The sequence below is a fragment of the Thermococcus celericrescens genome (assembly GCF_001484195.1).
In the GTDB taxonomy this organism is placed as follows: domain Archaea; phylum Methanobacteriota_B; class Thermococci; order Thermococcales; family Thermococcaceae; genus Thermococcus; species Thermococcus celericrescens.
This window is the reverse complement of record NZ_LLYW01000007.1, coordinates 1-44,793: the sequence shown is the minus strand read 5'-3', so window position 1 is coordinate 44,793 and position 44,793 is coordinate 1. Positions and strand designations below refer to the sequence as shown.

The 44,793-nt window shown below is 54.6% G+C and carries 45 protein-coding genes and 2 pseudogenes; 27 read left to right on the top strand and 20 right to left on the bottom strand.

Annotated features, from left to right (window positions below; translation table 11 throughout):
* Positions 1–118 precede the first annotated feature (118 nt).
* From APY94_RS13590 to APY94_RS02480, 6 genes and pseudogenes are all read left to right on the top strand, one after another.
* Positions 119–310, top strand: a complete 192-nt coding sequence (locus APY94_RS13590; protein ID WP_245610389.1) for a biotin/lipoyl-containing protein — start codon at positions 119–121, stop codon at positions 308–310.
* A gap of 172 nt (positions 311–482) precedes the next feature.
* Positions 483–2,242 (top strand): annotated as a pseudogene (locus APY94_RS02500) (carbon starvation CstA family protein).
* A 36-nt stretch (positions 2,243–2,278) separates the two neighbouring features.
* Positions 2,279–2,569, top strand: coding sequence for a hypothetical protein (locus APY94_RS02495; protein WP_058938144.1), 291 nt, complete (start codon positions 2,279–2,281; stop codon positions 2,567–2,569).
* Positions 2,570–2,578: 9 nt separating this feature from the next.
* A complete protein-coding gene (locus APY94_RS02490; RefSeq protein ID WP_058938143.1) occupies positions 2,579–3,571 on the top strand; it encodes an ArsA family ATPase in 993 nt (330 codons plus the stop codon).
* Entirely contained in the window at positions 3,561–3,848 is a 288-nt protein-coding gene (locus APY94_RS02485) for an iron-sulfur cluster assembly protein (RefSeq protein WP_058938142.1), read from the top strand. The genes APY94_RS02490 and APY94_RS02485 overlap by 11 nt, the downstream gene beginning before the upstream one ends.
* 1 nt (position 3,849) lies before the next feature.
* Positions 3,850–4,485: a hypothetical protein gene (locus APY94_RS02480; RefSeq protein ID WP_058938141.1), complete on the top strand. Its 636-nt coding sequence runs from the start codon at positions 3,850–3,852 to the stop codon at positions 4,483–4,485.
* Between the two features lie 16 nt (positions 4,486–4,501).
* Here APY94_RS02480 and APY94_RS02475 read toward each other — a convergent pair whose 3' ends face one another.
* Positions 4,502–5,815, bottom strand: a complete 1,314-nt coding sequence (locus APY94_RS02475; protein ID WP_058938140.1) for an RNA-guided endonuclease InsQ/TnpB family protein — start codon at positions 5,813–5,815, stop codon at positions 4,502–4,504.
* A 216-nt stretch (positions 5,816–6,031) separates the two neighbouring features.
* Here APY94_RS02475 and APY94_RS02470 point away from each other — a divergent pair, with 216 nt between their 5' ends.
* Together APY94_RS02470 and APY94_RS02465 are read left to right on the top strand one after the other, a co-directional pair.
* Positions 6,032–6,808 carry an alpha/beta hydrolase gene (locus APY94_RS02470; RefSeq protein WP_058938139.1) on the top strand — a complete coding sequence of 259 codons (777 nt, stop codon included), beginning with the start codon at positions 6,032–6,034 and terminating at the stop codon, positions 6,806–6,808.
* A 6-nt stretch (positions 6,809–6,814) separates the two neighbouring features.
* Positions 6,815–7,615, top strand: coding sequence for a hypothetical protein (locus APY94_RS02465; RefSeq protein ID WP_058938138.1), 801 nt, complete (start codon positions 6,815–6,817; stop codon positions 7,613–7,615).
* On the opposite strand, the gene APY94_RS02460 is transcribed toward APY94_RS02465, so the two are convergent.
* A complete protein-coding gene (locus tag APY94_RS02460) occupies positions 7,612–8,631 on the bottom strand; it encodes an adenylosuccinate synthetase (protein WP_058938137.1) in 1,020 nt (339 codons plus the stop codon). The two genes, APY94_RS02465 and APY94_RS02460, sit on opposite strands and share 4 nt — an antisense overlap.
* Before the next feature lie 113 nt (positions 8,632–8,744).
* Complete coding sequence (locus tag APY94_RS02455) at positions 8,745–10,595, bottom strand: prolyl oligopeptidase family serine peptidase (RefSeq protein ID WP_058938136.1); 1,851 nt, start codon at positions 10,593–10,595, stop codon at positions 8,745–8,747.
* Between the two features lie 99 nt (positions 10,596–10,694).
* Between APY94_RS02455 and ribD the strand changes: the two genes are divergently transcribed.
* From ribD to ribH, 6 genes are all read left to right on the top strand, one after another.
* Positions 10,695–11,777, top strand: a complete 1,083-nt coding sequence (gene ribD, locus APY94_RS02450) for a bifunctional diaminohydroxyphosphoribosylaminopyrimidine deaminase/5-amino-6-(5-phosphoribosylamino)uracil reductase RibD (RefSeq protein WP_058938135.1) — start codon at positions 10,695–10,697, stop codon at positions 11,775–11,777.
* Positions 11,758–12,321 carry a riboflavin synthase gene (locus APY94_RS02445; protein WP_058938134.1) on the top strand — a complete coding sequence of 188 codons (564 nt, stop codon included), beginning with the start codon at positions 11,758–11,760 and terminating at the stop codon, positions 12,319–12,321. Before ribD ends, APY94_RS02445 begins: the two co-directional genes overlap by 20 nt.
* A 42-nt stretch (positions 12,322–12,363) precedes the next feature.
* Positions 12,364–13,140, top strand: coding sequence for a hypothetical protein (locus tag APY94_RS02440; RefSeq protein ID WP_157065444.1), 777 nt, complete (start codon positions 12,364–12,366; stop codon positions 13,138–13,140).
* Between the two features lie 88 nt (positions 13,141–13,228).
* Entirely contained in the window at positions 13,229–14,260 is a 1,032-nt protein-coding gene (locus tag APY94_RS02435; protein WP_157065443.1) for a hypothetical protein, read from the top strand.
* Between the two features lie 61 nt (positions 14,261–14,321).
* Positions 14,322–15,482 (top strand): bifunctional 3,4-dihydroxy-2-butanone-4-phosphate synthase/GTP cyclohydrolase II, encoded by a 1,161-nt coding sequence (locus APY94_RS02430; RefSeq protein WP_058938131.1) that lies wholly within the window; start codon positions 14,322–14,324, stop codon positions 15,480–15,482.
* Positions 15,483–15,541: 59 nt separating this feature from the next.
* Positions 15,542–16,006, top strand: coding sequence for a 6,7-dimethyl-8-ribityllumazine synthase (ribH, locus tag APY94_RS02425; protein ID WP_058938130.1), 465 nt, complete (start codon positions 15,542–15,544; stop codon positions 16,004–16,006).
* On the opposite strand, the gene APY94_RS02420 is transcribed toward ribH, so the two are convergent.
* From APY94_RS02420 to thiC, 4 genes are read right to left on the bottom strand one after another with little or no spacing between them, the layout of a single operon-like run.
* Positions 15,996–16,586, bottom strand: a complete 591-nt coding sequence (locus tag APY94_RS02420; RefSeq protein ID WP_058938129.1) for an IMP cyclohydrolase — start codon at positions 16,584–16,586, stop codon at positions 15,996–15,998. The two genes, ribH and APY94_RS02420, sit on opposite strands and share 11 nt — an antisense overlap.
* Positions 16,583–17,515 (bottom strand): formate--phosphoribosylaminoimidazolecarboxamide ligase, encoded by a 933-nt coding sequence (locus tag APY94_RS02415; RefSeq protein WP_058938128.1) that lies wholly within the window; start codon positions 17,513–17,515, stop codon positions 16,583–16,585. Before APY94_RS02415 ends, APY94_RS02420 begins: the two co-directional genes overlap by 4 nt.
* The gene (locus APY94_RS02410) at positions 17,512–18,171 is read right to left on the bottom strand and encodes a phosphoribosylaminoimidazolesuccinocarboxamide synthase (protein WP_058938127.1); all 660 of its coding nucleotides are present in this window, start codon (positions 18,169–18,171) and stop codon (positions 17,512–17,514) included. The genes APY94_RS02415 and APY94_RS02410 overlap by 4 nt, the downstream gene beginning before the upstream one ends.
* Positions 18,168–19,457: a phosphomethylpyrimidine synthase ThiC gene (thiC, locus tag APY94_RS02405; RefSeq protein WP_058938126.1), complete on the bottom strand. Its 1,290-nt coding sequence runs from the start codon at positions 19,455–19,457 to the stop codon at positions 18,168–18,170. Before thiC ends, APY94_RS02410 begins: the two co-directional genes overlap by 4 nt.
* Positions 19,458–19,587: 130 nt before the next feature.
* Here thiC and APY94_RS02400 point away from each other — a divergent pair, with 130 nt between their 5' ends.
* From APY94_RS02400 to thiD, 5 genes are all read left to right on the top strand, one after another.
* Complete coding sequence (locus tag APY94_RS02400) at positions 19,588–21,177, top strand: hypothetical protein (protein WP_058938125.1); 1,590 nt, start codon at positions 19,588–19,590, stop codon at positions 21,175–21,177.
* 146 nt (positions 21,178–21,323) lie between these two features.
* Complete coding sequence (locus APY94_RS02395; protein WP_058938124.1) at positions 21,324–22,082, top strand: sulfide-dependent adenosine diphosphate thiazole synthase; 759 nt, start codon at positions 21,324–21,326, stop codon at positions 22,080–22,082.
* A gap of 1 nt (position 22,083) precedes the next feature.
* Positions 22,084–22,875, top strand: a complete 792-nt coding sequence (gene thiM / locus APY94_RS02390) for a hydroxyethylthiazole kinase (protein WP_058938123.1) — start codon at positions 22,084–22,086, stop codon at positions 22,873–22,875.
* Between the two features lies 1 nt (position 22,876).
* The gene (thiE, locus tag APY94_RS02385) at positions 22,877–23,494 is read left to right on the top strand and encodes a thiamine phosphate synthase (RefSeq protein WP_058938122.1); all 618 of its coding nucleotides are present in this window, start codon (positions 22,877–22,879) and stop codon (positions 23,492–23,494) included.
* 1 nt (position 23,495) lies between these two features.
* Positions 23,496–24,791 carry a bifunctional hydroxymethylpyrimidine kinase/phosphomethylpyrimidine kinase gene (gene thiD / locus APY94_RS02380; protein WP_058938121.1) on the top strand — a complete coding sequence of 432 codons (1,296 nt, stop codon included), beginning with the start codon at positions 23,496–23,498 and terminating at the stop codon, positions 24,789–24,791.
* Here thiD and APY94_RS02375 read toward each other — a convergent pair.
* From APY94_RS02375 to APY94_RS02350, 6 genes are read right to left on the bottom strand one after another with little or no spacing between them, the layout of a single operon-like run.
* The gene (locus tag APY94_RS02375; RefSeq protein WP_058938120.1) at positions 24,760–25,896 is read right to left on the bottom strand and encodes a hypothetical protein; all 1,137 of its coding nucleotides are present in this window, start codon (positions 25,894–25,896) and stop codon (positions 24,760–24,762) included. The genes thiD and APY94_RS02375 overlap by 32 nt on opposite strands.
* Positions 25,868–26,494, bottom strand: a complete 627-nt coding sequence (locus APY94_RS02370; RefSeq protein WP_058938119.1) for a hypothetical protein — start codon at positions 26,492–26,494, stop codon at positions 25,868–25,870. The genes APY94_RS02375 and APY94_RS02370 overlap by 29 nt, the downstream gene beginning before the upstream one ends.
* A 38-nt stretch (positions 26,495–26,532) precedes the next feature.
* Positions 26,533–27,285, bottom strand: coding sequence for a heparan-alpha-glucosaminide N-acetyltransferase (locus tag APY94_RS02365; protein ID WP_058938118.1), 753 nt, complete (start codon positions 27,283–27,285; stop codon positions 26,533–26,535).
* A gap of 37 nt (positions 27,286–27,322) precedes the next feature.
* Entirely contained in the window at positions 27,323–27,925 is a 603-nt protein-coding gene (gene mrtA / locus APY94_RS02360; protein ID WP_058938117.1) for a CPBP family archaeomyxosortase MrtA, read from the bottom strand.
* A gap of 8 nt (positions 27,926–27,933) precedes the next feature.
* Positions 27,934–28,842 (bottom strand): hypothetical protein, encoded by a 909-nt coding sequence (locus APY94_RS02355; RefSeq protein WP_058938116.1) that lies wholly within the window; start codon positions 28,840–28,842, stop codon positions 27,934–27,936.
* A gap of 42 nt (positions 28,843–28,884) precedes the next feature.
* Entirely contained in the window at positions 28,885–29,925 is a 1,041-nt protein-coding gene (locus APY94_RS02350; protein ID WP_058938115.1) for an FKBP-type peptidyl-prolyl cis-trans isomerase, read from the bottom strand.
* 182 nt (positions 29,926–30,107) lie between these two features.
* On the opposite strand from APY94_RS02350, the gene cysS reads away from it, so the two are divergent.
* The 3 genes from cysS (at position 30,108) to APY94_RS02335 (ending at position 32,607) form a co-directional block, all read left to right on the top strand.
* On the top strand, positions 30,108–31,538 hold the full coding sequence (cysS, locus tag APY94_RS02345) for a cysteine--tRNA ligase (protein ID WP_058938114.1): 1,431 nt from the start codon (positions 30,108–30,110) through the stop codon (positions 31,536–31,538).
* Positions 31,539–31,626: 88 nt separating this feature from the next.
* Positions 31,627–32,274 carry a phosphoribosyltransferase gene (locus tag APY94_RS02340; protein ID WP_058938113.1) on the top strand — a complete coding sequence of 216 codons (648 nt, stop codon included), beginning with the start codon at positions 31,627–31,629 and terminating at the stop codon, positions 32,272–32,274.
* 12 nt (positions 32,275–32,286) lie between these two features.
* Positions 32,287–32,607, top strand: coding sequence for a hypothetical protein (locus tag APY94_RS02335; RefSeq protein ID WP_058938112.1), 321 nt, complete (start codon positions 32,287–32,289; stop codon positions 32,605–32,607).
* On the opposite strand, the gene APY94_RS02330 is transcribed toward APY94_RS02335, so the two are convergent.
* A complete protein-coding gene (locus APY94_RS02330; RefSeq protein ID WP_058938111.1) occupies positions 32,580–34,376 on the bottom strand; it encodes a DUF4932 domain-containing protein in 1,797 nt (598 codons plus the stop codon). The genes APY94_RS02335 and APY94_RS02330 overlap by 28 nt on opposite strands.
* A 93-nt stretch (positions 34,377–34,469) precedes the next feature.
* On the opposite strand from APY94_RS02330, the gene APY94_RS02325 reads away from it, so the two are divergent.
* Positions 34,470–35,462, top strand: coding sequence for a metal ABC transporter solute-binding protein, Zn/Mn family (locus APY94_RS02325; protein ID WP_058938110.1), 993 nt, complete (start codon positions 34,470–34,472; stop codon positions 35,460–35,462).
* Between the two features lie 73 nt (positions 35,463–35,535).
* Here the strand turns inward: APY94_RS02325 and APY94_RS02320 are convergent, their stop codons facing one another.
* From APY94_RS02320 to APY94_RS13920, 4 genes are read right to left on the bottom strand one after another with little or no spacing between them, the layout of a single operon-like run.
* On the bottom strand, positions 35,536–36,447 hold the full coding sequence (locus APY94_RS02320) for an ABC transporter permease (RefSeq protein ID WP_058938109.1): 912 nt from the start codon (positions 36,445–36,447) through the stop codon (positions 35,536–35,538).
* The gene (locus APY94_RS02315) at positions 36,444–37,490 is read right to left on the bottom strand and encodes an ABC transporter permease (protein ID WP_058938108.1); all 1,047 of its coding nucleotides are present in this window, start codon (positions 37,488–37,490) and stop codon (positions 36,444–36,446) included. Before APY94_RS02315 ends, APY94_RS02320 begins: the two co-directional genes overlap by 4 nt.
* Complete coding sequence (locus APY94_RS02310) at positions 37,487–39,010, bottom strand: ABC transporter ATP-binding protein (protein ID WP_058938107.1); 1,524 nt, start codon at positions 39,008–39,010, stop codon at positions 37,487–37,489. Before APY94_RS02310 ends, APY94_RS02315 begins: the two co-directional genes overlap by 4 nt.
* A gap of 42 nt (positions 39,011–39,052) precedes the next feature.
* The gene (locus APY94_RS13920; RefSeq protein WP_058938106.1) at positions 39,053–40,339 is read right to left on the bottom strand and encodes a BMP family lipoprotein; all 1,287 of its coding nucleotides are present in this window, start codon (positions 40,337–40,339) and stop codon (positions 39,053–39,055) included.
* Between the two features lie 123 nt (positions 40,340–40,462).
* Here APY94_RS13920 and APY94_RS02300 point away from each other — a divergent pair, with 123 nt between their 5' ends.
* Together APY94_RS02300 and ftsY are read left to right on the top strand one after the other, a co-directional pair.
* The gene (locus APY94_RS02300; RefSeq protein ID WP_058938105.1) at positions 40,463–40,912 is read left to right on the top strand and encodes a hypothetical protein; all 450 of its coding nucleotides are present in this window, start codon (positions 40,463–40,465) and stop codon (positions 40,910–40,912) included.
* 152 nt (positions 40,913–41,064) lie between these two features.
* Positions 41,065–41,970: a signal recognition particle-docking protein FtsY gene (gene ftsY / locus APY94_RS02295; RefSeq protein WP_058938104.1), complete on the top strand. Its 906-nt coding sequence runs from the start codon at positions 41,065–41,067 to the stop codon at positions 41,968–41,970.
* Positions 41,971–41,988: 18 nt separating this feature from the next.
* Here the strand turns inward: ftsY and APY94_RS02290 are convergent, their stop codons facing one another.
* Both APY94_RS02290 and APY94_RS02285 read right to left on the bottom strand, forming a co-directional pair.
* Positions 41,989–42,441, bottom strand: a complete 453-nt coding sequence (locus APY94_RS02290; protein ID WP_157065442.1) for a hypothetical protein — start codon at positions 42,439–42,441, stop codon at positions 41,989–41,991.
* Between the two features lie 16 nt (positions 42,442–42,457).
* A complete protein-coding gene (locus APY94_RS02285) occupies positions 42,458–42,925 on the bottom strand; it encodes a hypothetical protein (protein WP_058938102.1) in 468 nt (155 codons plus the stop codon).
* Between the two features lie 1,049 nt (positions 42,926–43,974).
* On the opposite strand from APY94_RS02285, the gene APY94_RS13120 reads away from it, so the two are divergent.
* Together APY94_RS13120 and APY94_RS13580 are read left to right on the top strand one after the other, a co-directional pair.
* The gene (locus APY94_RS13120) at positions 43,975–44,220 is read left to right on the top strand and encodes a hypothetical protein (protein WP_157065441.1); all 246 of its coding nucleotides are present in this window, start codon (positions 43,975–43,977) and stop codon (positions 44,218–44,220) included.
* Positions 44,221–44,523: 303 nt separating this feature from the next.
* Positions 44,524–44,793, top strand: a pseudogene (locus APY94_RS13580) (RNA-guided endonuclease InsQ/TnpB family protein); the annotation flags it as partial.

Genomic DNA, 44,793 nt, shown 5'->3' with positions numbered 1-44,793 from the left:
TCCACCCAGCGCTCCGAAAACAGCACCTGCTCCTGCGCCCGTTGCTGCCCCTGCTCCTGCTCCAGTTGCTCCAGCAGCAACGCCCGCACTAGCCAGTGAGGGTGCCGTAACGGCTCCAATGCCGGGCAAGATTTTGAGAATCCTCGTCAAGGAAGGAGACGAGGTCAAAACCGGGCAGGGGTTAGTCGTTCTGGAAGCAATGAAGATGGAGAACGAGATTCCAGCCTCCAAGGATGGAGTGGTTAAGAAGATCCTCGTCAAGGAAGGCGACACCGTGGACACCGGACAGGCACTAATAGAACTCGAATGAAGAGCTGTCCACTTATTTTTCAGTTCTCCGGTAGATGAACTCCCCGATGTCCGGGCCGAGCGCCGGCTTCCATCCACCAGTCCATAAACGAAATATCTTCAGTTTTTTGCCGAAAAGCATTTATATTTAAAAAGTGTACATCGAAGTGCAGAATATACATGGAGGTGCAACCATGAACTCCGCTGTAATAGTTCTTCTGGCTGGTGTTATATACCTGGCCATGTACTTCAGCTATGGCAAGAGCCTTCAGAGCAAGGTCGTCAAGGCCGACCCCAACAGGCCGACTCCGGCCCACAAGCTCTACGACGGAGTTGACTACGTTCCAGCGCACCCGCTCGTTCTATACGGCCACCACTTTGCATCGATAGCGGGAGCGGGCCCGATCGTTGGTCCCGCCCTGGCAATGGCCTGGGGATGGCTTCCGGGACTCATATGGGTCTGGTTCGGAAACGTCTTCATCGGTGCAGTCCACGACTATCTGGCACTGATGTCATCGGTTCGCTACGATGGCAAGTCCGTCCAGTGGATAGCCGGAAGGCTCATGAGTAGGAAGACAGGCATATCCTTCGAGGTATACATCTGGTTCGCCCTGCTGCTCGTCGTCGCGGCCTTCGTTGCCGTCACCGCCAAGCTGCTCACCGTAACGCCCCAGGCCGCAACCGCGACGCTCCTCTTCCTGCTCGTCGCAGTGATACTGGGATACCTCATGTACAAGGTCAAGATGGAGTTCAAGATGGCAACGATAATCGGCATCATCCTGCTCATCATAGCAGTGTGGGTCGGTCTCAAGTACCCGCTGGTCTTCGTGGACGGCCAGACCGACCCAACCTCGGCCGCCTACACAACCGCCTACCACTACTGGAACATAATCCTCATGGTTTACATCATAATCGCGGCCTCGCTCCCAGTGTGGATACTCCTCCAGCCCAGGGACTACCTCAACGCCTACATTCTGTGGTTCGGCCTGCTCTTCGGCGGCATAGCCCTCATATTCCTGGCCAAGGACTTCGCTGCCCCCGCGTACACCATGTGGAGCGCCAACGTCATCAAGGGGATCACCGCCGACGGCTCTGTCCCGGTGGCATCGCCCTTCTGGCCCACGATACCACTCGTCATAGCATGCGGTTCTCTCAGCGGATTCCACTCGCTCGTGGGTTCTGGAACCACGTCGAAACAGCTCGACAATGAGATCCACGGCCTGATGGTGGGATATGGTGGAATGTTCACCGAGGGATTCCTCTCCACCATCGTCATCACCGCTATAGCCGTCTACGGAGTCCAGCTCACCGGCCTCAGCGGCGATCCCACCGAGTGGGGCCTCAACTACATCAACGTCGGCGGTCTCGGCACCTTCCTCGGAGCTACGCCAAGGCAGTCAGCGAGTTCTACGGCGTCAGCGAGACCTTTGGAAAGACCTTCGCGACCCTCTGGGTCTCCGCCTTCACCCTCACCTCGCTCGACACGGCCACAAGGCTCGGCCGCTTCGCCTGGCAGGAGCTCTTTGGAATGATCTCCGACACCAGCAAGGGTACTATGAAGCTCGTTACCAACAAGTGGGTCGCATCGATAATCATCGCCGGCCTTGGAACGTACCTCGCATGGGGCGCCGGCTACAAGGTCATCTGGCCGGCGTTCAGTGCGATGAACCAGATGCTCGCGAGTATAGCCATGATGACCGCTGCGCTCTGGGTTGCAAAGGTCCAGAGGGCTGGAAACTGGAGCTGGGCGGTTCTAATCCCTGCCCTCTTCCTCTGGATTACAGTGACGGCGGCGATAATCTGGTACCTCATCTACGTGCCGATGGTCGGCCAGTACCTCATAGCCGTCAAGGGTGCGCTCGTAGTCAGCCTGCTCCTCAACCTGCTCCTCGCCTGGGACTTCTGGGTAGCCTGGAAGAAGCCCAGGGAAGAGTACGCCGCGAGCGCGGCCTGACGTCTTTCCTTATTTTTCGATTCTCGGGTGGTGAAAATGAAGGACAAAGAAAAAGACCCGCTAGAGAACGTTAGGGCCTTCTTAAAGGGTTTTTTCGGGGCATTCAAACAGAACTCAACCGAGTACCTCGAATTCGAGCTGAGGGAGCTTGAGAACGTCTTCGCGCTCACGCTCATGGGGGCTTTCGTTGGAATCCCCAGCCCGCCGACGACGCTCGTGATAAGGATACTGCCACACATGACGCGCGAGCTGTACGTAATGCAGCGCAGGGTGGTGGATATGGACGACGTGCTCGGCGAGCTGGCGGGGATGTTTGAAATCACGTGAGGTGGTCCTATGAGGGAGTTCTTCCTGCCCAAAAAGGGCTACCGCGTCGTCTTTTTCATAGGTAAGGGGGGAGTTGGTAAAACGACCAGTTCGGCGGCGGCCGCTGCGGCGCTCGCGGAGAGGGGCTACCGGACGCTGATAGTGTCGCTCGACCCGGCACACAACCTCGGTGACGTGCTGATGGTGGGGCTAAAGGACAAACCGAAGAAGATAGCCGAGAACCTCTACGCGGCGGAGCTTGACATGGAGAAGCTGATAAAGACCTACCTCAAGCACCTGGAGGAGAGCATGAAGCACACGTACCGCTATCTCACGGTCATAAACCTGGAGAAGTACTTCGAGGTTCTGAGCTACTCCCCAGGAATCGAGGAGTACGCCACGCTGGAGGCGGTGAGGGAGATACTCGCAAACGGGGACGACTGGGACGTTATAATCTTCGACACCCCTCCAACTGGGCTGACCCTCCGCGTTCTCGCGCTCCCCAAAATCTCCCTAATCTGGACGGACAAACTCATCGAGATAAGAAAGGCCATCCTCGACAGACGCGCCGCAATAGCCAACATCCACGGGGAGCAGGAGTTCACCGTTGAGGGCGAGAAGATAAAGCTGCCCACGAGGGAGCAGGACGACGCCGTGATGAAGGAGCTGAAGTCCTACCGCGAAGAGGTGGCCTTCGTTGAGGGAGTTATAACCGATCCCGAGAAAACGAGCGTTGTGACCGTTATGAACCCTGAGATGCTCCCGCTCTACGAGACGGAGAGGGCCTACAAAAGCCTGAAGAAGTTCAAAGTTCCCTTCAACATGATCGTCATGAACAAGGTTCTGGAGCTGAGGACGGAGGTTCCGGAGCTGAAGGCCAAGATAAAAGCCCAGGAGCGGGTTCTCGGGGAGGTGGGGAGGAAGTTCAAGGGAATCGAGGTGGTGAAGATACCAATCTTCGCAGAGGAGCCTCGCGGGCTGGAGCGTCTCAGAACCCTCGGGGGAACGATAGTTGGAGAGTGAAGAAATCTACGAGAGGCTTAAAAAGGTGAAGGAACCCATAACCGAGGTGGATATAGTGAGCCTCGGGCTCGTCGAGGCCGTCACCGCCGATGAGGAGGGCGTCAGGGTATACCTTCGCCTCTCCGAGGGCGTGGAGCACCCGTTTCAGAACGCCCTCAGCTGGCCCGTTCGCTGGCGGATCGTGAGGGACGTCGCCGCTGCCCTCGATGATGTCGCTGGTCTTGAGGTACTCGATGCACGAACCCTCGAAAGATACTATCCGCTGGAGGAGGATTGAGATGGACAATCAGGTACTGTTTGCTGCGATATTCCTTATTGCGGGCATCTCCGCCCTTCAGTTCTACAGGGGGCGGAAGCTGAACCTCATGCTGATGGAACACTACATACGGGCCGTCAAAGAGGTAATCAATCCGGAAGATGAGCTTTACACCTGGCTCGGCGGCTACATCGGCTTTCGCGCCGAGTACAAGGTCAACAGGGGCAACATCAGAAAGTTTGAGTACACCCTAACACTCCTCCCGAGGCACAGCCTGCTTTACTTTCCGATAGCACTCATAACAAGCAGACACGACAAGCTCTACGTTGTCGTCCGGCCGTTCTCGGAGATAAAGCGCGAGGCCCACCTGATACAGAAAGGCTACTACAGGATGAGGCCAAGCATAGATGACGAGGAGCTGCTCAAAAAGGAGGTCGTTGAGATAGCCGGGAAGCAGTACGAGGCCCTGTACGAGAAGAAGCGGGACGTGGAAAACCTGAAGGCACTCATCGAGAGCTTCTCAAACCCCCACAACGTCAAGCACGTCTCCCTGACGCCAAAGACCAACGTGTTCTACATCCAGATGAAGCCCGAACCCGAGACCATCGGTTCGGACATCGAGAGGGTAGTGCGCTTCCTGACCTCCTCCCCGCTTTAAGCCGGGTTCCAACGAGTTAACCCCTCACCATTGATGGGGAGGTTTGAGGGGTTCTCATGGGAGAACCCGTTAAAATGGGTTCTTCGAACCCCTCTGGCCGGGCCTTCGGCCAATTACCCCTACCTCCAGCCAAGGCTGGAAGGCTCGGGGTTATGGTTTTTACCGCCTTCTTCAAGATATTAAACGCTCCAACAAGGTCAGCATTCATGACAACGCCCTCTCTGTGGCACTTGAATAAACCCCGAACAAAACGAGCGTTAGCATGGCATTGGCCACAGAGGGGGCAGGTTTGAGAAGTGAAAGCTTCATCAACAACCTTAACTTGAATACCATACTCTTCCGCAACTTCCGTCAAGCGTTTGATAACGTAATTAAACCGCCAGACATGTGAGAGGATAAAATTCTGTTTCCTGCCTTTCTCAGAGTTTCTGGCTATTCCTTTTGGATAGCCGACGACGATTCTGGAAAATCCCAACTCGTAAAGCCTTCTAACCGTCTGTCTCACGGCAGTGTTAATGTAGTGTTTCGCCTGAAGTTTGGCCTTCTCGTGCATTTTCTTGAGCTTCCTACTTGTCTTTGCTCCGGATTTATTGAGTTTTGATTGGTATTCCGCTATTCTCTTCTGCCAGTAGAAGTCAATGCTTTTTAGCGGTCTCCCATTCACGAGGAAGCTTTGGCCGTTCTCCACGTAAACTGCCATTAAATTGTTCACGCCCAAGTCAATGCCTGCTGACAGGCTTCCTTTTGGAGTTCTTGGAACTTCAACCCATTCTCCACCCTGAAGTTTCTTCTCGACGCTTATGCTGACGTGAGCATACCATTTCCGCTTCACGGGGTCGTAAGTTATTTCTAAACGTCCATGTTTTCCCTTCAGGTGAATTCTGCCTTTAAATTGAATTTCCAGCATCCCGTATTTTCCGAGTCTTCGAAGAATTAGTTTATTCCCTTCGATTTTGTGTTGGTCGTTTCTGAGTGGGATTATGAAGAGTTTTCCGCCGTTCTTCTCTCTGATAAACTTTGGTGGTTTTGGCTTGAACCATTCCGGCAGTTCTCCCTTCTTTTTCTTTCTGTTGAGTGTGAAAAAGCTCCGCCAACTTTCGGCGTTCTTTCTGGCTAACTGTTGAACGGTCGAGCCCCCAATCCAGTCTTTGAACTCGTGGTAAGCTTCCTTTTCGGTTGTTGAGAAGTCTATTTTGCCGAATTCTCTGAACTGTTTCAAACGTTGATAATTGAGCTTGTTCCAGATTATTGCTGAAGCGTGAGCTAACTCAAAGAGGATTTTCTCTTGTTCTTTGCTTGGCTGGAGTTTTACTGTCACCGAACGCTTCATTTCAAAATATGGTCATGGTTTTTAGGCTTTAAAAAAGATTGCTTTCCTCGTTAAGGCTAATTTATCACTCACCATACCCCGCCCTAAAGGGCGAGGCTTGAAGAAAAGAAAGTCAACGAGAGGCTAAAGGAGAGTCCCTTCTCCCCGTGAACCTTTCTTTCATCCGGGGAAAACGTTAAATCCTCCGACCACCCATTTTCTAGGGCGGTGGGTGTTATGGATGTCTATAAAGTCAGCTTCGGCGAACCTAGACTTGGATGGGTCGTTCTTGTCCACGGCCTGGGTGAGCACAGCGGGAGATATGGGAGACTAATTGGGGAACTCAACGATGCCGGCTTTGCCGTCTACACCTTCGACTGGCCCGGCCACGGTAAGAGCCCCGGCAAGAGGGGACATACAAGCGTTGAGGAAGCAATGGAGATAATCGACGGCATTATAGATAAAATCGGTGAAAAACCATTCCTCTTCGGCCACAGCCTCGGCGGACTGGCAGTAATCCGCTACGCAGAGATGAGGCCTGAGAAGATACGGGGCGTGGTGGCATCCTCACCGGCACTCGCCAAGAGCCCCGAAACGCCAGATTTCATGGTGGCCCTCGCGAAGTTCCTCGGGAAAATCGCTCCAGGAATCGTTCTTTCCAACGGGCTGAAGCCGGAGCTGCTTTCCAGGAACCCCGAGGTGGTGAAGCGCTACGTCGAAGATCCACTCATCCACGACAGGATTTCCGCAAAGCTCGGAAGGAGCATCTTCGAGAACATGGAGCTGGCCCACAGGGATGCAGGGAGGATAAAGGTTCCCGTGCTGCTAATCATCGGCACCGGGGATGTAATAACACCGCCCAAGGGGTCAAGGAGGCTCCTGGAAGAGCTCACAGTTGAGGACAAGGCAATTAAGGAGTTCGAAGGGGCCTACCACGAGATATTTGAGGACCCTGAATGGGCGGATGAACTCCACCGAACGGTGGTTGAGTGGATGGTGAGGCACACAGGGTGAATTCTCATGATCTTCGACACCTTCCAGGATTTTATGGAACGCTGGGACGGGAGCCCGGAGGGTTGGATCGCATACATCAGCAACTATCCGGAACTCTTCGAAAAAATTAAGGAGGACTATGCGAGATACGGGGCAAGCTGGAGGGATTATCTGAGGCTGCTGGACAAGAGGAAGCCCGAGGAGTTCCCTAAAGCATATGAGCGCCTCAGGGGAACACTGCCAAAAATTGCCGCCGATGTTGAGAGGCTGTTCGGGATTACCCAAAATGATTACAACATCGTCATATACGTCGGCCTTGAAAACGGGGCCGGGTGGGTGACGGAATTCAAAGGAAAGCCCTCAATTCTTTTCGGCCTGGAAGCCGTAGCCGAGCTTGGATGGTACGATGGAATCGGGGGACTGATTGCGCATGAATTTGGACACCTTGTGCACTGGCTCATGAGGAACGAGAACCTGGAAAAGCTCGAAGAGGAGGCCCTTATGGGGCTGTATACGGAGGGATTCGCCCAGAGGGTGGAGGACATCCTAACGGGGAGACCATGGCACCTCGAATATGATGGATGGTTCGAATGGTGTGCGAGAAACGAGCGGTGCCTCAAGGAGGAGTTCGCAAGGAGGGTCCGGAAAAACGAACCGCTGAACCCGTTCTTTGGCTCGTGGTACGAGCTCTTTGGAATGAAGTTTACTGGCTACTACCTCGGCTACAGGTTCATCAGGTGGCTTGAAGAGACGCTCTCCTTTGAAGAAATAGCAAAACTGGAGAAAGAAAGAGTCAGGGGCATGATTCTAGAGTTCCTCGAGGGCTAGATGCTTTCCCTTCTGTCTATTATGTGTTCCAGCTCAGGCCCCGTCTTGATGAGTCCAACGGGAACACCGACGCGCTCCTCGATTTCCTCAACGAACTCCCTGGCCCTCCTGGGAAGCTTGTCGTAGTCTGTGACGCCGAAGGCATCCTTGTCGTACTTGTCCAGCATCGTCAGGGCGAGCATCGTCGCGCCGTTGAGCTTCGCGGAGTAGCGGGCGAACTCGAAGTCAAACCAGCCGACCCTCCTCCGCCTCCCTGTGACGGTCCCGTACTCAACGAGACCCAGCTTCTCCGCCTCCTCCTGGCTCATCTCGGTCGGGAACGGCCCCTCCCCAACCCTCGTCGGGAAGCTCTTGAAGACGACTATGACGTCGTCAACCCTCGTCGGGCCTATTCCCACGTCGCTCGCTATGGCCGAAGCGGTCGTGTCCTTCGAGGTCACGTAGGGGTAGGTTCCGTAGTAGAGGCTCAGCCCAAAGCCCTGTGTCCCCTCGACGAGTACGAGCTTCCCTTCGTCCAGGGCGTCGTTCACTTCCGCGGCGACATCCGTCAGGTATGGCTCAAGCTCTGAGACTTCCTTTGCAAGCCTCGCCCGCCTCATGACCCTGTCGGCGTTTGCCGGCCCGCAGCCGCTTCCGGTGGTTCCTATCGTGTCGTGAAGGTGGCTGTTGCTCCTGTCGAGCTTCTTGTGCTCGTCCTCGATTATGGAACAGCGGTAGTCGATGCCAACCCTCTCGGCAACGTTGAAGTCCTTGAGGTGCTCAAGCTCGTGGAAGAACACCCCGGGATCAACTAGAACACCCGCACCCACGAGAAGCCTGGCCTTCGTCTGGATGAACGCCGTTGGAAGCTGCCTGACCGCGTACTTCTTACCGTTGATAAAAACACTGTGGCCCGCGTTCGTCCCAACGCCGCCGCGCGCTATGACCTCAGGCTCGTCATTTAGGGCAAGGTAAGCTATAACAGAGCCCTTGCCCTCGTCTCCCCATTGACCGCCAACAACGATGTAGCTCGGCATGGCTCCTTACCCAGGTTTAAGTCAATAGGGGGCTTATAACGGTTTCGGATTTAACAAAAAAATGTCTAAAAATAATCGCCATCCTGAAAACGTTGAACTGAAAAATGGAGAAGTTAAGAAAGGGTTTTCACCACGAACGCGAGCAAATCCGTCAGCTCCCTCGCCCTCGTTTCGGGTGAAGCACCCATGTGGCCGCTCTTGGTCTCCACGCGGAGGTAAACGGGCGCGTCCATTTCCTTCAGCTTCATGAAGAACTTGAGGGCGTGTGCGGGATGAACGCGGTCGTCGTGGAGCCCCGTGTAGAGGAGCGTCGGAGGATAGCTCTTTTCAGGGTCAACGTTGTGGTAAGGGCTGTACTTCAGCAGAAACTCCCTGTCCTTCGGGTCGTCGGGGTTGCCGTACTCGGGAACCCACACGCTGCCAATGTAGAGCTTGTGGAAGCGCATCATGTCTATGACAGGATAGCCTATCAGCGCCGCGTCCATGACGTCCGGCCGCTGGGTGAGTGTGGCAGAAACCAAAAGTCCACCGTTGCTCCTGCCCCAGGCGGCGACCTTGTAGCCCTCGGCCTTGAGCTTACCGAGAACGGCTATGAAGTCGTCGAAGACGTTCTGTTTGTTTTCTCTCATTCCTGCCCTGTGCCACTCCTCGCCGTACTCGGAACCGCCGCGGAGGTTGGCCATCACGAAGGTTCCGCCGCGGTTTATGAACGGAATCGCCTGCGGGAAGAAGTGGGGCGTCAGTGAAATGTTGAAGCCGCCGTAGCCGAAGACCCAAGCCTTCTTCTCGTCCCCCTTGCCCTTCACGAGGAAGTAGTGTATCCTCGTGCCATCATTTGAGGTGGCGAAGTCTTCACTTACGGTGAACTCACCCCCAACTTCCTTTCCATCGAGGAGGCTAAGCCCACCGTCGAACTCGTAGAGCCTGTACGGAACGGTGAAGCTCTCATACCTTATGAGTGCTTTCTTTCCATCGGTGTCCATCGGGTAGGCGCTTCCCAGGAGGTCAAAGGCTATCTCCTCAAGCTTTTCACCGTCCAGAGAATAGACCTCCAGCCTGTGGCTCGCGTGGACGAGCCTGCCGGCGAGGATTTTGCCGTCAACGACAATCGCCCATTCAAGGGGGAACTCATCCTCTGGAATAACTTCAGTGACGCTCTCGCCCTCTACCGCGACCACCTTTCCACGGCCAGTTCCTTCCCTAGTGAGAACATAGAGCCTGCCGTTGATGACGTCTATAGGCTCGGCAGGCACTTCGGCAGAGTAGACTTTCTGCCATTTTCTTGGTTCTTCAACGGGACCGATGTAGATATCCGCCTTGTTCCAGCCAAATGTCACCGTCACCATCGCCCACTTTCCGTCGGTGCTTTTCCTCAGCCGGACGAAGTATCCGGAGCCGAGGCCCTTTCCGAAGACCATCTTCTCTCCGCTCCCATCCTTCCAGAAAAGCCTCACCGCGGGCGCTTTAACACCGTCGGGTGTCTCGTCGTGGCGGTAGAACCTACCGAAGTAGTAGCCGTTTTCCAGGAAGGTAACGTTCCAGACCGAGGGCTTTATCTCGTCGATGAGCTCTCCAGTTTCAAGGTCTATGATTCGTGTTATTCCTTCGTCAGCGCCGCCGATGGAGAAACTGTAGGCGAGCCTCTTCCCGGCATTGTCTGCTGTGAATCCCTGGAGAAGAACCTCATCGCTGAGTTCTTCTTCGAGGGCCTTAGAATCAAGGATAATCTTCCCATCCAGCCATCGGATAACTTGTCTGTCTTTCTCCTTGAACATCGCAATGATGCCTTTTTCGGTTAGCTTCGCCCCGTAGAGGGTCGGCATCGAGTAGTACTCCCAGACCTCCGAGAAGAGCTCGTCGCTGAGTCCGCCGATGAGCTCCCTAAAGCGCTTGTTTTCTTCTTCAACTAGTCCCAGAACACGCTCGTCCTGCAGGTTCTCCATCCAGATGTACGGGTCATCCATGAAGACCACCGTCTAAACGTTGAGGTTGAAAGGATAAAAAGGTTGTGCTGTCTCAATTATGGAACAAAATCTTAAAAAGATTAGAACAAAATTTCGGACATGATGGAGGAAGATGTACGCTTTATGAGGATCGCCCTTGGGCTGGCGAGGCGCGGCGAGGGTTTGGTGAATCCCAACCCGATGGTCGGGGCGGTTGTAGTCAAGGACGACAGGATAATAGGCACCGGCTGGCACGAGCGCTTTGGGGGAAAGCACGCGGAGGTAAACGCTATCGAGGACGCCAAGAGAAAGGGACACGACGTTAAGGGTGCGACCATGTACGTGACGCTGGAGCCCTGCTCCCACTGGGGCAAACAGCCACCCTGCGCGGACAGGATCATCAAGGAGGGCATTTCGAGGGTTGTCATAGCCGTGGAGGATCCGAACCCCCTCGTTTCAGGGAGGGGGATTAAGAAGCTTAGGGCGGCAGGAATCGAGGTGGAAGTCGGTCTTCTTGGGGAGGAGGCAAGGAAGCTGAACGAGGTTTTCATTAAATACATAACTACCAGAATTCCCTTCGTCTCTATAAAGCTGGCTCTGACGCTGGACGGTTTTATAGCAACGGAGAGCTTTTCGTCCCAGTGGATAACAGGCGAAGCGGCGAGGGCAAGGGTTCAGGAGCTTAGAAAGAAGCACATGGCGATTATGGTTGGCTCTGGAACCGTTCTCAGGGACAATCCAAGGCTCAATTGCCGGCTCGATAACTGCCCCGAGAAGGTTAAGGTCGTCCTCGACCGCTCAGGCAGGGTGGCGGAGGAAGTGCGGAGGGGAAGGAGGTTCAACCTATTCGAGGATGGGAGGGCCATCTTCTTCACTGAAAAACCTGAGAAGTTCGAAGGAATAGCTGAGGCATATCCGATAACCGAACCTGAGGAGATCCTGAAGAAGCTCGGCGAACTCGGGATAGACAGCGTCCTGATAGAGGGCGGCAGAGCAGCCTGTGGGTTCCTGCCTCTAGCGGATAAGTTTTACCTCTTCTACGGGCCAAAGCTCTTCGGGAGGGGGATAAATCCCTTCGAATGCCTCAAGGTGGAGACGGCAGAGCGGGCGTTTCCTCTTAGAATTGACTCGGTTGAGATGCTCGGCGATAGCGTTCTTGTAACAGCTTACCCCGGTGGTAGAGATGTTCAGTGGAATCGTTGAGGGAACTGGGAGGGCCCGCTACTCCACTGGAAGGCTGTACGTTGAGGTTCCTTTCAAGGTCAGACCCGGAGACAGCGTGGCGGTAAACGGTGCCTGCTTAACCGTGGTCTCCTTCGACGAAGGGATTGCCGTTTTTGACGTCGGCGAGGAGACGCTGAGGAGAACCAACCTGAGGAAAGCGAGAGTCGTCAACCTCGAGAGGGCCTTGAAGCTCGGCGATAGAATGGACGGACACATAGTCACAGGCCACGTTGACGGGACGGTTCGCTTTATAGCCTCGCGGAGGAGCGGGAACACGACGTGGATGGCTTTCGAGATGCCGGCCGAGAGGTGGGGCGTTGCCGAGAAGGGCTCCATAGCCCTAAACGGAGTTTCCCTCACCGTTGCGAGGGTAGAAGCCAACCGCTTTTGGGTTCAGGTAATTCCGTACACCCTCAAAAACACCAACCTCAGTCTCCTGAGGCCTGGTGAGGGGGTGAACTACGAGATTGACATCATAGCGAGGTACATAAAAGAGATAATAACAAATAGTAAGTGGATATAATATCCGAAAAGGTTTTATACTACTTTTCTAAATTGTCTCATGGTGTCAACCATGAAGAGAGTGAAATATCTATTGTTTGGCCTGTTTGTGTTTTTAATTTTCGGTGGCCAACTCTCTGCAGCTGCTTCAGAAAAACCAGCAGTGGATACTGCACTGCCTTCGTGGATGGCCCCCAACAATGTCTTGAATCTTGACTGGGTAGTAACGCCAGCGGCGGTATGGCCTGGATACGGCGGTGGTTCTGATGTTGCAGTGATACACTATGTTAAGGATGATGATGAGAACTACTACCACACCAGTACCGTAAGGGATATCCTAATCAGGCACGGATACTCTGTGTATCACTGGGACGCCTATTACCATGGCTCACGGGGTGATTCCATATGGAATTACTACAATATGTTCAATGGAAGAGCAGTTAATATCTTTTACTACTACGGCCACACTGCCAAAATCACTCCCTCTACTGAGGTGAACGGTTTCATAATACTCCAGAATCCCAACTATGGAGACACAGCCCGGGTCTTCTGGGACAGGATAACCCAGAGGGCAGAGTTCCACAATGCACTTATATTTGTTCTCGGATGTGACTCATTTAAGCTCAAAAGTGGTGCAGTTTACAGAACCTATATCGGAACGGACAGATCTATCGGTGTTGAGCTAATAAAGAGCAAGGGGACAACTTTCTGGAAAAAACTCGACGAGGGAAAAACAGCATATCAGGCAATGGAGAGCATCCAGCCCAACTTTTGGGAAAGACTGACCCACAGATACTGGGCCAGGTTCAAGATTGACGGAGATAAAGACTGGAGGCTATAGTATGCCACAGAACATTAGGAGGTCCCTTCTCGCTCTCTTCTTATTTCTGGTTCTGGGAACAGCCATCATGTTTGGTGCTTTTTACATTATGGGAATACATGAAACACCTCCCAACTATGCGCGTTCTGCAACGTTCAACGGCTACCTCTACGTGCGTTCTGTGGAGAGACTCGACGACACCGGCTATTCGACCGAAGTCCTCGTGTGCTCCCTGAAGGACCAGGACGTAAAGGTCGAGGCCGATATCCCGGGGTGGATTGACTTAAAGACCGCGTTTTACATCGACTACTCTAAAATGGACTACCTCGGGCTTCTATGGGAGTCGATACGGGAGGAACTGGCAAACGAGACTTCCGAGGGGTGGAACATCGAGAGCTTCGAGTTCAGGGAGCCTGACCTCGGAAAAGTCACCTACTCAAAGGGGAAGTTCACTTACTCAGACCACCTCAGGGGAGGCCAATGCACGGTGTTTTCCTTCAAGGGAGTCTTTAAAGAACCTCCCAATGTTGTCTACCTGCGCGACGGGAAGAGGCTTTCCCTCCCAAAAGCTTCACTCACCAAACATTCCAACTGGCTCTTCGTTGTGGAGGTTCCGGAGGGGTATGAGAGCTGGAACACCTCGGTTATGATACCAAAGAGGCTCGGCAGGAGCAAGGAATTTGAGAAGGCCTACAGGGACCACCTTGAAGGCCTTTTTGAGTTAGTTGATAAGAAACTGGTAACGGAAGAAGAGCTTGCCCATCTTAAAGTGCCCGTCGAGCCGATTCCTCCAGATGAGTACTGTGCCACGCTAGCGGCAAACGGCAGTGAGGTATCTTCCACCCGCGTCCTTGGAAATACCGGCCTCTACAGCGACGGGAACTACTACTCCTTTGACTACTCGGGAAAGGGGGAGAAGAGCATATCAGTCAGTTTCACTTCCTCTGGGTGCAAGCCGGCGGTCTGGTTCACCTTTGTCGGGACGTTAGATGGATTGGGGGAAACCGTTAAGGCGAATGGACATATGAAATCCATTTTCGGCGTTTTCAGCAACTTCTCCGTCTACAACGGGAATGGTGATGGGCCGCTGTTCGTTGATTCCTTAGGCTACGTTGTCCTTGACTTCATCGTTGAACCCTAGTTGTCTCTTTTTTGGAACAAATTTTTAAAAGATGTGGAACAAATTTGCCTCGGGGGTAAAGATGAACTGGGACTCAATTAGGGAGAAGGTTCTCGAGGGAAAGCCCGTCGTTCTCATCGATGACAGAAGGGAGTTCGAGGCTGATCTGGTTTACCCGGCCGAGATAGCCTCGCCTGAGGTTGTGAACTTCATGCTCTCGATGAAGGGCCTCCTCTGCTTCACTATGGACATGGAGGTCGCGCTAAGCAGGGGCTTCTTCCCCCTGCCGAGCAAGGAAGGTGAGACCAACTTTTTAATTCCCGTTGACTACATGGAGAACTTCACGGGCATAACGGCAGAAGAGAGGGCTTTAACCGCCAAAAAGCTCGCTGAGGCCCTATCGGTAGAGCACTTCAGATATCCAGGCCATTTGCACCTCCTCGGCGGGATAGGCCTGAACAGGCGGAGGGGCCACACCGAGGGCTCGCTTGAGCTGATGGAGATACTCGGCTTTAAAAGGTACGCCCTCATAGTCGAGATACTCGACGAAACTGGAAACTCCCATAACAGAGAATACACCCTAAGGCTCGCCGAGGAGAATGATTTGCCGGTCGTTAACATCGACGACGTCTGGAAGGAGTTCGTGAGGAGGAAGCAGCTGATAAGGGTCTACGCCAACGCAAGGCTGCCGACGCGCTACGGGGACTTCAGGATAGTGAGCTTCGACAACGAGCTGGACTTTAAAGAGCATGTTGCCATAGTTAAGGAGCCATACAGGGAGGTTCCACTCGTCAGGATCCACTCCAAGTGTCTCACCGGGGACACACTCGGTTCGCTGAAGTGCGACTGCTGGAGCCAGCTGACCAACGCCCTCAGGATGATAGCGCAGGAGGGAGGAATACTCCTCTACATGGACCAGGAGGGGCGAGGCATAGGGCTGAAGGAGAAGATAAAGGCCTACGAGCTCCAGGAAGATGGATTAGATACGGTTGAGGCAAACGAGGTGCTGGGATATAGAGCGGACGAGAGAACCTACGAGGCGGCCTTCCAGATGCTCCGCGCGCTTGGCGTTTCAAGGATTAGGCTCATCACCAACAACCCGCGGAAGGCGGAGGCTCTGGAGGAGCTTGGAATGGAGGTCGTTGGGATAGTCCCGGCTCCGGGAGAAGTTACCGAGCACAACAGGCTTTATCTGAAGGTGAAGGCCGAGAAGCTCGGCCACAGGATTCCCTTCGAAATCTAATCAATTACCGGATTATTTAATTCACGAATTAGATAAAACAGTATTACGGGGGTGAGGGTATGGAGGTTTGCGTCGTTGAGGGTGAATTCATGGGTGAGAACCTGAGGATAGGGGTGGTTGTGGCGAGGTTCAACGACCTCCTCACGGACGAGCTCCTGAGCGGTGCTTTGGACTGCTTCGAGAGGCACGGCGTTGAGAAGGTTGACGTGGTTAAAGTACCGGGCTCCTTCGAAATACCGCTCGCTGCCAAAAAGCTCGCCGAGAGCGGGAAGTACGACGCTGTTTTGGCCCTTGGTGCGGTGGTTAGAGGAGAAACCAAGCACTTCGATCTCGTTGCAAACGAAGTTGCCAAGGGGGTTGCAAACGCTTCGCTCCAGACGGGCGTCCCCGTTATTTTTGGCGTGATAACAGTTGAAGATGAGCTTCAGGGCCTGAACAGGGCGGGGATAAAGAGCAACAAGGGCTTCGAGTACGCGATGGCAGCTCTTGAGATGGCCAACCTGATGAAAAAGCTCAAGGGCTGATGGCCAGCCCCCAACCGTTTTCTTTTTCCACCACCCCTATGGCCAGCACCGGATGGGCGAACTCCAGCCTTAAGACTTTCTCAGCCAGTTCTTCGGCATTCGAAAAGCTCAGCTCCAGCTCTTCAATGCCATCAACGTTGTACGTTGCGGTAAAGAAGGCCTTCCCTTCTTCCAGCTTAATGGCTTTAACCCAGAGCTCTTCTCTGCCAACGAAGCCGAGCCAGCCCCTAGCTTTCCCGCACTCCACTATGGCAGCTATCCTCGGTGTGCTGTAGTCATCACGCTCGTAGTCGAAGGCGTCGAGGACATGGATCAACGCTTTTCTCGGGCTTTCCTCTTCGAGAGCCTGGGCTATAAAGACCGTCTGCAGCCCGTTGCTCACGACCGCATAGTTTTCGAGCAGCTTCACAACGGGATAGCTCACGTAGGGGTTGTCAGTCTCGGTCTGGTTGGCTATGTAAATTTCGTTTCCCCGAATAACCGCCCTCCTGTTAGGGAATGAGCGGGAGTTCAGGCGGTAGAAGGCGAAGGGCCTGTCGTTGGTTAGGCCCACTCCAAGCATTCTCCCGACGTACCTCAAGTTACCACCTCCTCAAGCCTGTCCTCCTCTAGGGCGAGCTTAATCTCGCGCGCTATCCTCTCGCCCATGAGCATCGGCCTCTCCCAGTAGAGGGCCGAGTACCAGTGTTTGGCATTGCTGCCGCCGTCTATGCGCGAGGCGAAGCCTATGCAGCGAAATTCACCATCGTAGGCGAAGTGGAGAGCGAAGGGACCTATGATGCCGGGAGGTTCAAGCTCCTCCATGGCCTTGACGAAAGCCAATCCGTAATCGTAGAGCACTGGAATGAGCGACTCCCTCAGCGCTACGGCCTTGTTTCCCGCTATGGTGTATGGGAGGGTCCTGAAGGGCCGCCTCTTGTTTGCGTCCGCGATGACCAGGCGCTCATCAACGCCAAAGAGCTCCAAACGGTTTAAAATTGGCGAATAGAAGAAGTGGACGTAGAGGTAAACGCCGTCTGTGAAGCGTTCAATCCTGTAGGGTTCGCTCAGGCCTTTGATCTTCTCCTCCAGTTCATAACCGTAAGCCAAGAAGTGTCCGCTTCCGCCCCTCGGTCCCTCAAGGCGGACAAAGTAAAGCTCGTCTGGCTTAGCCTCTTCGGGCTCGATGACTTCAACCGTCGGAATGCCGGCCTTTTTAAGGACCCTATCCTGGAGTTCAAAGCTGGTTTCCCACTTGAGGAAACGCTTGTTGCCGAAGAACTTAGTATTTGCTTTCTCGATGGCCTCTATACCAAGGTAGGCCACGAAAGAGCCGTGGGGTACGACGATGCCGTCATCACCGAGTACTTCCCTCATGTTTTCCGTTACGACGATTTCATCGACGGGCGGGATGGAGGAGTAGAAGGCCTTTCTATTCGGTTTGACGTAGAGCCTCGTTCTGAAGCCCTCTCTCTTTGCCCCCATGAGTATCTGAAGGGAGGAGTGGGAAGCTATGGTGGAGATTATCATTCTACCACCTCCAGGAGCTCTTCCTGGCTCAAAAGCCTTCCGCTCTTCATAACGCGCATCGTGTCGCCGCTGAGCTCGTCTATCACCAGAAGCTCTCCATTCAGCCTGCCGAACTCCAGCTTGAAGTCTATTAGCTCAAGCCCCTTTGCGGAGAAGAACTCCGCCAGGATTTCGGCGACCCTTTTCGTTACCTCCTTCATTTCCTCCAGCTCCCCTTCGCTCGCTATACCGAGCCGTAATATTGCTTCTTCGGTTATGAGGGGGTCGCCGAGCGAGTCGTCCTTGAGGGTGAACTCGACTATTCCCAGCTCTTGGAGGGACTCCACCCATCCGTTGTATCTCCTGAGAAAGCTTCCGTAAGCCTTGAAGCGGTATATAGTCTCCAGCGGAATCCTCTCTGCCTTCAGAAAGCGCGCCCTTCTCTCGTCAATCCGCTCGACGAAGTGGGTCCTTATCCCGTTCCTTTCCAGCAGGCTGAAGAAGAACTCCGTCTGCCTGAGAACCGCACTCCCCTTGCCGGGCCTCTCGCCTATCACCTCGTTGCCACCCGTGTCCTCTCTGCCGTCTTCGCCCAGCAGGGAGTCCTTGAAGTAAAAGACTAGATACGGGCCATCCTCGTAAACGTCCTTCGTCTTACCGCGGTAGATGAGCCTCACTCGGCCTCACCCTTCCTCAGCATGTCGTTGATGAGCTTTATCGCGCATAAATCGCCGCACATGGAGCATGCCTCGGTCTTTGTCGGTCTCTCCTTCCTTATCTCGACGAACATCTCCTTGTCCTCGCTGAGTTCGAACTGCTTCGCCCAGTTCAGCCTTCCCCTCGCAAGGCTCATGAGGTAATCCTTCTTAAAATCGGCCTCGAAGCGCGTTAGATTGACTGCGTGAGCGGCTATCCTGGCAGCTATAACCCCCTCCCTCACGTGCTCGGGGGTCGGGAGGCCGAGGTGCTCCGCTGGGGTGACGTAGCAGAGGAAGTCAGCCCCGTTTAAAGCGGCTATTGCTCCGCCTATGGCCGCCGTGATGTGGTCGTAGCCTGGGAAGACGTCGGTAACTATCGGACCCAACACATAGAAAGGAGCGTTATCCGTGGCGATCTTGGCCAGCTTCACCTGCGCCGCTATCTGGTCTATCGGAACGTGGCCGGGTCCTTCAACCATGGTCTGAACTTCTGCCTCTCTGGCTCTCCTAACGAGCCTTCCGAGGGTGTAAAGCTCGGCTATCTGCAGTTCGTCGCCAGCATCGGGCAGTCCGCCAGGCCTCAACCCGTCGCCAAGGCTTAGGACGACGTCATACTCCCTGGCGAGCTCAAGGAGGTAGTCGTAGTTCTTGTAGAGGGGGTTTTCCTCGCCCCAGTGGAGTATCCACGCCGCGAGAAAAGTTCCGCCGCGGGAGACCATGCCGACAATCCTCTTGGTTCTCTTCATCTTCTCGACGACCTCTTTCGTAACTCCAACGTGTATCGTCGTGTAGTCAACGCCGTCCCTGAAGTGATTCTCCACAGCCCTCCACATGTCGTCCTCGGTCATCTCGATGATGGCATTTCCTTTGGCCAGCATCTCCTCGGCGGCCTGGTAGATGGGAACGGTGCCGATGGGAACGTCTACAGCCTTCATTATGCGCTTTCTTATTTCATCGAGGTCGCCGCCAGTTGAGAGATCCATTATGGTATCGGCGCCATATTTGACCGCGATCTTGGCCTTCTCTATCTCGGCCTCGACGTCTACTATGTCGCGCGAGGTGCCTATGTTGGCGTTGACCTTGACGCGGACGACTTCACCAACCGCAACGGGCTTAACCCAGTCGTGCCTCACGTTGCGGAATATGACGGTGTGGCCTTTGGCGACGCTTCTCCTCAGCTTTTCAGGGCTTATACCCTCGCGCTCCGCTATGAACTTCATTTCCTCCGTAATTACCCCGCGCCTAGCTTCCTCCAGCTGGGTCATTGCCACCACCGTGTATAACAAAGTTTTTAAATTTCAAAACTCAGTTTTTAGTGAGCCTTAAAAGGTTTTTGGAGCGCTCAACTGAAAACTTTTTGAAGTCGTATATGGTATCAACTATTGAGGTGACTTTATGAAAAGAGTTACAGTAGTTCTTCTTCTGATACTTGCCATGGTGTCAGCGTCGGTCTTTGCCGCCTCCCAGGTTCCCGCGGAGTCCACCGAATACTACGGGGTGAGGGTTGACTACTACAGGAGCTTTATCTTCGAGCCCTCTTTCGAGGTCAAACTCCCAACGGACGATTATGCATCGGTCTCCGTCTCAGCCCTAATGCCGAATGGCTCGTTAAAGTACCTGGGCACTTATTCGGGCAAAGGCAAAATCTCAATAGACTTCCACAGGGTACTTTACGCCATGCGCGAATGGAACAGTTACCTGAGAGCAGAAGGCATCAAACCTGAGAGTGTTAAACCTTCACTGCTTCTGCTGGGGACTACGGTTGATAGAGACGGCAATCTAAACTACTTCATGAAAACTGTTCCTCTCAACATTGGTAGAATCGTGTCTGGAATGAGAGTTAAAGTCCAACTCGATAATTCGGCATCGGGCAGGCTTTATAGCAGGAGAGAAGTTGAGAAAATTCTCCGTGCTCCCGGGAAAATGGCCCCGAGGGGGATTACAGGGGCATCCTCAAGAGAATCATCTCTCCTAGAATCTTCATGTTCACCCCCGTTCTATGAGGGTGGTGATCGAACATGGTACTGCTTTGAGTGGTTCCACGAGAAGACATTGGGAAGGGCCAGCATCATTCCAGTGGCGGCTTTCCAAGTGACTGGCGATATCGATAGAATAAACGACATTACACTAACTTTGGATTACAGCATGGTCGTTACCAGAAATGCGGAGCTGGCTTTTTCTGCAGTTGGGGCTATTGAGAGAGGCAGTGTCGGCGGTTCAGTGGAGGGAAAGATCCTTGGTTATTCATACACAATAGATAGAAGCTCACTCAGAATTCCAAAGTCTGAAGTTACAATCTGGGGACACGAGCTTGTATCGCCTTCTGTTATCGGTGTGGGGCTTAGGGGAAGTGCTGTATTTTCTAAGTACAGGCTCTACAGAGTAGACTATGTCAACGGGAAAGTCTGGAACAAGAAGCCCCTAGACACTTACGCTTATGTGGTTCTTGGAAAACCTGATGAAAAGGACATGCGTTTAAGGAAATTCGTTGAACCAGGATGGCCAAGAAATAGCGGTGGGCCAATGAGCAGAACTATGTGGTTCGTACACAGGTACTGGAAAGAGGCCGTTACTGAATCAAATGATGGTCATCTTAACCTCAGAACATTCTCCATTTGGAAGGAATTAGATACTCTGCCTATATTCTCGGCTTCGTCTCCGGTTCTCGGTGTTATTAATGCTGGGGACTCAGAAATTTCGCCAATAACTCTTGCTATTGGTCTCGGACTAACTAAGGAATCAGAGGGATTATCTCTGGTTACTGTGGATATATCCATTAAAGATAACAGCGAATACGTGAACACTCCGGTGAAAGCGACGATATACTCCAGCAAGGTTAGGCTTGAGTACAAGGGCAGGAAATATCCCCTCACGGGAATGTTCGGAGATATCTTCATACCTGGGAGTTCAGGATACAATCCTCCCTGTGATCCACACAAGAGGTACTGTCCCACAGAGAATCCTGAAAACCCAACAGATCATTGATTTCCGCTCTTTTTGATTTTATGATCCTCTTAGCTCCTTCTGTAGGTTTATGGCCTAAAGCTGATTTTTAAAACCCGTTTATAACAAAGTTTTTAAATTTCAAAACTTAGTTTTGAGTGCGGCTTAAAAGGTTTTGGGTGATGGAGATGCTGAGGGAGATGGAGATAAGCAGGGCGATAATAGAGGCCTACACGGAGGAGCTTCTTGAGAGTTTGAGCCTTGACGTGGCGATAGTCGGCGCGGGCCCCTCCGGAATGGTCGCCGGCTACTACCTCGCCAAGAACGGGGCAAAGGTTGCGATATTCGAGAAGAAGCTCTCAATCGGCGGCGGAATTTGGGGCGGTGCGATGGGCTTCAACAGGATAGTCGTTCAGGAAGAAGCTAAAGAAATCCTCAACGAGTTTGGAATAACGTACAAGCCCTTCAAAAACGGTCTCTACGTCGCAGACGCGATAGAGACCGCAACCACAATAGCGAGCCAGGCCGTTAAAGCCGGCGTGCGCTTCTTCAACATGATTGAGGTTGAGGATTTGGTCCTGAAGGACGACCGCGTGGCCGGGGTTGTAATCAACTGGACGCCGATTCTCATGACGGGCCTCCACGTGGACCCGCTCACCGTCGAGGCGAAGTTTGTAATCGATTCGACGGGCCACGGGGCGCAGATAAGTCAGCACCTCGTTAAGAGGGGCCTCATTGAGGTTCCCGGCGAGGGGCCGATGTGGGCCGAGAAGGGGGAGGAGCTGACCGTTAAACACACGCGGGAAATCTTCCCGGGCCTCTACGTCACCGGAATGGCCGCAAACGCAATAAGCGGTGCCCCGAGAATGGGCCCGATATTCGGCGGCATGTTCCTGAGCGGGAGGAAAGCGGCCTTCGAAATTCTCGAAAAGCTGGGGAGGGGTTGAGATGGAGTGGGTTGGAGACGCCCTCAGAAAAGTGAGAGAGAAGAGGCCCCTCGTCCACAACATCACCAACTACGTAGTCATGAACGAGACCGCCAACGCCCTCCTCGCCCTTGGGGCGTCACCGGTTATGGCGCATGCCCTTGAAGAGGTCGGGGAGATGGTATCCATAGCGGATTCGCTTGTGATAAACATAGGCACCCTCTCTCCCCCCTGGATAGCCTCGATGGAAAAAGCAGTTAAAGCGGCTTCCGAGCTTGGAAAGCCCGTTGTGCTCGACCCCGTCGGAGCAGGGGCGACGAAACTGAGGACATCAACCGCCATGAAGCTCCTTGAGATGGGCGATATCTCCGTTATCAGGGGAAATTTTGGGGAGATTTCTGCCCTCCTCGGAGAGCACGGGAAGACGAGGGGCGTTGATTCCGCCGAATACTCCCTTGAGTCTGCGAGCCAGCTCGCCGAGAGGGCCGCCGGGGAGTTCGGAACGGTCGTGGCGGTGACAGGTCCGGTGGACTTTGTAAGCGACGGAAAAAGGACCTATGTCGTGGAAAACGGCCATGAGCTCCTTGGGAATGTCACCGGAACGGGGTGTATGGCAACCGCTATCACCGGGGCATTCCTTGCGGTAGAGGAGCCCCTGAAGGCGGCGGTCTCGGCCCTCGTGACCTTTGAGGTCGCGGCGGAGCTTGCGAGCGAGGCCAAGTACCCGGGCACGTTCCACGTTAAGCTCTACGACTACCTCTACGCCATAGACCCAGAGACTGTAGTCAGGATGGCGAAGGTAAGGGGGGTTTGAGTTGGGGCTCCGCAAGGCCCTCCGCCTTTATGTTATTACAGCCCGCGGGGATAGGGAGGAGGTTCGGCGCGTCAGGGAGGCCCTTGAAGGAGGCGCCACATCAATCCAGCTCAGAGCAAAAAGTGTTACCGCAAGGGAAGCCTATCTCGCGGGAAGGGAGATAAGAAAGCTGACCCGGGAATATGGGGCCCTCTTCTTCGTTGACGACAGGATAGACCTGGCCATTGCCCTCGATGCGGACGGTGTTCAGCTGGGGCCTGGAGACATACCAATAGAGGTGGCAAAGAATGTTGCGCCCAACCTCATAGTGGGTGCCTCCGTTTACAGTGTGGATGAGGCCCTGAAGGCGGAAGAGCTTGGGGCCGATTATCTGGGAGCGGGGGCGGTTTTTTCAACCCCCACAAAGCCGAAAGCCCGGGTATTGGGGCTTGGGGGCCTCAGGGAGATAGTCAAAAGGGTCAGCATTCCTGTGGTTGCCATAGGGGGAATAACCCAGGAGAACGCGGGGGAGGTCATGAAGACGGGTGTGGACGGCGTGGCGGTCATCTCCACCGTTATGTGTGGCCCCGACGTCAAAAAAGCCACTCAAGAACTGAAAAACGTTGTTGGGGGTGTTTGACATGGCCGTCTTGATAATAGCGGGCCTCGACACCGGCGGTGGAGCGGGTCTAAAAGCGGACATCGAGACGGTCTCGGCTTTAGAGGAGCACCCGCTCCCGGTTCTCACTTCGGTTACCTACCAGAACCCGGGGGAAGTGAAGGACTATCACCCCCTCCCCCCTGAGGTAGTACGGGAGCAGATACGGGCCGTTAGGGGGCATTTCGATATCAAGGCAGTCAAAGTGGGCATGCTTGGGAGCGGGGAGATAGCCAAGGTCGTCGCCAAGGAGACGGAGGGCTTAACAAGGGTCTTCGACCCAGTGATGGCTTCGAGCACCGGTGAGAGACTCATTGACGACATTGAGTCGCTCAAGGTCCTCGTGGAGGGCTCAATAGTTACCCCAAACGTCCCGGAGGCCGAAGCTCTAAGCGGTCTTAAAATCCACTCCCTCGAGGATATGAAGGAATCCGCCAGGTTCATCGCCCAAACTCTGAAAGCTGAGGCGGTAATCGTCAAAGGCGGCCACCTGAACCTAACCGATCTCCTCTACTGGCGGGGAGAGTTCTTCAAGTTTCCCGGGGAAAGGGTTGGGGGCTTCACCCATGGGACGGGCTGTGCATTCTCCTCGGCCTTGGCCGCTTTTCTGGCGAAGGAGTTTGAGCTTCCAGAGGCAGTGAAAAATGCTAAGAGCTTCGTCGAAGGCGCCATAGGGTTCTCAAAGGCCGAAGCAAAGGCAGTCAATCCACTCTGGAAGCTCCAGAGGGACACTTACCGCTGGAGGGCGAGGGAAGAGCTTGAGAAGGCCATTGAAGAGCTGGTGAAGCTCGGTGAGAGGCTCAACCCTCACGTTCCAGAAGTCGGGACGAACTTCGCCTTGGCAACCCCCCTCGGCGAGGTCTTCGCCGTCAAGGGCAGAATCGTCCGCTACGGGAAAACGGTTAAGCCCGTTGGCCCGGTGGAACTTAACGCCAGCGACCACTTGAAGAGGGCTTTGCTTAAGATGCGCGAGTTCTACCCAGAAGTCCGGGCCGTCCTGAACCTGCGCTATTCGGAAGGGCTGATAGCGCGGGCTAAAAAGCTCGGCCTAGCGGTTTCCTTCTACGACAGGCGGGAGGAGCCTGAGGAGGTAAAGAGGGCCAAGAGAGGAACGATGGAATGGGGCATAGAAACTGCCGTAAGAAGGGCAGAAAAAAGGCCCGACGTAATATACCACCTCGGGGACTGGGGCAAGGAGCCAATGGCCCTAATCTTTGGAAGGGACGCGCAGGAGGTGGTGGAGAGGGTCAAGGTTCTACTTTCTCCCTCTCCTCGATGAAGACCCTCACGTGCTCCGGCGCTCTCTCCTTTATCTCCTCAGCCAGCTCCGGCCGCTCGAAATAAATTTTGAGGAGAACCTTTCCCCTGCGCCACCGGTTTTCGATTCTTTCCGCCGTTCTCAGAGCGGCCTCGTGAAGTCCGGAGTTAATAAGCGCTATGGCGGCGGAATGGTACGCCTCATCGCTTCCGATTTCCTCCGCCAGTTTCAGCCCCTCGTCGTAGAGTCCTCCCCAGGTAATCCTGTAAACCAGATGTGCCATAGCTTTCCCCCTGTATTCCATGGGCAAACTGCGGTAGAACTCCTCCACCACACTGAATGGCACTTCGGAGCCTATCTCAAAGACCGCCGTGAGGAAATGGTTTGGATTCCTGAGAGTTGATATCACCTCCAGCGCACCATCAACGCTGTCCCTGGCAAGGAGCATTGAAGTCAGCCGAGAAATCTCCTCCACCTCCCAGGGGGCGTAGGCAGGGGGTAAGGCATCGATGTCGACCGGGTGAGCGTCAAGCAGGAGGCGCAGTAAAGCTTTGGCCCGGCCGAGAATCCGGGGGTAGTTTGAGTAGCCGAAACGGAGGAGGGTTTCCCTCATTGCCTCCATATCTCTAACTGCCATTGCGATGAATCTAACCGTGCTGTCGAGCCACTCATCGACCGGAACTTCATCGTACACCCACTGGTGCGGGCCGTACCATTCCAGCGAGAGGACGTGGATTCTCTCACCGTCCGGAACAAGATGGAGGCCTATGAAGGGATCGTAGGAGCCGAGGTCAAGTACCGAATGCTCGTCGAAGAACGGCTCTAGGTTTCCCCCTGTGAGGGCGCGGAGGTAGGGTGAATCATCAACGCGCCCCGTCCGGAGTTCGATTGGTTCGGCGGAGCCACTAATTCCAAGGAGGGAGAAATTGAAGGCCGCCATCTCCTCAGTGGCTCTCAGAATGCCGCAGTCTGCCGAGAAGAGGGGCACTTCTCTGCCGATCAGAATGTAATCCCTATCCTGCAAAATCGATGAGCGGTAATATTCAATGTCCCCACTCTCCAGGAGTCCCTTAAGATTATAAAGGAGTGTCCCCCTGTCAATCCCAAACTTCCAGTTTACTTTCATAGCCGACCACCTTGAGGAGAAGCCTGACCGGGGCTGTATTGCGCAGGAACTCCCGCTCCAGTCCCAGTGGAGAGTACCTTTCCCACAGCTCTTCCATATCCCACGGAAACGGCCCGAGGAGAAAGTCCATTATCTCCTTCTGCACCCCGCTGACTGGGATTTCTCTTCTATCACCGTCTCCAACCGCAACGAGAACGCCATCCTTGACCTCAAAGGCCGTCCTATCTCCAGTACCGAACTCGTGAACGAGCCTTCCTCCTCTGACTCTGCCAGAGAGCTTTACACCTGTGATGTTGGCTATCTCCTGCGCGTCTCTGAACCTTCCGTCAATCCACGCGAGGAGGCAGAGCAGGCCCTCAACGAAGCCGAGGTAATCGGCCCGGCCCTTCACCACGACCCACCTACCGAGGGAGAACTCGACCTCCGCCTTAGGCTTGGCACATTCCCTAAGCCGGTAGCCTAGGCCCGGTGAGAAGAGCTTTCCCACGAAATCGTTCTCGTCCCTCGTCGCCTCGTCCACGATGGCCTCCAGTGCGGCCTTCTTTATACACTCTTGTGGGTTGTCATCATCTAGCACGGCTCTGATTTCCACTCTCATACGATTTAAAGTTGGAACTGACCTTTTAAATTTTCCGGTTATATTGGAAGCCCCGGAATCGGACCGTGGATAAGTCTAAGCAGGCCCACGAGAACCGGCTGGTGGAGGAGGTAAATAACCAGCGTGTGCCTGCCCGCGAAGGTTATGAAGTGGATCGCGGGACTCTGCGGCAGGGAAAGATGCATTTTTCTTGTTCCTCCGGGGTAGAAAACGCTCCCAGCGGTCATTCCCAGGAGGTACACCCCGAACCAGGGAAAAATCGGGAAATAATCGGGGGCGAAGTAGTTCTCGGGCGTAATGCCCAGGGGGAGGAGCCAGAGGCCGTCGTGGAGGTTGCTTACCAGGAGGTGGCCGAAGAGGAAAAAGAAGGCCCAAAAGACGTTCTTCCTGCTAAAGCGATAGAAAGGAACCGCCAGCAGGGTAGCCACGCCGAGGAAGTGGAGGATTCCAAAATGAATCGTCATTTCGCCCGGGAGAAGGGAGGTGACGAGGGTTATGAGCATACCAAGGCCGAAGAGCTTGAGAAAGCGTCGGAAATACTTCCTGTATGGTTGGGGGTTTCTCTTTACCGTTCGGGAATAGCTTATCCAGAATGAGAGACCCGATGTGAAGACGAATATCGAGGCGGTGGCAACCGCGAAGGAAAACCAGAACGTACGGTGCCCGGAGTAGTTGAGGAAGAGCCAGAGGTCTGTGACAAAGTTTGAGACCACCATCATCGTTATTCCGATACCGCGCAGGAGATCAACCTCCCAGTACCGGCCCTTCAGGTACACTTCGGCGCCGAGCATAAGGTCTCTTGGGACTGATCCCTAATATCCATTTCGCCTATAGGAGGACACATAGGACGTCGAAGAGCACCGAGCCGAGCCAGTGAAGGAGAAAGCTGGGGAGAAAGCTCTCGGCCCGAAGGTCGAGCTTGGCGAAGACTATTCCCGCCACGAACGAATAGGGAACCTCTATGCCTGGCTTTCCAACGTGGACGAGGGCGTAGGGAACATCCTGCGCCAGAATCCCGAGCCACTCGTTCCTCTTCGCAAGGGGAAAGAGTAGTATTCCCCTGTAAAACGCCTCGTGGGCGAACATTATGACCCCAACGGCCAGCTCCTTGACGATGAAATCAAGCGGTCCCGAGTATTCAAATATTGGATAGTACTCCTTCATCGACGGGATTGTCGTGCCGTAGAGGCTCAGCGGGATGGTGGCAATGAAAAGGAAAAGGGCCCACCGATACTCAGAAAGCCTGCCCGCCTGAACCCCCAGCTCCCCCCGTTCGAAGCCTAGGGCATACGCCAAGACTAGGGGGAGGGCAAAGTAGAACAGGAGGTTGTAGCCCGCCCAGAGGAAGAGCCCGCCGCCGCTGTAGCGGACTGCGAGGATAAATGGTATTGAGAGTGCATAGAGAACGTACGGGTTGCGTCTGAGTTTCATAGTGACACTCACACCATGAAGCTTATCTGGACGTTGTTTGCGTACCTCCTTATCTCTATGCCCCGGTTCGTGAACACTATGCCTATTTCAAGCGGTCTCTTTGGATTGGCCCTTCTGATGACCCTTATGCCAACCTCCGTTCCAATCCGGTCCTTGTTGAGACGGTTCATGTAGGAGTAGAGGAGGGTGAGGAAGTTCCTGTAGTCCTGCATCTCCTCAAAGAACTCCTTCTGCTCCGGATTTAGCCGGGGGTATATGTATCTGTGGAAAAACCAGTCAAAAGAGCTCCGTGTTTCAGTCGCGTATGCAAAAAGCAGCTTATAGAACTCCATGTTCTTGTTGCCGAACGAGGAGTCTATACCTGTTATGGCCCTTCCGAGGTAGCTGGATGCCTCGCTTAATTTCATATTTATCAGCGTCAGCTCCATGTCTCCCCCGCGGAGGCCCATCTGAATGTACCTGTCCGCTCCAAAGTCCATGTAGATTGTGCTGTAGAAGAGAATCAGCCTCCGCGGACGGTAGTTCATCTGCTGAAGAATCCGACGAAGGACATCGCCCAGCCTGTTCAGCTGTCTGGGGTCGCCTATCATGAGGGCCTCTATTCCCATGATGCTGTCCTGAAGGGCCACATCATTATCAAGCCAAAATTCAATCTCCCTCCGCCATCCGGGCATGTTGTATCTGTTGAGAACCTTCAGGTCCACGATGGAGACGGGAACCTCCTTTTGAATCCTTCCGAATCTCCTCTTGAAAATCACCACCGGATGATACCCCGTCGAAGGGTTGAGACGGGAGACCGGGATTTCACTCACCTTACGAAGGGCCAGCAACGCACTCCGAATCTTTGGAACGTCATCTTTAACGAATTTTGAGCCGAGGTCTTCCAGCAGTATCCTAAGCCTCTCCTCGCTGACCATGCACCACACCAGAATAGATATAAAAAGAAGGGATTAAAAACCTCACTCCGAGTCCTCGGCCGTGGACTCGCCCTTCTTCTCCTCGGCCGCCTTGGTCTTCTTCTTGCTGGTGGTCTTCTTGGTCGTCGTTCTCCTGGTCTTCCTGCCCTTGGTGCTCTTTCTGGAGGTGCTCTTCCGGGTGGTCTTCTTTTTGGTCTTCTTCTCGGTCTCTTCCTTCTTCTCGGCCGCCTCGGTCTCCTCGGCCTTTTCACTGGAGGGTTCCTCGGCCTCCGCTACCTCCTTTTCCTCGACCTTGGTCTCGCCCTCCTCGGTCTTCTCAACGAGGGGCTCGCTGACCTCTTCCTCGAGCTCCACAACTTCCTCGCTCTTCTCCTCGGGCGGCTTGAGGAGCTCGTCAACGCCCGGCTTGAAGTTGACCTCCTCGTAGCCGATGAACTTGAGGTCGCTCTCAAGGAGTATCTCTCCGAGGACAAGGGTGTTCCTGTCAAGCCCAGCGTTGCTGAAGTCCACGGTAACGTCCTTCTCGCCAACCTCGATGATGACCTTTCCGGTGTCCACCCGGGGCATGCGGAGCTCTATCAGGGCCTTGACCTTCTCTATCGGATCCTCAATCTTCTCAACAACCTCTGCCTCGTAGATGAGGTGCTTGCCGGCGTAGGGGTGGTTGAAATCAACCCTCACGCGGCCACCGCTGACGGTGAGGACGCGGCCCTTGAGCTTCCTGCCGCCCTCGGTCTCGATCTCAATGGGCATTCCCGGGAACGGGTAGATGCCCTGCCTCCTGAACTGGCCGAGGGTGAAGGTCTTGATGAGCTTGGGGTCGCGCTTTCCAAAGCCCTTCTCGGGCGGAACTATTATCTCATACTTCTTTCCGACCTCGAGGCCCTCAAGCTGCTCGTCGAGGCCGCTGAGAACGTGACCGGCGCCGACGGCTATCGGAACCGGGCCGTAAATACCGTTCTCGTTGTAGATTCCGGCTTCCTTGGCAACCTCCTCGTAGGTGGTGTCAAAGACCTCGCCGGTCTCCTTGACCTTTCCGGTGTAGTGAAGCCTTATGACGTCTCCCTTCTGAACCTTCATCATCGTAACCTCCTTTTTCCTGCTCTACCCCGGATTGAAAGGGTTACTTTTTAAGCTTTTGCCGGTGGCTGTGCACACACACCTCCCGACTTCCAAAAAAGAGCGGGCCGCGTACACAAATCTGGCCATAATGAAGGCGATAACCTAATAAAAGGGCTTCGCGAAGTTCCCCCGGTGGTGAGAAGATGGCCATAAGAGTGTACAACACCCTGACAAAGCAGAAGGAGGAGTTCAGGCCTTTGAGAGACGGGGAGGTCAGGATGTACGTCTGTGGGCCAACGGTTTACGATTACACTCACCTCGGCCACGCCAGAACCTACGTGGCCTTCGACGTTATCCGGAGATACCTTGAGCACCGCGGCTACAGCGTTCTCATGGTTATGAACTTCACCGACATCGACGATAAAATCATCCGCAGGGCGAATGAAACCGGCGAGGATCCGAGGGAGCTTGCCGAGAGGTTCCTCCGCCTCTTCCTTGAGGACATGAAGGCCCTGAAGGTCAAGCCCGCCGACGTCTATCCGCGCGTCACAGAGCACATGGACGACATTATAGAGTTCGTGAGGAAGCTCCAGGAGAAGGGCTACGCCTACGAGGGAAGCGACGGCGTGTACTTTGAGGTTCAGAGGTTTAAGGACTACGGAAAGCTGAGCGGGATAAAGCTCGAGGAGCTCAGGAAGGGAGCACGCGTCGAGCCCGGCGAGGGCAAGAAGAATCCCGAGGACTTCGCCCTCTGGAAGAAGGCGAAGCCCGGAGAGCCCAAATGGGAAAGCCCCTGGGGGGAGGGAAGGCCGGGCTGGCATATCGAGTGCTCCACGATGAGCACCAAGTACCTCGGCGAGAGCTTTGACATCCACGGCGGCGGCAACGATCTAATCTTCCCGCACCACGAGAACGAGATAGCCCAGACCGAAGCCTGCACAGGGCACGAGTGGGTCAAGTATTGGCTCCACACCGGCTTCCTGATGGTGAACGGGGAGAAGATGAGCAAGAGCCTCGGCAACTTCGTGACTATCAGAGAAATGCTGGAGCGCTACGACCCAGAGGTTATAAGGCTCTTCATCCTCCAGAGGCACTACCGCTCACCGCTCGACTACACTGAGGAGGGCATGGAGCACGCCAAGAACAACCTTGAGAGGCTCTACAACACCCTCGAGAACATCCGCGTGGCCATGGAGCGGGCCGATATAGCATTCAAGTGGGGCCAGGAAGAGTTCGAGGCCTACGAGGCGATAAGAAACGCGAGGGAGAAGTTCTACAGCGCCATGGACGACGACTTCAACACTGCCGAAGCTTTAAAGGCGGTGTTCGAGGCGAGCAACGCGGTCAACAGGTATCTAACGAAGGTTGAAAAGCCGAAGGAGAGCATCCTCCGCAAGGCGCTGGAGTTCTTCAGGATTGTAAGCGAGGTCTTCGGCATCTTCGAGGACTACTTCAGGCAGCAGAGGGCGGGCGAGGAGGAGGCCCTTATCCAGCTCCTCATTGACGTCCGCGCCCAGCTCAGGAAGGAGCGCAACTTTGCTTTGGCCGACAGAATAAGGGCAGAGCTCAGGGAGATGGGCATTCAGCTCGAGGACACCCCGCAGGGAACGGTTTGGAAGAGGGTTAAAGTCTAATTTCCCACATTTTTGTCATCTTTCAATCAAGGCCCCAGAGCAAAACACTTAAATACACCCTTCCCTCCGCTCAATTAAGGGAAATCCAATGAAGAAGTTTCCGGCTTATCTCGCTTCTTGGGACGACATAGAAAGGTGGGCAAAGGAAGGTGCCTGGAAGATTCTGGAGGACGGATGGAGACCGGATGTTATAGTCGGACTCGCCAGAGGAGGCTGGGTTGCAGCGAGGCTCTACTGCGACTACCTCGGCGTCAAAGACCTCGTCAGCCTTAAGGTCGAACACTGGGGCGTTACCGCAACCCCCGACGGCAAGGCCAAGCTCAAGTACGGCACCAGCTACGACCTGAGCGGCAAGAAGGTTCTCATCGTCGACGACATCAGCGACACGGGTGAGAGCCTGACGCTCGCCAAGAACTACATCGAGGGCAAGGGGCCGGCCGAGATAAGGGTCGCCACGCTCCTCACCATCAGGGGTTCGCGCTTCAAGCCTGACTACTACGGCGAGGAGATCGATTGGGCGTGGATAGTCTTCCCGTGGAACTTCGTTGAGGACATGATTAACCTCGTTGGCAACCTCCTTGAGGAGAAGGAAGCCTTAACCACCGATGAAATCATCGACCTGTTCAAGGAGCTCCACGGGATGGAAGTCCCGAAGGGCAAGCTTGAGGAAGCCCTCAGAATGGCGGAGCGCAGGAAAGTTTTTAAGTTCCGCGAGGGAGCCTGGCGCAAAGCCTGAGGGTGTGATAGATTGGACCGGGAAAAGAAGGTTCAGGAAATCAGGAACCACAGCGTTTACGCCAGGGAAATCTATGAAATGCACAGCGAGAGCATAGACGAGGTGCTCGAGAACTACGACGGTCTCAAAGAGGACTACCTCAACGACCACTCCCGCGCCCGCATCGTGAGGATCGTCTTCAACGAGGACAACGGTCTTCCGCTGGCGATAGAGTTCAACAGGAAGGACGACAGCTTCAAGGGCTTCACAATAGCTATCGGAAAGCCCCACATCAGGAGCAACGGAAACGGGAAGAAGGGAGAGAATCACGAGGTTCCTGAAGCCTCAGGCTGAACGTAGAACCCCATTTCTATTCCCTTTTCACTCCATATTTCGTAGCTGCTGAGGTAGTACGTCGGGTTCTGGAAGAGGGCCGTCAGGTTCCTGTTCTCCCCAGCCACCCAGACGATGTAGTTTCCCTGGTTGTAAGGGTTCCTCACGGCCATTATCACGGCGGTTCCCGTGATGTTGCCGAGTTCTCCCGTGATAACGGGGTCTTCCTCATTACTGGTTAGAACGTAGGAGTAGACCTCCCAGTCGGGGTTCCTCTCGAGAACCCAGTGGTCGTCTCCCACGGGCACAAAGCGAAGCGGAAAGCCCTCGTCCAGCTCATCGACGAGCGAGTTTGAGTAAGGCCCTCCGACCAGCACCAGGTTCAATCCCATGTCCTCGTCGGTGACGTTCACGTCCGCCTTGACCGAAACCTCCACCGTCCCGTCCCACTGGGAGTAAAAGACCCTGAGGTTCTCTGCTATGGCCTCGGCCGTCTCCCTGTCCCTCTCGACCCCCGAGGGGTCGGGGTTCTGGGTTCCGTAAACTACCACCACCCTACCTTCCACCGCACCCCTGTCGAAGGCCCTCAGCGGGGTCACCGGGACGCGCTCGCTGTAGAGCTTCCCGGCATTCTCAGGGGGAATCAGGGTTCTCAGATCCACGAGCATCTCGTCCACGTAGTCGTCAAGGGGAACGGAGTTCTGGACGCTCATTGCCGCGTACTTGCCGTAGAGCTGGAGCACCTCGTCTATCCAGAACTCGCCCCAGGCCCTCTGGAGCCACACCGCCAGAGCCGCGTAGTCGGGGTCCACGTTGGAGAGCGCGAAGTCCAGCCAGCCGTCGGCGAAGCCCTCGTATATCATGCCCGTCCTGTCCCAGAAGTGAATGTCGTAGCGCGCGAGGTAGGGCATGTCCCCCTCTATGGCCTCCTCCAGGTAGGCCAGCGCGTAGGCGTCGCCGTAGTTGGCGTAGAGGCCGGGCAGGGTAATGTCGTGGCCAAGCTCGTGGTAGACGAAGCCCAGGTAGATAAGCTCGTCGAGGCCCGTGTTGTTCACGTAGTCCATGTTAAGGGGCAGGCCGAACATCGTGTCCCTCGCCGTCTTGTAGCTCCAGGCCGTCCTCTGGGGGTCGCGCCTCACGAGCGGCACCATTCCCCCGGCCCCGTATATCTGGACGCCGTCCCTGACTGGGTTGAAGCTGTGGCCGTGTATTGCCACCAGGAACGGGTGCAGGAACTCGAAGCGAACGTTGGAAACGTCGGTGTAGCGGCCCATGAATTCATCCATCGGGAGAAGCGAGAGGGCGTTCTCGTATATCCCGAGGTCCTCCCAGTAGTAATCCTGGTGGGTTCTGTAAAAGGTCATGAAGTCGCTCTCCCTGGCGAAGTCTCTCAAAGCCTCGATGAAGTCGAGTGTCCAGGGGTCGCCGATGTTTCCCCAGGGCTGGAGCTCAGGCGGTTCCGTGCAGAGAAGGAGGTAGTATTCGGTGTAGTACAGCCTAAGGTCCCTCTCCGAGATGGAAGAGGTGTTTTCAAGGTGCTCCCGCAGCATCTGAACCGCGCGGTGGTTCCTGTAAGAGGCGAAGTACGAATCAACTTCATCGAGGTAGCCGTCGCGGTTTATGACGAAGGGATCGCTCCGGCCAAAGGCGAGGTAGTAGACCACGCTCAGCAGCTCCGAGTTGGGGCTTATCTCGACGCCCACCCGTTCGGTCACATTGTAGCCAGTCACCTGCGGCGCGGCCGCTCCGATGAAGAGCGTGAGGATTATTAAAGCCCACAGTCGCTTCATCACGACACCCGGTGGTATTTCGGCGGAGGATATTTAAAGCTTCCGACAGCTTTTAAAGCCCAACCGGAAGATAGGGAATTCGGGTGACCGAAAATGAGGGCGAGAGGATTGATTATCACACTCATCTTACTAACCGCGGCGGCCGGGCTCATCCCCTTCGCCGGAGCCTCGTCAGGAAAACCCCTCATAGTTACCAGCATAGCCCCGATTGCCTCAATAGTTCAGGACGCCTTCGGGGACTCCGTGGATGTGGTTTACATAATTCCCCCCGGCGCGGATCCCCACGAGTACCAGCTGACCGCGAGCCAGATCGAACTCCTGAGGAAAGCCGACGTGATAGTAACCACCGGCGGCCACCTGCCCGTGGAGAAGAAGATAGCCGAGCTGAAGGAGGAGGGAACAATAACTGGGGAGGCGCTTTTCCTCGATGACTACAAGCGCGAGGGCTTCCGCTATCTCCCCGAACACTGGTACAACGATAAGGACAACCCCCACGGGATATGGCTCGATCCCACCAACGCGCTGGCCGTGGCTAAGGCGACGGAAAAGGCTCTTGAAAGCGTTGATCCGGTACACTCAGACGTCTATGAGTCAGAATACAGGAGCTTTGAAGAAAGGGTAAATGCCATTGTCGAAGCATACCAAGCCCTCGCGGGCAAGAATCACACCGCTGTAATTCAGATGCCCTCAGACCAGTACGCGATTGAGTGGCTCGGGATAAAGGCGGTAGCGTCGATAAAGCCCGAGGAGGAAGTGCCCGCAATCGGGGTGGACGACCTGGTTCCAACAGCGAGGAAAGCAGACATCATCGTCTACGCCCTCGACAGCCCCGACCAGATGAAGGACGCGGCGAAGGAGCTCGCCGCCAAGAGCGGAAAGCCCTTCGCCGAGATAACGGTCTTCTGGAGCGACAGGCCCTACACGGAGGTTCTAATTGAGAACAGCGCGGCGGTGGTTAAGGCCCTCGGCGGCAGGCCGGGAGAAATCCTGCCGGTCCAGAGGGACGACGTGGAAAGGTACGTGGCGCTCTCCCTGGTCGTCGGCATCGTCCTTGGCGTCGCCCTGGGGGTCATACTCAAGAAATGATCGCCCTTCTTTTCCCCATTGTGGCCGTATTTTGCCATCGTGGAGGCAAATAAAAAGCAGAGAAAAAAATGAGTCACTCCCTCTTGTATGGCCTTCCGTCCCACTTCGGCGGCCTTGCCTTGCCGATGATGCCCGCGACCACTATCAGGGTCACGACGTACGGAAGGGTCGCTATGAACTGCCAGGGTATAGTTCCAGCCAGCCACGGGTTGTTCTGGATGTAGATGGCGAAGTTGTCGAAGAACCCGAAGAGGAACGCTCCTCCAAGTGCCACAACCGGGTTCCAGCCGCTGAAGACCATGTTGGCGAGGGCTATGAAACCCCTTCCCGCGGCAATCGTCTTGGTCACCGTTCCAAGCCAGTCAACGCTCAGGTATGCCCCTGCAACGCCCGCCAAAGCGCTCGCTATCAGTACAGCCGTGAAGCGGTAGAGCTCAACGTTTATTCCGAGCGCGTCTGCCGCCTCTGGGTTCTCACCGACAGCCCTTATCCTCAGTCCGAAGGGCGTCTTGAAGAGCACCCACCAGGCTATGATGGCTATCGCTATCGTTATCGGCACCATGGGGCTGAGCGAGTTTCCAAAGGCGTCCATCCACAGCGGACTAATCTGGGCGTTGCTTGGAACCTGGTGCTGGCCGGCGGTTCCCCAGTAGGCCCTTATTCCGAAGGCAACGGCACCAAGACCGAGGAGGTTGAGGCCTATACCAGGAATGACATGGTCGCCCTTGAGGTATACCGTCAGGACGCCGTGAAGGGCGCCGAAGAGCAGGCCGACGAAGGCCCCGCCAAGCAGTCCAACCCATCCGTTGCCTGCCATCTCCGCGAAGATTGCCCCGAAGAACGCCGAGAACATCAGGATTCCCTCGTAGCCGATGTTAACCACTCCTGCCCTTTCGCTTATCACCGCACCGATGCTCGTGAGGGCTATTGGAACCATCGCCGCCAGCGAGCCGAGGAGCAGGCTGATCACCATCGTCTCGTTCATGCCTCACCCCTCCTGAGGAGCTTTGAGAATATGTCCAGCAGGCCGGGCACGGCGACGGCTATGATGATGATTCCCTCGATGACCTTGACCATCTCAAGGGGAACGCCCGCGAACTGTTGCATCGCGGTTGCCCCTGCACTCAGCGCGCCGAAGAGTATTCCCGCGAAGATTATGCCGAGCGGGTGGTTCCTGCCGACGAGGGAGACGCCTATTCCGTCGAAACCGTAGCCGTAGACGTTGGCCAGTCCCTGGGTTATCGCGTAGCTCGGCGGTGTCCCCATGACTATTCCGGCCCCGGCCAGTCCGGCCGTCATTCCGCCTATGACGAAGGACCATATCGCCGAGCGTTTGGGGTTGATTCCGCCGTATTCCGCCGCCCTCGGGTTCTGACCGCTGGTTCTGAGCTCGTATCCAAGTTTGGTGTGCCACATGACGATGAAGATGACCACAGCGGAGAGGATTGCTATGATAAAGGCCCATGAAAGGCTCGTGCTCTTTACGAGGAGGGGAAGCCTCGCGCCCGGTGGAATTGAAAGTGTGCTGTTGGGGTCCTTGGGGTTGTAGTAGACGCTCACGGCGAGCCAGCTCACTAGGAAGAAGGCAATCCAGTTGAACATGATGGTCGAGATGACCTCGTGCACTCCCCGGTAGACCTTGAGAACGGCCGCCGGGAAGGCCCACAGGGCTCCAATGAGCAGTCCCGCGAGGAGGCCCGCTATAGGGTTCTGGAGGTACTGGGTGACTATTATAGCCGCTATCGCACCGAAGTAAACCGTTCCCTCGGCACCGATGTTGAATAAGCCCGTTCTTGCCCCGATGGCGAAGGTGAGGGCGGTCAGTATCAGCGGGGCGGACTTGCTGAGGGTTTCGGCTATCCCATCGGTCGAACCGAGGGAACCCATTATCAGCCAGTAATAGGCCGAGGTTGGGCTGTAGCCGCTGAACCACAGCACGAGTGCACCTATGAACGCGCCTATAAGTATCGCGAGCACGCTCTCGGCAATGGGCTTGACGTAACCCCTAAGATCACCCTGGAGGCTCATGCCTTAACACCTCCCATCATGAGTCCGATCTGCTCCTCGGTTACCTCGTCCGGCTTGACTATCCCCATGAACTGGCCCTCGTACATTATCGCCATCCTGTCGCTGAGCTGCAGAACCTCGTCGAGGTCAGCCGAGACGAGCAGAACGGCCTTGCCCTCGTTCCTGAGCCTCACGAGGTAGTTCCTGATGTACTCCGTCGATGCAACATCAACACCCCTCGTCGGCTGTGCCGCTATGATGAAATCCGGCCTCTTGCTGACCTCCCTCGCCGCTATGAGCTTCTGCTGGTTTCCTCCGCTCAGGCTCTTCACCGGGGCCCTCGTTCCCGGCGCGCTGACCTCGAACTCCTTGATGAGCCTCTCCGCGTGCTCTTCAACTTTGTCCCAGTCGAGGAGGACTCCCCTGGAGAACTCCTTTCTCCAGTGCATCCCCAGTATGGAGTTTTCCATCACGCTCATATCAAGGATCAGTCCCATGTGCGTTCTGTCCTCTGGAATATGCGCCACTCCCATGTCGTAGAGCTCCCTCGGCTTCTTGCCCGTTATATCAATGCCTTTGAGGTAAACCGTACCCTTCTCCACCTTCCTAAGCCCGGTTATGGCTTCGATGAGCTCGCTCTGACCGTTGCCCTCGACACCGGCTATTCCGAATATCTCTCCAGCGCGAACCTCAAAGGTGAGCCCCCTAACCGCGTCCTCACCCCTGTCGCCTTTCACCCACAGGTTCTCAACGCGGAAGATAACCTCGCCGGGCTCCTTGGGAGGTTTCTCAATCCTCAGAACAACATCCCTTCCGACCATCATCCTCGCAAGAAGCTGTGGCGTTGCCTCGCTCGTCTTAACCGTTCCAACGACCTCTCCCTTCCTTATGACCGTCACCCTGTCTGTTATCTCCATGACCTCGTTGAGCTTGTGGCTGATGAAGATTATCGTCTTCCCCTGCTCCTTGAGCTTTCTGAGAACCGTGAAGAGCTCCTTGACCTCAATCGGGGTGAGAACCGCTGTGGGCTCGTCAAGGATGAGTACGTCAACGTTGCGGTAGAGCATCTTGAGGATTTCAATCCTCTGCTGAACTCCAACCGGGAGGTTCTCAACCGGCACATCGAGCGGAACCTGAAAGTTCAGCTCGTCCATGAGCTTCCGAAGCCCTTTTCTGGCGTTCTCAACGTCTATCTTTGAGAATAGCCCGTGACCTTCCATTCCCAGGATTATGTTCTCGAGAGCGTTGAAGACCTCAACGAGGGTAAAGTGCTGGTGGACCATGCCTATTCCGTTCGCTATGGCATCCTCTGGGCTTTTGAAGCGGACCTCCTTTCCGCGGAGGAAGATTTTTCCCCTGGTCGGCTTAAGCATTCCGAAGAGAACCTTCATGAGTGTGGTCTTTCCGGCACCGTTCTCGCCGAGGAGGCCGAGGATTTCGCCTTCGTAAACCTTGAGGGTAACCCCCTTGAGGGCCCTCGTCCCGTCGGGGTAAACCTTGACGATGTCCCGCATCTCAAGCACTGGAGTTTTCTCTTCCATCCCTATCACCTCCAAAAGGGAAACAAAAAGAGGGGAGAAGAATCACTGCTTGTTGTTCTCGTAGTAGTCAAGGGCCCAGTAGGCGCCGAAGCGGTAGCCGCCCTCGAACTTGTAGAGAACCGGAATCTCCATACCGAGGACGATACCGATGGTGTCCTTGTTGTCGTTGAGAGCTATCAGCGCCGCGAGGGCACCCGCAAGGGTTGAACCCTCGTTTTCCTTGAAGAGAACCATCTGGACGTTGTGGGGCATCTCTGGGTCGTAACCGTCTATGATGACGAACCTCTGGTCCGGATACTCCTGGGCGACCTGCTTAACCGCGTTGGTCATCATGAATCCAACCGCGATTATGATGTCGTACTCACCGGTCTTGGCGAGGCTCCTGAGGTTCGGCAGGTAGTCGTTCTCGCTGTTGCTCTGGAGCTCGATGAGGTCAAGGCCAAACTCCTTGGCGGCCCTCTCGGCACCCATGTAGGCCATGTCGTTGAAGCTGAGGTCACCCCTGCCGCCGACGTCGTAGACGATGGCTATCTTTTTCGTATTCTGTCTGCTGTTGAGGCTCTCGTTGAAGTAAGTTTCGGGCTTGGGTTCGCTCGCACTCCAGTTCTTGGCGTATTCCTCCATGGCCTTCCAGTCGTCGGCCTTCCTGAGGAGCTCAATCTGGTCCTTGGAGGTGGCCTTCGGAACGATTATCTGTCCGTTGACTATCTGGTTCTGGAGGTCGTCAACGGCCCCCCAGATCCAGTCTGGAACCTGATTTCTGGTCTGCTCAAGGAACTGTATGAGCTCGTCCTCGCTCTCGAAGCCGAGGTCCTGGAGCTTCTTCTCCTTGACGTCGGCCGGGAGGGAGTCAAACATGGCCTTGACGTCTTCTATCGTTGAGAGCTTAACACCGCCCTCCTTGAGGCCGAGCTCGACGACACCACCCCTGAACTGGTTCTCCTCGGCCTGCTTGACGGCGTTGTAAACACCAACGTCAACACGCTTCATCATGCTCGCTATTATAACGCCCGGCTTAATCCAGTCCTGGGCAGAGTCAACACCTAGCGCGAACGGAGGACCCATCTTCTTGTCGTTGGCCTCCAGGTAGTCACCGACGGCCTCGAAGACACCGAGACCGGTACCGCCAGCGACCTGGTAGATGACCCAGGCGCCCTGCTGGAGCTGGGCCTGCGCCGCCTGCTTCCCCTTAGCAGGGTCTCCGAATGAACCGGTGTACGTGTAGAGGATGTTTATTCCGGTTTTTTCTTCCCCGCCGCTTATGCAGCCGCTGGCCACTACACCGAGAGCCAAGATGCCAATTAAAAACAAGCTAAACAGCTTCTTCATGCTAACACCCCGCGAGTTTTCAAAGGTATACCCGTAAAGCGCAATATATACTTTATGGTCCCCAGGAAGCCGAAAATTTGAGAAAGAATTTTAACCTCAGAGTAAAAGTTTTTTGTGATGACCATGCTGAAGAAAATAGCCGAACTGAACTCGGGAGCCATTTTAATAACTGGAGACGGGAAGAGGCTTGCGAAAATATACATCAATGCCTGGAGCAAGGATGGCAGGCGCGTGCTTGCTGAATACATTCCATTCCAGGTGAACGGTGACGTCTACATCGGCCCACCGTTTGAGAGTGACGACTTCGATGTGTACCTGATAATCAACCCCCTCTCGCGCTCGAAGGCTGAGAGGGAAAGGCTCCAGAAGTGGCTGGGAGAGCACAGGGACAAGCTCATTCTGCTGTACGAACATAAGTACGTGAAGGATTCGATAACGCGCTACAGAATCAAGGACTTCATTGACTATCTAATCGCATACAAGAGGGAAACCGTCGGGTTCGAAAGGGTCGATGTGATGCGTCTGGAGGACGGGCGAATAGTCGAGAGCAAAACCTACGTCAGGAGGTACTGAACGGGCACGTACGGTTTATAAACCCCGGGGAGGAGACACTCCCGCCCGATGACGAGTGGCTTCGGGTCTGAGGTGTGATGACACCAGCTATCGCCGAGGGCACTTCATAATAATTATATAGGCTTAAGTTGCTCGCTCATCAGGTGGTAAAGATGCTGGGAAGGCTCAAGGAGAAATTAGGCTCATTTGTGGAGAGGGTTGCCCAAACTGAAATAAGCGAGAAGGACGTGGAAAATGCGCTCTGGGACCTGGAAATAGAGCTCCTTGAGGCGGACGTGGCACTTGAAACCGTCGAGGAGCTCAAGGAGAGGATAAAGGAGAAGCTCGTCGGCCAGAAGGTCAAGATAGGTACGAACAAGAAGGCACTGGTTGAAGAGGCCGTTCGTGAGGCCGTTCTTGAGGTCCTGACACCGGAGAAGAAGATAGACCTTCTTGAGCTGATAAAGTCTAAGGAGGAGAAGCCCTTCGTCATAGCCTTCGTGGGCTTCAACGGCTCCGGGAAGACAACGACCATAGCCAAGCTCGCCCACTGGCTCAAGAAGAACGGTTTAAGCGTTGTCATAGCTGCCAGCGACACCTTCCGTGCAGGGGCGATAGAGCAGGTCGAGGAGCACGCAAAGCGCGTCGGGGTTAAGGTCATCAAGCACTCCTACGGTGCCGACCCTGCTGCCGTCGCCTACGACGCGATCCAGCACGCAAAGGCGAGGGGGCTGGACGTCGTCCTTATAGACACAGCAGGCAGAAACGAGCTGAACAGAAACCTCATGGACGAGATGAAGAAGATAGCGCGCGTAACCAAGCCCGACCTGGTGATATTCGTCGGCGACAGCCTCGCCGGCAACTCCGTCGTCGAGCAGGCGAAGCAGTTCAACGAGGCGGTGAAGATCGACGGAGTAATTCTCACCAAGCTGGACGCCGACGCCCGCGGCGGTGCGGCGCTGAGCATAAGCCACGCCATCGGCGCGCCGATACTCTTCGTCGGCGTCGGCCAGGGCTACGACGACCTCAAGCCCTTCGACGAGAAGTGGTTCGTCGAGAGGATTTTTGGGGAGGAGTGAGCCCCCACCTCTTTTTTCTCACACACTAACCGCGAGCCCCATGCGAACCACAATCCAGACCGCAAGGAAGCTCAGAACGGCCGAGACTGTCCAGAGGGCTTTATCCGTTCTCCTCACCTGTATTTTCAAAACCCTCTCCCCAACCCACTGGAGGATGGGAATGAGGAGCAGAACGGTGGGCAGGGCGATTCCTTCGTGGACGGCCAAGAGCGCCGTGCCGGTTAGCACGGCGACTCCAGCGGAGCCCGAGAGAATGGCGGTTTCCCTCCAGTTTCTCCAGAGCGAGAGAACCGTGAGAAGGACGAAGGGAAGCGCAACGGCTAAGAAGAAGACCGGGGAGGGAGAGAACTCAAAGGAACAGGCGGGAGGGCTTCTCGACCAGCAGAGGGCCTTCACGTAGTCCTCTCGCGGGACGGCAAAGGCAAGTGCGAACTCGACGATGGGGAGCAGGAATGGCATGACTCGTCTCATGGTGCTTCCCCTTCCATCAGCAACTGACCGCAAGCCCGCCGAGTATTATCGTAAGCACAACAAAACCCGGCAAAAAGCCCTCGATAGCGAGCAACGCCTTCTCTCCTTTTCCTTCCCCGAGCACAGCACCAACGCCGACGGAGATGACGGGCAGGGCCAAGAGAGAACTATCGGGGTTTATGAGGGAGACGAGAACCACCAACAGAACGGGCACTCCAATCGCGAGACCCGATTTCTTTAGGGTGGCTTTCTTGAAGAGGAGAGACAGGGCGAGCAAGACGAGAGCGGGGAGGAGAACGAAAATGACAAAAGTTAATGATGGTGAGTACTCCCCCCAGCATTTGATGACTCCACTGCTCAGATGAATCATTCCGCCTTTGATGTAGTAGTCGTCCAGCCGGGGTGCGTTGTATGCGAGGAAAAGCTCCCACGCCGTTGATGAGGCAAGGACAAAAAGATGGAAGAGAGTTCTTCGGGTTTTCATGGTTTGCCACCTTCTAAATTGAGATAGATATTCTGCCTCATACCATTATTGATATGCCATTCCACACCATAATGCAGAGGATAAACGAGACTATGAGTGACGTGGCTATCCATACCAGCCTTTCCGCTCTTTTTATAGGGCTGTCCAGTCTTATACATGGGAGGCTATACAGGACCACCGGGACTATTACAGGCACGAAAAAAGGAAATCCATGACTCTTCGAAGAGGTACAGGAGAAGAAGCGTTACCAAGACAACGGCAAGCGAAGGGATCCCAAATGCTACGAGCTCGTCCCATTTCTTCCAGAGGCCGAGGATAATTGAGATTAGAAACGGTGCCGTCACGAGGAGAACGAAAGTTGCTGATGGGCGAAAGTGGAAGCCGCAGATTGGATAGGGATGAGTCTGAAGGCAAGAAGCCCCGACGTAGTATCCCGAAGGGAGTAAAATCATGAGCAGGACCTCCCATGTTGGAAAAAGGAAAAGATAAAGGAGCGAGCGAAGCTTCATGGGTTCACTCACCACCTATTAACACCATACGGCTGTGAGTTCAGCCGCTATTATCATGCCTATTATAAGGCTTGGTAGAAAGCCCGCAATACTGAGTAGCACTTTTTCCCACTTGTCTTTCCCAACTACCCGTTCTGGTTAGCCGTAACTTGCGTAAAGTTTGTAAACCCCGTTACGACTAACCTTCCAGCCTCCCCTCTTCATAGGCTGGCTTTCGGGGGGAACGGAAACTCCCCACATCTTCAGGCTTTTCAGCAGCCTCCATTCAGGCTTAACAACCCCACATATCAAGGACTGCCCATCACAACAAAATCCACCTCAAAACTATTTAAAAATTACGGCAAGACAAAAAACACCAAAACTTCACACTTCTAACCATCTATGAAACAGCCACGCCAGATAACGATCTTACATCACCTGCTTTCATGGACTTCACCCCATTGGGTATCTCTAGCACGCACCGTGGAATTGAGCAGATATTACCCATATAACCACCAGCCCCAGTAAAAATCCTTCAAAGGCAAGAATTGCCCTACCCCCATGTCCTTTCCGAGAAAGATTCCATCGCTCAAGGACACAAGTATGAGGAGAATAAAATCGATGGAGAGGTCAAGTATGAAAACTGGTGCTATGGTAGCAACCAATAGTGAAAACAACATGGAGATGCCAAAATTTCTAACCGATAAATCCCTGTGGAAAATATACGAAGCTAGGAGCACGAGCGCGGGAAGAAGAACCAGAACAATGAAAATTGGAGAAGGGAAATACGCCCACCAACAGGCGTAGGACCTCCGGCGGGGCCAGTCCAGTTCTCGAAATGAACCATTCCGCCTTTAATATAGTATCCTAACATGAATTTCAAAGAGAGGTATTAATTCCCACACAAAAGCAAAAAGAGGAACGAGGATTCTTGGGAATTTCATGGAGTTACTTTTTTCTTCTGAAGGCCTCGTCCTTTAGGGTGGGGATGCAGTAAACCGCCCAACAGCCTTTAAACAGGAAAGCAAAACTATTTTAAAGCCTAAAAAACATTACCATACTTTAGAATGAAGCGGTCAATAACGGTAAAACTCAACCCTCAAAAACCCAAGAGAAACATTCAAATCCGAAATAGGCTCGGCAACAGTTCAACAAATCTGCAGGAAGAACGCCGAAAGCTGGAGAAGCTTCTTCTCACTCTTAAGGAACACGCGGAACGGAGAACCCCCCAACTGGCTCAAACCCAAACCACCAAACTACATCAAGGGAGAAGGCTTAATAGTCCTCAGAAACGACCAATACAAAATTGAAGGAAACAAACTAATCCTCAAAGGCCTCGAAAAGTTCAAACGCCTCGAAATTCAATTCAAGGGGAGAATA

Excerpts from the sequence above, each read along its gene's own strand:
- APY94_RS02350 (WP_058938115.1), bottom strand. The coding sequence starts at position 29,925 with ATGATGAAGGTTCAGAAGGGAGACGTCATAAGGCTTCACTACACCGGA.
- APY94_RS02285 (WP_058938102.1), bottom strand. The coding sequence starts at position 42,925 with ATGAAAACCCGAAGAACTCTCTTCCATCTTTTTGTCCTTGCCTCATCA.
- APY94_RS02455 (WP_058938136.1), bottom strand. The coding sequence starts at position 10,595 with ATGGATGACCCGTACATCTGGATGGAGAACCTGCAGGACGAGCGTGTT.
- APY94_RS02415 (WP_058938128.1), bottom strand. The coding sequence starts at position 17,515 with ATGATAATCTCCACCATAGCTTCCCACTCCTCCCTTCAGATACTCATG.
- APY94_RS02315 (WP_058938108.1), bottom strand. The coding sequence starts at position 37,490 with ATGAGCCTCCAGGGTGATCTTAGGGGTTACGTCAAGCCCATTGCCGAG.
- APY94_RS02400 (WP_058938125.1), top strand. The coding sequence starts at position 19,588 with ATGAAAAGAGTTACAGTAGTTCTTCTTCTGATACTTGCCATGGTGTCA.
- APY94_RS02370 (WP_058938119.1), bottom strand. The coding sequence starts at position 26,494 with ATGAGAGTGGAAATCAGAGCCGTGCTAGATGATGACAACCCACAAGAG.
- APY94_RS02310 (WP_058938107.1), bottom strand. The coding sequence starts at position 39,010 with ATGGAAGAGAAAACTCCAGTGCTTGAGATGCGGGACATCGTCAAGGTT.
- APY94_RS02375 (WP_058938120.1), bottom strand. The coding sequence starts at position 25,896 with ATGAAAGTAAACTGGAAGTTTGGGATTGACAGGGGGACACTCCTTTAT.
- APY94_RS02365 (WP_058938118.1), bottom strand. The coding sequence starts at position 27,285 with ATGCTCGGCGCCGAAGTGTACCTGAAGGGCCGGTACTGGGAGGTTGAT.
- APY94_RS02445 (WP_058938134.1), top strand. The coding sequence starts at position 11,758 with ATGTTCAGTGGAATCGTTGAGGGAACTGGGAGGGCCCGCTACTCCACT.
- cysS (WP_058938114.1), top strand. The coding sequence starts at position 30,108 with ATGGCCATAAGAGTGTACAACACCCTGACAAAGCAGAAGGAGGAGTTC.
- ftsY (WP_058938104.1), top strand. The coding sequence starts at position 41,065 with ATGCTGGGAAGGCTCAAGGAGAAATTAGGCTCATTTGTGGAGAGGGTT.
- APY94_RS02325 (WP_058938110.1), top strand. The coding sequence starts at position 34,470 with ATGAGGGCGAGAGGATTGATTATCACACTCATCTTACTAACCGCGGCG.
- APY94_RS02430 (WP_058938131.1), top strand. The coding sequence starts at position 14,322 with ATGAACTGGGACTCAATTAGGGAGAAGGTTCTCGAGGGAAAGCCCGTC.
- APY94_RS02495 (WP_058938144.1), top strand. The coding sequence starts at position 2,279 with ATGAAGGACAAAGAAAAAGACCCGCTAGAGAACGTTAGGGCCTTCTTA.
- APY94_RS02470 (WP_058938139.1), top strand. The coding sequence starts at position 6,032 with ATGGATGTCTATAAAGTCAGCTTCGGCGAACCTAGACTTGGATGGGTC.
- APY94_RS02460 (WP_058938137.1), bottom strand. The coding sequence starts at position 8,631 with ATGCCGAGCTACATCGTTGTTGGCGGTCAATGGGGAGACGAGGGCAAG.
- APY94_RS02395 (WP_058938124.1), top strand. The coding sequence starts at position 21,324 with ATGCTGAGGGAGATGGAGATAAGCAGGGCGATAATAGAGGCCTACACG.
- APY94_RS02300 (WP_058938105.1), top strand. The coding sequence starts at position 40,463 with ATGCTGAAGAAAATAGCCGAACTGAACTCGGGAGCCATTTTAATAACT.
- mrtA (WP_058938117.1), bottom strand. The coding sequence starts at position 27,925 with ATGAAACTCAGACGCAACCCGTACGTTCTCTATGCACTCTCAATACCA.
- APY94_RS13120 (WP_157065441.1), top strand. The coding sequence starts at position 43,975 with ATGTCCTTTCCGAGAAAGATTCCATCGCTCAAGGACACAAGTATGAGG.
- thiM (WP_058938123.1), top strand. The coding sequence starts at position 22,084 with ATGGAGTGGGTTGGAGACGCCCTCAGAAAAGTGAGAGAGAAGAGGCCC.
- ribD (WP_058938135.1), top strand. The coding sequence starts at position 10,695 with ATGATGGAGGAAGATGTACGCTTTATGAGGATCGCCCTTGGGCTGGCG.
- thiC (WP_058938126.1), bottom strand. The coding sequence starts at position 19,457 with ATGACCCAGCTGGAGGAAGCTAGGCGCGGGGTAATTACGGAGGAAATG.
- APY94_RS02490 (WP_058938143.1), top strand. The coding sequence starts at position 2,579 with ATGAGGGAGTTCTTCCTGCCCAAAAAGGGCTACCGCGTCGTCTTTTTC.
- APY94_RS02355 (WP_058938116.1), bottom strand. The coding sequence starts at position 28,842 with ATGGTCAGCGAGGAGAGGCTTAGGATACTGCTGGAAGACCTCGGCTCA.
- APY94_RS02340 (WP_058938113.1), top strand. The coding sequence starts at position 31,627 with ATGAAGAAGTTTCCGGCTTATCTCGCTTCTTGGGACGACATAGAAAGG.
- APY94_RS02320 (WP_058938109.1), bottom strand. The coding sequence starts at position 36,447 with ATGAACGAGACGATGGTGATCAGCCTGCTCCTCGGCTCGCTGGCGGCG.
- APY94_RS02330 (WP_058938111.1), bottom strand. The coding sequence starts at position 34,376 with ATGAAGCGACTGTGGGCTTTAATAATCCTCACGCTCTTCATCGGAGCG.
- APY94_RS02480 (WP_058938141.1), top strand. The coding sequence starts at position 3,850 with ATGGACAATCAGGTACTGTTTGCTGCGATATTCCTTATTGCGGGCATC.
- thiD (WP_058938121.1), top strand. The coding sequence starts at position 23,496 with ATGGCCGTCTTGATAATAGCGGGCCTCGACACCGGCGGTGGAGCGGGT.
- APY94_RS13590 (WP_245610389.1), top strand. The coding sequence starts at position 119 with ATGCCGGGCAAGATTTTGAGAATCCTCGTCAAGGAAGGAGACGAGGTC.
- APY94_RS02290 (WP_157065442.1), bottom strand. The coding sequence starts at position 42,441 with ATGAGACGAGTCATGCCATTCCTGCTCCCCATCGTCGAGTTCGCACTT.
- APY94_RS02475 (WP_058938140.1), bottom strand. The coding sequence starts at position 5,815 with ATGAAGCGTTCGGTGACAGTAAAACTCCAGCCAAGCAAAGAACAAGAG.
- APY94_RS13920 (WP_058938106.1), bottom strand. The coding sequence starts at position 40,339 with ATGAAGAAGCTGTTTAGCTTGTTTTTAATTGGCATCTTGGCTCTCGGT.
- APY94_RS02435 (WP_157065443.1), top strand. The coding sequence starts at position 13,229 with ATGGGAATACATGAAACACCTCCCAACTATGCGCGTTCTGCAACGTTC.
- ribH (WP_058938130.1), top strand. The coding sequence starts at position 15,542 with ATGGAGGTTTGCGTCGTTGAGGGTGAATTCATGGGTGAGAACCTGAGG.
- APY94_RS02465 (WP_058938138.1), top strand. The coding sequence starts at position 6,815 with ATGATCTTCGACACCTTCCAGGATTTTATGGAACGCTGGGACGGGAGC.